Source organism: Psychromonas arctica (assembly GCF_038155225.1).
GTDB classification, from domain to species: Bacteria; Pseudomonadota; Gammaproteobacteria; order Enterobacterales; family Psychromonadaceae; genus Psychromonas; species Psychromonas arctica_B.
On record NZ_JBAKBA010000011.1, the window covers coordinates 57,672 to 105,140 of the forward strand.

37 protein-coding genes (1 of these 37 cut by a window edge) are annotated in these 47,469 nt (G+C 35.4%); 18 read left to right on the forward strand and 19 right to left on the reverse strand.

Annotated elements, in window-relative coordinates:
- Together V6255_RS06575 and V6255_RS06580 are read left to right on the forward strand one after the other, a co-directional pair.
- Positions 1-181 carry the 3' end of a hypothetical protein gene (locus V6255_RS06575; protein ID WP_341627434.1) on the forward strand. Its footprint begins 485 nt before the window's first position, so 181 of the gene's 666 nt are visible here — the last part of the coding sequence; its start codon lies off the left edge, out of view; it ends in the stop codon at positions 179-181.
- A gap of 239 nt (positions 182-420) precedes the next feature.
- The gene (locus V6255_RS06580; protein WP_341627435.1) at positions 421-1,863 is read left to right on the forward strand and encodes a hypothetical protein; all 1,443 of its coding nucleotides are present in this window, start codon (positions 421-423) and stop codon (positions 1,861-1,863) included.
- Positions 1,864-2,091: 228 nt separating this feature from the next.
- Here V6255_RS06580 and V6255_RS06585 read toward each other — a convergent pair whose 3' ends face one another.
- Positions 2,092-4,335, reverse strand: a complete 2,244-nt coding sequence (locus V6255_RS06585; RefSeq protein ID WP_341627436.1) for a peptidase U32 family protein — start codon at positions 4,333-4,335, stop codon at positions 2,092-2,094.
- A gap of 481 nt (positions 4,336-4,816) precedes the next feature.
- On the opposite strand from V6255_RS06585, the gene V6255_RS06590 reads away from it, so the two are divergent.
- Positions 4,817-5,290 (forward strand): peroxiredoxin, encoded by a 474-nt coding sequence (locus tag V6255_RS06590; protein ID WP_341627437.1) that lies wholly within the window; start codon positions 4,817-4,819, stop codon positions 5,288-5,290.
- A 294-nt stretch (positions 5,291-5,584) separates the two neighbouring features.
- Here the strand turns inward: V6255_RS06590 and sfsA are convergent, their stop codons facing one another.
- Positions 5,585-6,280 (reverse strand): DNA/RNA nuclease SfsA, encoded by a 696-nt coding sequence (sfsA, locus tag V6255_RS06595; protein WP_341627438.1) that lies wholly within the window; start codon positions 6,278-6,280, stop codon positions 5,585-5,587.
- Between the two features lie 231 nt (positions 6,281-6,511).
- Here sfsA and V6255_RS06600 point away from each other — a divergent pair, with 231 nt between their 5' ends.
- Both V6255_RS06600 and V6255_RS06605 read left to right on the forward strand, forming a co-directional pair.
- Positions 6,512-6,709: a hypothetical protein gene (locus tag V6255_RS06600; RefSeq protein ID WP_341627439.1), complete on the forward strand. Its 198-nt coding sequence runs from the start codon at positions 6,512-6,514 to the stop codon at positions 6,707-6,709.
- A gap of 282 nt (positions 6,710-6,991) precedes the next feature.
- Positions 6,992-8,620 carry an NAD(P)/FAD-dependent oxidoreductase gene (locus tag V6255_RS06605; protein WP_025564291.1) on the forward strand — a complete coding sequence of 543 codons (1,629 nt, stop codon included), beginning with the start codon at positions 6,992-6,994 and terminating at the stop codon, positions 8,618-8,620.
- A gap of 155 nt (positions 8,621-8,775) precedes the next feature.
- Here V6255_RS06605 and V6255_RS06610 read toward each other — a convergent pair whose 3' ends face one another.
- Positions 8,776-9,318 carry a hypothetical protein gene (locus tag V6255_RS06610; RefSeq protein ID WP_341627440.1) on the reverse strand — a complete coding sequence of 181 codons (543 nt, stop codon included), beginning with the start codon at positions 9,316-9,318 and terminating at the stop codon, positions 8,776-8,778.
- Positions 9,319-9,883: 565 nt separating this feature from the next.
- Between V6255_RS06610 and V6255_RS06615 the strand changes: the two genes are divergently transcribed.
- Positions 9,884-10,816: a D-2-hydroxyacid dehydrogenase gene (locus tag V6255_RS06615; protein WP_341627441.1), complete on the forward strand. Its 933-nt coding sequence runs from the start codon at positions 9,884-9,886 to the stop codon at positions 10,814-10,816.
- Positions 10,817-10,929: 113 nt separating this feature from the next.
- Here the strand turns inward: V6255_RS06615 and V6255_RS06620 are convergent, their stop codons facing one another.
- The 8 genes from V6255_RS06620 to queF all read right to left on the reverse strand — a co-directional run bounded on the left by V6255_RS06620 (position 10,930) and on the right by queF (position 23,711).
- Positions 10,930-12,225 (reverse strand): NCS2 family permease, encoded by a 1,296-nt coding sequence (locus tag V6255_RS06620; RefSeq protein ID WP_341627442.1) that lies wholly within the window; start codon positions 12,223-12,225, stop codon positions 10,930-10,932.
- Between the two features lie 235 nt (positions 12,226-12,460).
- Positions 12,461-14,209, reverse strand: coding sequence for a hypothetical protein (locus tag V6255_RS06625; RefSeq protein WP_341627443.1), 1,749 nt, complete (start codon positions 14,207-14,209; stop codon positions 12,461-12,463).
- Between the two features lie 438 nt (positions 14,210-14,647).
- Positions 14,648-16,369 carry a hypothetical protein gene (locus V6255_RS06630; protein ID WP_341627444.1) on the reverse strand — a complete coding sequence of 574 codons (1,722 nt, stop codon included), beginning with the start codon at positions 16,367-16,369 and terminating at the stop codon, positions 14,648-14,650.
- Positions 16,370-16,755: 386 nt separating this feature from the next.
- Positions 16,756-17,541, reverse strand: coding sequence for a flap endonuclease Xni (xni, locus tag V6255_RS06635; RefSeq protein ID WP_341627445.1), 786 nt, complete (start codon positions 17,539-17,541; stop codon positions 16,756-16,758).
- Between the two features lies 1 nt (position 17,542).
- Positions 17,543-18,895, reverse strand: a complete 1,353-nt coding sequence (ppnN, locus tag V6255_RS06640; RefSeq protein WP_341627446.1) for a nucleotide 5'-monophosphate nucleosidase PpnN — start codon at positions 18,893-18,895, stop codon at positions 17,543-17,545.
- 128 nt (positions 18,896-19,023) lie between these two features.
- Positions 19,024-20,487, reverse strand: a complete 1,464-nt coding sequence (locus V6255_RS06645) for a GGDEF domain-containing protein (protein WP_341627447.1) — start codon at positions 20,485-20,487, stop codon at positions 19,024-19,026.
- A 91-nt stretch (positions 20,488-20,578) separates the two neighbouring features.
- Entirely contained in the window at positions 20,579-22,780 is a 2,202-nt protein-coding gene (locus V6255_RS06650; RefSeq protein ID WP_341627448.1) for a GGDEF domain-containing protein, read from the reverse strand.
- A gap of 73 nt (positions 22,781-22,853) precedes the next feature.
- Entirely contained in the window at positions 22,854-23,711 is an 858-nt protein-coding gene (queF, locus tag V6255_RS06655) for an NADPH-dependent 7-cyano-7-deazaguanine reductase QueF (protein WP_341627449.1), read from the reverse strand.
- Positions 23,712-23,818: 107 nt separating this feature from the next.
- Here queF and syd point away from each other — a divergent pair, with 107 nt between their 5' ends.
- A complete protein-coding gene (gene syd / locus V6255_RS06660; protein WP_341627450.1) occupies positions 23,819-24,370 on the forward strand; it encodes a SecY-interacting protein in 552 nt (183 codons plus the stop codon).
- Between the two features lie 88 nt (positions 24,371-24,458).
- Here syd and V6255_RS06665 read toward each other — a convergent pair whose 3' ends face one another.
- Complete coding sequence (locus tag V6255_RS06665) at positions 24,459-25,304, reverse strand: delta-class carbonic anhydrase (RefSeq protein ID WP_341627451.1); 846 nt, start codon at positions 25,302-25,304, stop codon at positions 24,459-24,461.
- Between the two features lie 163 nt (positions 25,305-25,467).
- On the opposite strand from V6255_RS06665, the gene V6255_RS06670 reads away from it, so the two are divergent.
- From V6255_RS06670 to V6255_RS06695, 6 genes are all read left to right on the forward strand, one after another.
- Positions 25,468-26,346 carry a DMT family transporter gene (locus V6255_RS06670; protein ID WP_341627452.1) on the forward strand — a complete coding sequence of 293 codons (879 nt, stop codon included), beginning with the start codon at positions 25,468-25,470 and terminating at the stop codon, positions 26,344-26,346.
- Positions 26,347-26,629: 283 nt separating this feature from the next.
- Positions 26,630-27,478, forward strand: a complete 849-nt coding sequence (locus V6255_RS06675) for a PA4780 family RIO1-like protein kinase (RefSeq protein ID WP_341627453.1) — start codon at positions 26,630-26,632, stop codon at positions 27,476-27,478.
- A gap of 71 nt (positions 27,479-27,549) precedes the next feature.
- Positions 27,550-28,647, forward strand: coding sequence for a GGDEF domain-containing protein (locus tag V6255_RS06680; protein WP_341627454.1), 1,098 nt, complete (start codon positions 27,550-27,552; stop codon positions 28,645-28,647).
- Between the two features lie 123 nt (positions 28,648-28,770).
- Positions 28,771-29,205: a TerB family tellurite resistance protein gene (locus V6255_RS06685; protein ID WP_160060612.1), complete on the forward strand. Its 435-nt coding sequence runs from the start codon at positions 28,771-28,773 to the stop codon at positions 29,203-29,205.
- A gap of 199 nt (positions 29,206-29,404) precedes the next feature.
- Positions 29,405-31,138, forward strand: coding sequence for a SagB/ThcOx family dehydrogenase (locus V6255_RS06690; protein ID WP_341627455.1), 1,734 nt, complete (start codon positions 29,405-29,407; stop codon positions 31,136-31,138).
- Between the two features lie 71 nt (positions 31,139-31,209).
- Complete coding sequence (locus tag V6255_RS06695) at positions 31,210-31,572, forward strand: 4a-hydroxytetrahydrobiopterin dehydratase (RefSeq protein ID WP_341627456.1); 363 nt, start codon at positions 31,210-31,212, stop codon at positions 31,570-31,572.
- A gap of 117 nt (positions 31,573-31,689) precedes the next feature.
- Here the strand turns inward: V6255_RS06695 and V6255_RS06700 are convergent, their stop codons facing one another.
- The gene (locus tag V6255_RS06700; RefSeq protein ID WP_341627457.1) at positions 31,690-32,265 is read right to left on the reverse strand and encodes a GNAT family N-acetyltransferase; all 576 of its coding nucleotides are present in this window, start codon (positions 32,263-32,265) and stop codon (positions 31,690-31,692) included.
- Between the two features lie 134 nt (positions 32,266-32,399).
- On the opposite strand from V6255_RS06700, the gene V6255_RS06705 reads away from it, so the two are divergent.
- Together V6255_RS06705 and V6255_RS06710 are read left to right on the forward strand one after the other, a co-directional pair.
- Positions 32,400-33,032 carry an alpha/beta family hydrolase gene (locus V6255_RS06705; protein ID WP_341627458.1) on the forward strand — a complete coding sequence of 211 codons (633 nt, stop codon included), beginning with the start codon at positions 32,400-32,402 and terminating at the stop codon, positions 33,030-33,032.
- 242 nt (positions 33,033-33,274) lie between these two features.
- The gene (locus V6255_RS06710; protein WP_341627459.1) at positions 33,275-34,342 is read left to right on the forward strand and encodes a branched-chain amino acid aminotransferase; all 1,068 of its coding nucleotides are present in this window, start codon (positions 33,275-33,277) and stop codon (positions 34,340-34,342) included.
- A 71-nt stretch (positions 34,343-34,413) separates the two neighbouring features.
- On the opposite strand, the gene V6255_RS06715 is transcribed toward V6255_RS06710, so the two are convergent.
- Entirely contained in the window at positions 34,414-35,373 is a 960-nt protein-coding gene (locus V6255_RS06715; protein WP_341627460.1) for a LysR family transcriptional regulator, read from the reverse strand.
- Between the two features lie 203 nt (positions 35,374-35,576).
- Between V6255_RS06715 and V6255_RS06720 the strand changes: the two genes are divergently transcribed.
- Positions 35,577-36,782, forward strand: a complete 1,206-nt coding sequence (locus tag V6255_RS06720) for a multidrug effflux MFS transporter (RefSeq protein WP_341627461.1) — start codon at positions 35,577-35,579, stop codon at positions 36,780-36,782.
- A 90-nt stretch (positions 36,783-36,872) separates the two neighbouring features.
- Positions 36,873-37,661, forward strand: a complete 789-nt coding sequence (locus V6255_RS06725; protein ID WP_341627462.1) for a M48 family metallopeptidase — start codon at positions 36,873-36,875, stop codon at positions 37,659-37,661.
- A gap of 128 nt (positions 37,662-37,789) precedes the next feature.
- Here the strand turns inward: V6255_RS06725 and V6255_RS06730 are convergent, their stop codons facing one another.
- Positions 37,790-38,755 carry a hypothetical protein gene (locus V6255_RS06730; RefSeq protein WP_341627463.1) on the reverse strand — a complete coding sequence of 322 codons (966 nt, stop codon included), beginning with the start codon at positions 38,753-38,755 and terminating at the stop codon, positions 37,790-37,792.
- Positions 38,756-38,974: 219 nt separating this feature from the next.
- On the opposite strand from V6255_RS06730, the gene V6255_RS06735 reads away from it, so the two are divergent.
- Positions 38,975-39,433: an Lrp/AsnC family transcriptional regulator gene (locus V6255_RS06735; RefSeq protein ID WP_341627464.1), complete on the forward strand. Its 459-nt coding sequence runs from the start codon at positions 38,975-38,977 to the stop codon at positions 39,431-39,433.
- A 367-nt stretch (positions 39,434-39,800) separates the two neighbouring features.
- Here the strand turns inward: V6255_RS06735 and pntB are convergent, their stop codons facing one another.
- The 4 genes from pntB to rapA all read right to left on the reverse strand — a co-directional run bounded on the left by pntB (position 39,801) and on the right by rapA (position 46,777).
- On the reverse strand, positions 39,801-41,171 hold the full coding sequence (gene pntB / locus V6255_RS06740; RefSeq protein WP_341627465.1) for a Re/Si-specific NAD(P)(+) transhydrogenase subunit beta: 1,371 nt from the start codon (positions 41,169-41,171) through the stop codon (positions 39,801-39,803).
- A 2-nt stretch (positions 41,172-41,173) separates the two neighbouring features.
- Complete coding sequence (locus V6255_RS06745) at positions 41,174-42,715, reverse strand: Re/Si-specific NAD(P)(+) transhydrogenase subunit alpha (RefSeq protein ID WP_341627466.1); 1,542 nt, start codon at positions 42,713-42,715, stop codon at positions 41,174-41,176.
- 408 nt (positions 42,716-43,123) lie between these two features.
- Positions 43,124-43,786 (reverse strand): RluA family pseudouridine synthase, encoded by a 663-nt coding sequence (locus tag V6255_RS06750; protein WP_341627467.1) that lies wholly within the window; start codon positions 43,784-43,786, stop codon positions 43,124-43,126.
- 78 nt (positions 43,787-43,864) lie between these two features.
- On the reverse strand, positions 43,865-46,777 hold the full coding sequence (gene rapA / locus V6255_RS06755) for an RNA polymerase-associated protein RapA (RefSeq protein WP_341627468.1): 2,913 nt from the start codon (positions 46,775-46,777) through the stop codon (positions 43,865-43,867).
- Between the last annotated feature and the right edge of the window lie 692 nt (positions 46,778-47,469).

A 47,469-nucleotide genomic window follows, 5' to 3' on the forward strand; every position in this document is an offset into this window, starting at 1 on the left:
AGCTTTAGTTTCATTCGAGGAAAATAGAAGTGGAGTACAGTTTAAAGGCTTTAAATTTAAAGGCGAACCATATGAAAAATTATGGGCTGAAGATGTATTAAAAGTCACATTAACCGTTAAAAATACGGTTATAACAGCAGGTTGTTTATTGAACCAAGAGTACGGTGCAATCGATGTATAACAAGCGGTTAAAACAGGACAAAATACAGTTGGCTGTTTTCGTTCCTCAACATTTTAGCCAACTACATTTTGCCTCTTAACAGGGTGTAGAGGTTGTAGAATAACTCGTTTTTTGTAAATTTATAAGAAATTGTAATTTTTAACTTGTTGTTTTATTTGGTTAATACATTTCAATAATAGCTGTGTTTTCTCGAAAATAGAGTAATTCTACAGCCTCGTTAGGCAAAAAAGGGGAATGCATTGGTCACTAGAAATATTCATAAAGATATATCTGCAATATGGCATAAATTTAATGGACTGAATCAGTGGGCAAATATTTCTCTGGAAGATGTTGAGAGATTTGCAATTGAAAAAAAACTTGAAGTGATTTCCATTGCTGAAGTTGACTTCGGTTTTATGCATCAGATTAAAGGGGTTTTGCTAAAAACAAGTGTAGGCTCGGCTATTTTCCCTCGACAAAAATTAGAAGATATAGAGTTATATCAAAAAAATATATTTCCAACCAATAACCTTGAAAGTTTTTGGAATGCTGTTGATTGGTTTTCTCCTGCATTTATATCTCATGCTCATACCTATGAGGCAATTAAAAAAAGTGGCATTGAAATTATTAATCACGGTATTTATAGACCAGAGGTTATTCAAAAGCGGTTCGAAAGATCTTTGACTTCGATTTATAATTTAGGAAATATAATTTCAACAACGGAAATCACGTTTCTTAACTCTGTAGCAATATCTCGACATGTTCCTCTAATTAGGGAATCCATTCTTACATTTTATAGTGGTATGAAAATAGTTGCTATTTCTGCATTAATTCCAATTGTTGAGAATATAATTACAACAATTCTCGGATCTTCAAATAATGATTTAACAATTACAGATAAGGTTAATAAATGCATCGATAAAGCTAGTGAAGCTGTAATTGATATTCATTTGTTAAGTGCTGATTGGATTCCGGATGAATATTTAGATATTAATGTTCTTAAAGTTATAAATGAGAGGATCTTTATTCTTGAAACGATACGGAGTTGGTTGCTAAATAGCTTTTATAAGAAAACCGATACTTACCAAAGCCATTCTGGTTTTAATAGACATGTTTTTGCGCATGCTAAATCTGAAATATGGCATAACTCTAATAACTTTTTTCGAGCGTTAGGCGTTATTCAAGCAATGGCTTTTGTCGAGAGCTTTGCCGTTGATAACAGCAAAATTATTATATCTATACCTGGGCATGACGAAAACTCAGAGGCTTTGCGCCAAGAAGTTTTTGCATGCCTTAATTATCAGGCTATTAAGCAACAAGTTCTCTCTCAGCAAAAAAACTCTCAAAATCTGCCTTTTAACCCTACTAGCTCAGGAGATGGCTGGTTAACTAGAGCTACGATTCTCTCAGATAAAATGAATAACGAGGTTATCATCAGGCTAAGAGATAATAATTGGGACTGCTACGCTATATCTGCTCCAGTTCAAGATGGTGAGTTTATCTCCTTACAAGCTAAGAAAAACAATAATGTTATAAAAGTAGCTCTTTTATTTTCCTGTGCTTCAAGTAATGATTTATATAAGTCTTTAGCTGAAGAACACGATTATATTCTTTATCAAGGTGCATCCTATCACCAAGACGAATATGCTCGTGGTGTGGATGCTATAATTCGTCCATTGAATGCATGGATTGCTCCTGAATAAATTGAAAAAAAAGTTTTGGACAGCCAAAACTTTTGACAGATGTAACTTCTCAAACTATCTTTTATAGATGCTTATTTTGCATCTAGGAGGTAGTTTTTATGACTCAATCTCGTTGCTCTCAAGTTTCCCTTTCAGATAGCCCTCAACAGAAGCAAGTATGAAGTTAATCGACTTATTCTCGATTAACTTCATTAGATTGTTTAGCACGCTGATATTATTAAGCTTAGCTTACAAACCTTGCTGGTATTGCGCATTAGTCGAGACAGTTACCATGCCTGTCACTGTTGCTGCTGCTTGCTGATCTCCCGCTAAGAAATCCTCAAAGTGCTTAATTAATTGCACCTTATCTTGCTTCTCTTTTGAACCTGAACCGATGTCAGTTAGGTCGATAAAGAACTCGTCAAATAAATCAGAGAAGTCTCTTACCGCATCAAAGTTTAAGAACTGTTCATGATTGTAAATACTTGGGTAACCACCTAGCTGCTTATCAACGGCGAAAGAGATACCTTTAACATTGGTAATTGTTGTCGCTTTTTGGCACTTCAACATACAGCCATCTTCAATACTTGGTTTGTTACAGCCAACGGTTTGTTGGAAGAAACATTGGCGGCTAGTCATCATCAATATTGGGTGGTAAATACTGTATAGCATTTTAAAGTTAGCTGGGCGTTTGATATTTTTGATTTGGTTACGGTTTATCTCGTTAGAAATAAATGCACCAGCACAATTAAGCTCTTCTTGCATGGTTAATAGTGCGTAAGAGTTAGTGGTGTTTAAAAACGGACCTGCAATCCATTCGATACCCATTTCAAATGCTTTATAAGCGATACCCGTATTATTAGTCACTATACGTTCAGGCTTTAACTCTTCCAAAATACGCACGGCTTCAATGTAGTCTTTGCCAATTAATACCGCTGGGAACCATGGAATAAAGCGTGGATTACGGGCTAAAATGTCACGCTGTTTGTTACAACGCTTTTTAAAACTTTCAGGTAATTTAAAGTAGATATCTGCGTTCGTTACGTCACCTAAGTGTGCATCTTTTTCATCGCTAATTAATATTGATAACGTAGGCGTTTCATTTAACTTAGGGTGCGACGTTAACGCTGGAAGTGTTACCGCAGAAATCACGTCTTTCTCACCATTAAGGTAGTAAGCCACTTTGTTTTTAACGTCAGTTAACTCTTTAAATGGAATTGTTAAGCTATCAGCAAGTTGTGAAAAATCAAATTCAGCCACATTATAACGGCTGTTTTTAAAGCTTTTAAAACGCTTTGCAATCGCATCTGATGTCACGGCTGATTGCTCTGAAGCAATCATTTTTGAGTTAGATTCTACAATAAAGGTTTTTTCATCAATCACGATAGTCACGGTGAACGGAGTATCTAATTGCCCTGAAAAGCTTAATGCTAAATCACTTTTATCAATATTTAAGGTCGCTACTTTAGCCGCAACTTCATCAACGATTTTATTTTTATCGTCACGTAAGTCTTGTTGTACTTCTTGAATTTGTACGACTGAAATTGCATTATTTTTTTCATTGGCATGGGTAAAACTGTTATCGCGTGGATTGTCGATAAACATGTCTTTAGTTAAATTGCCTTTCAAAAATGAGTTTGTGAAATCACGGTTAAATACTTTATATAAAGCAGAGTCATCGGCTAAGAGTTTACCGGTATCAACAAACGTATTGATCTGTTGGCGCCAGCTGTCGACGACGGTATGCACGTATTGTGCGCCTTTAATACGACCTTCAATTTTTAATGAGTCAACACCTGCTTCTACTAAATCAGGTAAATCAAACCACGCAGAGTTATCTTTTAAATTAAGTGGGAATTTATTGCCAGCTGCAGTGACTTCATATTCATCACGACACGCTTGGCTACAACGACCACGGTTACCTGAGTTACCAACACTGACTGAACTTGAGTAACATTGGCCAGAAAACGCGATACATAATGCACCGTGTACAAACACTTCGGTTAATACTTCGTTATCGTGTGCTAATGCAGTGAGGATCTTAATTTCTGTCAGATTTAATTCACGTGATAAATTGGCGCGGGTTGCACCAATTTTAGCAAGGAATAAAATTTGCCCTTCATTGTGCGTTGTAAGTTGTGTTGATGCATGAATATGTAAACTTGGGAAAAACTTTTTAACTAAGTTAAAAATACCTAAGTCCTGCACGATGATGCCATCGATACCGGTATTAACGAGCTGGTTTAATAGTTTAGTGAGCGTTGGGATTTCATGCTCTAAAATTACGACGTTTAGTGTGAGAAAAACCTCACATTCATATTCGTGTGCGAGCTTAATGATACCGACTAGATCATCAAAGGAAAGGTTAGCAGCACGGTTACGAGCATTAAAAATATCTAAACCACAATAAATGGCATTAGCGCCAGCAATGATTGCCGCTTTGATTGCGTCAACATCGCCACCTGGGGCTAATAATTCGATTTTTCTACTCATAACTTTTCACCATCTATTTGATTCATTTTTATTTTGAGGCGCGAGTTTACCCTTATCCTTGGCGTTTTACTATGCTATCTCTACTGTAGAATTAATAAGCGTTTATTTTAGCGATGATTTTATTGATAACGGTATAATAGCCTTTATTTTATTCTGTGTTTATTACGTAACTTTAGGGATAAACTAGATCTCATAAAGTAATAATGCCAATCTAAGTCATTATCTAGTAGTCATTTATGCTTGTTAAAATGAATCCTAGCTTCGTTGTTGATTTTGTAATGAGAATACTAGTTACTGCAATCAACGCCTTGCTAGCATCCATTTTCCCTAACGCCTAAATAGATCATTTATTAATCCAGATTGGTATAACTTCATCGCCTATTAAATTTATGATGCGCATTTCAATTTGATGAACATTTAAATAGGTATTCTTTATTCACTTTTCTACTCTAATATTGTTAACACAATTAAAGGATAAAACATGATTGAATTAGGCCAAAAACTACCTGCTACAACATTAAGTCAACTCACTGCTGATGGTATGGTTAAGCATGATGTGACTGAACTTTTTGCTGGTAAAAAAATCGTCTTATTTGCTGTCCCTGGTGCATTTACTCCCACTTGTTCTGAAGCGCATTTGCCAGGTTATGTTGTCCTTGCTGATAAGTTACAAGCAAAGGGCGTTGATTTAATTGCTTGTGTTGCAGTTAATGATGCCTTTGTGATGAAAGCATGGGGCGAAGTGCATAACGCGTCTGAATTGTTAATGTTAGGCGACGGTGATGCAAGCTTCACTAAAGCATTAGGATTATCAATGGATACTGAAGGTTTCGGCGGTATTCGTTCACAACGTTACGCAATGGTAATTGAAGACGGTACAGTGACGTTATTAAATGTTGAAGCTGCTGGTGAGTTTGAAGCAAGTACTGCTGAAACGGTATTAGCTGCGCTTTAGTCGCTTAGTTAACGCTGCTATTCAAACTATAGTACTTTAAGTCCACTATCGGCTCTAAAAAAGTATCTAAAAACGGAAGCTGAGCTTCCGTTTTTTATTGTTTTTTAAATGGTCTAAAAAGTAGATGTAAAATAATCAGTTGTTAGGTGGGGCTATTCCAATAGGTTTCCCGTCGTTGTTCTTTTAATTTTTTCATGGCTGTTAGTCACGTTGATAATTCACCTTTAAGCGGTGAATGACATCATCCTTTATAACATCACCCTTTATAACATTGCTCTAAAACATTAATCTAAATTAGGCTAATGGATTAACAACATTGCTTAAATCTGGGAAATAACAAATCACTTCCACACCCGCTTCTTTAGCTTGCTCAAATAAAACTGCATATTTTTTATCAATAAAGTCCGCTGCTTGTACTCGTTTAATACCTGAATGTAATACTGCAAATAAAAGAATACTGCGATGACCCTGTTGTTTCATTTCAATTAATTCACGTAAATGCTTTTGCCCTCGTGTGGTTACTGCATCGGGGAAGTATCCATCACCGATTTGATTACGTTCATCTAATAAGGTGCAGCTTTTTACTTCTACATAACAGTTCGCTTTATGGTCATCAGTTAATAAAAAGTCGATACGACTATTTTCTTCACCGTATTTAACTTCAGCTTTACAGTGTTGGTAGTCGAGTAATTCTGGAATTTTTTGTTGTTCAATCGCTTCTGAAACTAATGCATTGGCTTTAGCGGTATTCACACATATCCAGTCGCCAGCTTGAGTGAATGTAAATTCCCATGTGTATTGGTATTTACGTTTTTTATTATTAGAGGTGCTGTAAAAAACACTGTCACCTGGTTCTGCACAGCCAGTCATTGCACCTGTATTTGCACAGTAAATGGTCGTTTCAGTCCCATCTTCAAGAATTACATCAGCTAAAAATCGCTTGTAGCGTTTTATTAATATTGCTTTTTTAAGAGGCGTTTCAAATAGCATTTTTACTTATACCTTTATGGTTTAACTCATTATTTTTAATCTATCAATTACTTGTTTTTAATAGTTTACCAACAATTTTATAACAATTTAGTCATATTTTAATTATTCACCTCTTTACTATTTAAATGATAATCATTACCATTACGTTGTTGATGATTGATTAATCCCAAACGATGATTAAAATTTTTTAAAAGGGAGTACTAAAAACACATGGAAATGGAGGAGTCTGATATGACCATTCAAATTGAAATAGACGAAGAAAAGTTAATGCACTTATTCGAGCAGGGCGTGTTATGTGCTTCTGATTTTCGTTGTTTAAATAGTGAGTCAAAGCAACAAGTCTCTAAGTTATGCCTTACTAGTTGCTCTAAACGTTTAAAAACAATTACCTGCAATATCCCTATTGCTATGTATAAACAAGCACACTAGCTTTTTCCATTTATCAATGATCTCAAGGGATCTTATTTAAATGTTAGATTGCTTGGCTTGTTTTAACTTACGCCCTATATAGAGGGCTTAATATAGATGTTGGCCTTTTTTATTACTGTTGTCAGATAAAAGCCGTTAAGCAAGTCGTTGTTTAAAGGTTTCCTTAAATTTCACTAAACGAATATGATTAAATCGCTATTTAATATGCTGGCTATTATTACATTTCCTAAACAGATCACGTAAACTACGCGCTTATTTTTTAAGCCACTTTTCAGGTGAATCATGATACGTCTCAACCAAGTTAAATTACCGCTCGACCACAATGAAGATGCGTTGCAGCAGTTTGTCTTAACAAAGCTAAATATTACAGCACAGCAATTGGTTAATATTCATGTATTTAAACGTGGTTATGATGCCCGTAAGAAGAATCAAATTACGCTTATTTATACGCTTGATATTACGTTAGTTGATGTTGACGAAGCACAATTGTTAAGTGATTTTGAAACAGATCAAAACGTACGTGTTTCTCCAGATACCGATTATAAATACGTTGCGACAGCGCCAGCCGATTTAACTGAGCGTCCTCTTGTTATTGGTATGGGACCTTGTGGTTTATTCGTTGCGTTAATGTTGGCACAAATGGGCTTTAAGCCGATCGTATTAGAACGTGGTAAATCTGTTCATGAACGTGCAAAAGATACGTTTCGTTTTTGGCGTACCAGTGAGTTAAATACTGAATCAAACGTGCAGTTTGGTGAAGGTGGGGCGGGTACTTTCTCTGACGGTAAATTATATAGCCAAGTTAAAGATCCTGGTTTCAAAGGCTTAAAGGTAAAACAAGAATTTGTTGCAGCGGGCGCACCTGCTGAAATTATCTATGTAAGTAAACCACATATTGGTACTTATAAGCTTGTGACTATGGTAGAAAAAATGCGTCGTCAAATCATCGAATTAGGCGGTGAGATCCGTTTCGAAACGCGCGTTGAAGAAATTAATATGGAAGAAGTTGATGGCCATAAACAAGTTACTGGTGTGACGTTAAATGGCGGTGAAGTGATTCATTCTCGTTACGTCACCGCTGCTATTGGTCATAGTGCCCGTGATACTTTCCAAATGCTGCATGACAAAGGCGTACACATGGACGCACAGTCATTCTCTATTGGTTTCCGTATCGAGCATAAACAAGAGATGATTGACCAAGCACGATTTGGTCTCAATGCAGGGCATCCCATTTTAGGCGCTGCCGATTACAAACTTGTACATCATTGTAAAAATGGCCGTAGTGTTTATAGTTTTTGTATGTGCCCAGGTGGCGTAGTGGTTGCTGCAACCTCTGAAGAACATGCAGTAGTAACCAATGGTATGAGTCAATATTCACGTAGTGAGCGTAATGCAAATAGTGCGATTGTAGTTGGTATCTCACCTGAAGACTTTAATAATGACCCGTTACAAGGGGTTGCGTTACAACGTAAATTAGAGCGTCATGCTTATATCATGGGTGGCAGTAATTACGATGCACCTGCTCAAATGGTGGGTGATTTTCTTGCTGCGGGTAGCGGTAAACCTTATGAGAATGTTGAACCATCTTATAAACCAAATGTAAAAATGACTGATTTAAGCGAAGCATTGCCACAATTTGCCATTGATGCAATTCGTGAAGCATTACCTGCTTTTGCTAAGAAAATACGTGGGTTTGATAGTAAAGATGCAATGCTAACAGGTGTTGAAACACGTACTTCATCGCCAATCCAAATTAAACGTGGTGATGATTTCCAAAGTATAAATACACAAGGTTTATATCCAGGTGGTGAAGGTGCTGGTTATGCTGGTGGTATTTTATCGGCAGGCATTGATGGAATTAAAATTGCTGAAGCAGTTGCGTTAAAAATGTTGGCTGATTTAGAAGCTTAATTTATTAAGCTATTCTTTTATTTTAAGTAAAGTAATAAAGTAATAAAGTAATAAAGTAAAACTGAGAAAGGTAATCTCGCATTAAGCGTGATTACCTTTTTTATTATTTAAGCGTAATTAAAGCCTCAGAGGAATTAAAATCTAAGCTTTCAGCTTTAGACTTCAAGAATAGGAATTGGGCTAGTATTTTGTGATGCGGCAAAGTCGATCAGTTCTAGTAGCTTGTCTTGGATGATCACTAAATTTCTAGACTGCACGGCTTCTTCTAACGGTTCATTTAAAGACAAACCATAACTACGATACCCGGCCTTTGTTGGGATAGACAATGACATCGGAATGCCTTGCGCAACACCTCCGCCAATCAGTTCTATAGCACGATCTCTCATTAAGACAACCTTAGGATCTTGTATTGGTTGAAAGATAATACCATTTTCGTCAGAACGTAACATGATACCTGAAAGATCTGGGCGCCAACTGTCATCCAATTGACCCATAAAGCGCCATGCACAATACCAGTCTTGGCAAACAGAAGGGCGTTGCTGATAAATTTTACAACCGCCAGCTTCCATTAAATTTTCACAGGCTTGGTTAGCTGGTTTTTTGAAGTTTTTGTCATCAATAAGGAGTTCTACACAACAGGCTGTACATTCTCCACATTCTCGATTTTTTACTAAATGTGATTCGTTATCTTCACTCATTGTTACTACTCATTTATTCCGTGTTATGACTCATCATGTGACTACTAGTTATATTGGTGATTGTATTCGCTATTAGCTAAGTTTTTTTCACTTATTTTAGGCCTTCATTAACTTGGCTTTAGAAAATATGCGCGAATAATACAGTAATCGATGCGTTTATTCAGCGTCTGTTTTATTTGTATCTATATAGCTATAGCCAATAAATAAAGCCACTCTTATAAACGTTACATAAATTTAAGTATTTAACCATGTGGTTATCTTTGGTTGATTTATTAATACTACGATTTAAGTTTGATAATTTAATACTCTTCTCTCTTCTTGATTTTTAATACTTATCCCAATCACAATAAATAGCTTATCTATTTTACTTGTTAAAACAGCTCACTTCCTCGTTGTAAATTTCGTAAAGGGAACAGCCATTTACGCCTTGAATTGAACTGTTTTTCCAGTGCAAAATTTAGATAACATATTTAATGTAATCGGTATTACAATTTGTACTTCTACTTAAAAATCCTGTATATCTAAGACTCTCAATTTATTGGCTTTTTCGGATTAAGGAATAGAAATGAATATTGTTTTATTAGATGCATTAACGTTAGGTGATAGTGATTTATCGGTTTTTGATGGGTTAGGAAAACTAACTGTTTATCAAACAACAAGCTCAGAAGAAACGTCAGAAAGGTTGGCTGGGCAACAAGTTCTTATTACCAATAAGGTGGTGATCACTGCTGAGCATATGGCGAATCATCCTGAGTTAAAGTTAATTTGTATTTCAGCGACAGGCACTAATAATGTTGATTTAGTAGCTGCTGAAAAGGCGGGAATTGAAGTTAAAAATGTATCGGGTTATTCAACTGAAAGCGTTAGCCAATCTACTTTTTCTTTATTGTTTCAGTTAATTCATCAAAGCCGTTATTACGACCAATATATTGCAGAGAAACAATGGTGTGATAGTCCAATATTTACGCACATAGAACGTCCTTTTTATGAGCTAAAAGGGAAGCGTTGGGGCATTATTGCGATGGGCACTATCGGGCAACGTGTTGCTGAACTTGCCGGTGCTTTTGGTTGTGATGTTTGTTATTACTCGACGTCAGGTAAAAATACACAACAAAGCATTCCACAAGTTAGCTTAGAAGTATTATTAAGTGAATGTGATGTTATTTCTATTCATGCCCCATTTAATGCACAAACTGAAAACCTGATTGGTGCTGAACAGCTAAAACAGTTAAAAGCGGGGGCTGTGATTATGAATTTAGGACGTGGCGGTATTATCGACGAAGCCGCGATGGCAGAGGCGTTAGAAACACAAGATATTTATCATGCAACTGACGTATTAGCGGTCGAGCCTATGTTAGCAAATCATCCTTATTTATCATTAAAAGCATCACATCGTTTAGTGGTAACACCTCATACTGCTTGGGCAAGTGTAGAAGCTCGTGAATGCTTAATAGGTAAAATTGTAGATAACATTAATAGTTTTGTAGATAGCCAGTAAAACTATTAACAACACGTAAAGAAAAGCCCCGCTTTATTGGTATAAAGCGGGGCTTTTTAATGTTAATTGTTAATTATAGATTATGAATTACCATCAATAATCTTAGTGTTAGCTTAACCAGGAAAGAAAATAAGTTTAGCTAGGAATAAAATAGCTAAGAACCAAACACTGAGACTTAAGTCTTTTGACTTGCCGCTTGCAATCTTAATCGCTGCGTAAGCGATAAAACCAATCGCGATACCATTAGCGATTGAGAATGTTAATGGCATCATCAACGCAACAATCACTACTGGTGCAGATTCAGTAATATCATCCCAATCGATACTTTTTAGCCCGCCGACCATTAATACAGCAACATATAACAGAGCACCTGCTGTAGCATAAGCTGGCACCATACCTGCTAATGGCGCAAAGAATAACGCTAATAGAAATAACACACCGACAACAACAGCAGTTAAACCCGTTCGACCACCCTCAGCAACACCAGATACGCTTTCGATGTAACTTGTTGTAGTAGAAGTACCTAACATTGAGCCTGCAATTGAGGCACCACTATCAGCTAATAGGGCACGGCTTAAGCGTGGTAAATTACCGTCTTTATCCAATAGTTTTGCTTTGTCTGCAACGGCAATTAATGTGCCTGACGTATCAAATAAATCAACGAACAAGAAGGCAAAAACAATACTAATCATGCCAACATTAAATGCACCAGCGATATCCATTTGCATGAAAGTAGGGGCAATACTTGGCGGCATAGAGATAATACCAGTGTATTGAACGTCTCCCATTAACAAGCCAATAATCGTCACACCTAAAATAGCGATCATTACACCGCCTTTAACACGGTAATGTGCTAATGCGATCGTCGCGATAAACGCTAAACAAGCTAATGCTGCTGGTAATGCCGTTAAATCGCCTAAGCTCACTAATGTGGCTGGATTAGCAACAACAATTCCTGCATTTTTAAGTGCGATAAGAGCAAGGAATAAACCGATACCTGCTGCAATACCTTTGCGCATTGGTAATGGAATTGAGTTGATTATCCATTCACGAATTTTAAATAAACTTAATAAAGTAAAGCAAACACCTGACAGGAATACCGCGCCTAATGCCACTTCCCAAGTGTATCCCATGTGTAAAACAACTGTGTATGAGAAGAAAGCATTAAGCCCCATACCTGGAGCTAACGCTACAGGGTAATTAGCGTAAAAACCCATGATAAAACAACCTAATGCGGCTGCTAAACATGTTGCTACAAATACTGCACCTGAATCCATACCTGTTGCTGATAACATTGAAGGATTAACAAAAATGATATAGGCCATGGTTAAGAAAGTCGTAAAACCAGCAACAATTTCTGTTTTTACATTGCTGTTGTTCGCGCTTAGTTTAAATAATTTTTCTAACATAATTTTTCCATTACTAACGGATGTGGAGGCCTATTCCCTCTAGCCTGTGGGGTTAAATTCTTTGTGTGAATTTTGCGCAATTATAGAATAACTGGTTTTATTAGCTAGTGTAAAAACTAAATTAGAATAGATTGAGGTGTCGTTAGAGGAAAAAGCAAGCAGAATGGCTAATAAAAAAACTGGCCGAAGCCAGTTTCTTAAATTCAAATAATAAGATAAAAATTATTTATTTATATCATTTAGCAGGTTTGGTGTTGAAAGTAACATCGAAGCGTATACCTTCAGAATTAATATCAGCATTTGTGTCAACACGTATTTCATAGTTTAGTAAATTTTTAACTTCTGGTGGTAAATCATCTTCTTCTGCTTTTTCTATTTCATTTATTATTGGGCTCATCATTTTTGATAAATCAAATGCCATACGATATAAGCCATTAGCAGATAGTTTTTCATTTGATAAATTTTCTGCTTCTTTCTTTGCTATTTCTCCATTATAAATAACAAAATGGTTACCCCTTATAGCAACCTGTGGATCTTCTTTAAATTCCGGAGGAAATGGAATCATAGACTTTAATGAAACTGATGGTCCATCAACTGTTAAACTTAGTTGCGATAAACCAGGCACCATCATTTTTAAAGTGTCAAAAGTTGTTTTTGGTGATTCTGCATGAACAGCAATTAATGCATCAATATTTAAATGCTCTACTTTTTTTGTATCTGTATCAGAACGTTTTATTTTATAGTCAAATATTGTTGCACTTAGACCCTGAATACCTGTTGCCATATTTGCAAACATGCCTACTATACCTAACGGTTTACTACCTTTGGCTATTTCTTGTTGTACTATGTGTAATGGAAGACATTGATAACTTGGTGTTACTAAGTCTGTAAAAATATTAGCTAATGAACCTGATAAATTACTTACATTAAATGCAATACCTATCGATGCGATCTTATTTTCATAACCTTGAACATATGCTGGTATATAACCGCGTAACGCTTGAAGAGAGTCTAAGATAACTTTGTTTTTACTTTCAATAATCGTAGACATTCCCATAGTCGTTTCTTCTTTTGTGATATCCATTTTTGTGTAACCAAATACGGTACGTGGCCAGTTTTGTGCAATAGAGTTAAACTCTCGATGACAAACTTCATTTTGAATCATTGTAAGCGATTCATTGCTCTCTTCTTTCATTAATTCAGTTATTTGCTTAGCGATTAAATTACCGTCGGTTGTTGTTAATCCTTTAATTATTTCAACGTGATTAATAAATCCAATATTTGATTTAGATAAATTATGTTGTTTAGCCGTATCCGAAATAATGCTTGTATCTGATATAGGATTAACTGGTTTGGTTAAACCTAAAGCTGTTGATAATAGTTGTTCGGAAACACCTTTCGTTGTTATTGTTAAGGTTAAAATACCGTTATTTTCTGCAATAATTAAATTAATTGTTTTATCTGCATCTACGCTATCGTCGGTTAAACGATAAAGGCGGTAAGTTTGTTCATTTAGTTTGCCTTGTATATGATTGAATCCCGTTTCTTTTTCATTCTTATCTAAAAAGTCCCAAAGCACTTGTGGGTTTGCTATTTCAGCTTTAAAAACAGGTAATAAACCTATTGTGTAGAAATAAGCTCGTATTTCATCTGCTAAACCGAAGTTAGTTGATAAAATTTCTGGGTTTTTTAATGCGTCTTGATAAGTGCTCAATATATTTTGTGCAAAGTTAATTGCAGGACTTTCTTCCTCTAAAATTTCAGATAATAAAATTTCTTTTTGAGAGTCAAAAGAGGGAATCGAAGTAAGGTAATCTTTTATCGGAAAAGGGGTTAATTGACCTGTAAATATTGCAGTATCTGCTGGTACATAATTTAGTACGTTATAAGCAGGTTGTTCTGTTTGTTGCGGTTGCTGTTGCTGATAAAGGTAAGCTGCACCAGCTAGGGCAACAAGGGCAACAGGTATTAATAATTTTTTCACGATTAAAGCTCCATAATATATTGATTTTTATTACTATTATTTTTTATTAAACGTTTGTTAGAGAATAGAACCATATAAATATTAATAAGCTTATTTATGTTATTTATTGATACTTTAAATAATTGGCTTATTAATAATGGTTAAACAGGTTAATTTAATAAATAGATGTTACTAAAAAATTGACGATAAAGCTTTTTTTATTATTTTATTTTGATTTTTAGGGGGTGGAAGTGGTTTTAATATGTTTAGTTTTGAAGTGTTATTATCTTTTTTATTATTTTGAATACAATCTTATGTTTTTTATTAAATATTTATAGAATTAGCGTTAATCTCATATGGTAAACGAGAGGTGTTTTTTAATTTTAAAGTTATTTAGAGGGTATAAACTGGCCGAAGCCAGTTTTGAGTTATATAAAGGATATTACTGGAAAAATATGCTTATTTTTTAGGAGATTTATTATTAACGATTGAATCGAAGCGGATGCCTTGGTCGTTAATATCTAAAGTGATATTCATACGCGCATCGTAATCCATTAAGAACATTGCTTCTTCTGGAATAATTTCACCCGCTAGTTTTGCAGCGTCTGAAATTGGCGTTAATATTTTCTTCGCATCAAAAGATAATTGATAAATACCATTGGCTGATAACTTTTCAAGTGCTAATTTTTCAGCTTCCTGCAAACCTTTGTTTCCATTATAAATAACTAAATGATTACCTTTGATCGCTAATTTTGCATCTAGGTTTAACTCTGGCGGTGTAGGAAATAACTTGTTTAAGGAAACAGCTGGGCCATTATCGCTTAATTCAACTTGTTGTAATTGAGGAACAAACATTTTTAGTGAGTTAAAAATAGCGATTGGATTATCAAGATGGATTGCTAGTAATGAATCAAAACTATCGAGTTGTGCTTGGTCATTATTTTCAGAAATACTGTAATCAAAGATTGCCGCGCTAATCCCTTTAACGCCAGCTGCCATATTTGCGCCCATACCTAACATTGCCAAAGACTGTCCACTGGCTTTAATTTGATATTGAATATCTGCAAGCGGAGCGCATTGATAGCTTGGTGTTGTTAGATCGGCTAAAATAGTCGTTAGAGAATTAGATAGTTGACTAACATCTAACCCAATTGACGTTGCGATGACGTTATTTTCAAAGTTTTGAGTATAGTTTGGAATAAAACCGCGTAATGCTTTAAGGGCACCTAATATTGCTTGGTTTTTGCTTTCGATTATAGCTGAAAAGCCTAATGTTGATTCATCTTTACTGATATCTACTTGAGTATAACCGAAGGCAGTACGAGGCCAGTTTTGTGCAATGCTATTTAACTCATTTTTACATACGTCAGTTTGTAACATTTCAAATGGATGTTGGCCTTCTTCTTCGCTAAGTTCAGTTAATTGTTGAGCAAGTTGGTTACCATTTTTACTGGTTAAGCCCTTAATGATTTCAATATTATTAATGAAACCAACACTCGTATCTGAGAATTGGTGTTGTTCAATGATATCTGAAATAGTGGTTGTATCAGCTAAGGATTTACTTGGCTTTTCTAAACCGAGTGCCATTGCTAAAAGATCTTCAGATACAAAATCACCTTCGATAGTGATGGTTAATATGCCATTTGATTGTGCAACCAGTAGGTTGATTGATTTGCCATTATTGTTTTCTGTCAGAGGGTAAATACGGTAAGTTACATCCTTAAGCTTGCCTTCTTTATGTATGAAACCTGTTTCTTGTTCATTTTGGTCTAGTAGATCCCAGATTGCTTGCGGATTAGCAACTTCAAGTTTTAAAACAGGTAATAAACCTAAAGTATAAAAGTAACCTCGTACTTGATCTGCTAAACCAAAAGTTTTAACTAATAAGTCAGCATCTTTTAAACCATCTTGATAAGCTTTCATTAAATTAGCTAAGAAGTGCAATGACGGTGTTTCTTGATCATGTAAAGCTTCGATTTGAGCTTGATCTGACGGATCAATTAAATGTGGAGAAGACGCAATGTAGTCTTTAATAGGAAATGGCGTTAACTGCCCCGTAAATAATGGAGTATCAGAAGGAACGTAGCTTAATACATTATTATCATCTGAGCTTTGTTGTTGATACATATAAGCAGAAGCGCCAACGGCAACTACAGCGATAGGGATTAATAATTTTTTCACGGTTAAAACTCCATAATTCATTTATGAGTACTGTGACTAATTATTAGCCACTTTCACTTTATAAAAAATACTCTATCAATCCGAATAAATAGCTGATCTATTTTACTGGTTAAAATAACTTACTTCGGCGATATAAGTTGAGTAAAACGAGCAACTATTTACGGCAACCTATATCTTTAATTAAGCCATTTTCCCTACGTGAAATTAAGATCTTATATAATCCAACTGATATTAAATAACGCTATCGAGGAGCATATTAGTGAATATAGTACTAACTCAAATCGCGTATTTCAGGGGGGTAAGTCTATTGGTCATCTAATTTGATATAATGTTCATTAAAATTACTCGATATTTGCACTTTTAGCCACCGTTTAAAGTTTAAAGCATTATTTCTTTTGGTAACGTAAGTCTTTCAAATTAAAACCAAGTTTAATTTGTGTTTTTAATGACGCTAATTGTTTTGATAATAAAGCATCATCATGATGTTGTTGTACTTTTAACAAGCGCTTATCAACGGGTTCTGTTTGTGTATGAGCTAACATGCTATCTAAACTTTGATATTGTTGTAACAATGCTAATGCGCCTTTATTGCCAACACCTTCTACTCCTTTGATATGACTACTACTAATACCAGCGATTGCCCAATAATCAGTTAACTGATTAATTTTAAGCCCTAGCTTATGCTCTACATAATAGCTGTCCATATGTAACGACTGAAAATAATCATAAATACTGGTGTAAGCATTTAGTAGTTGATAGAAGCCTTTATCCGTCGAGACAATAATACAACGTTGTTGTCTATCTGTTATTTTACAAGCAAGGGTTGCAATTAAGTCATCCGCTTCATCTTGCTCTGTGATTAAAGATTCGATACCCATTTCATAAAAGGCATCTTGGATGGTCGGTAAATACGCTTTTAATGCTGGAGGTATTGGTTTTCGACCTTGTTTATATTCAGGTAAGAGTTGATGACGCCAGCTTTCTTGATGGCTATCAAAAACACAAATAACATGAGTCGGTTGGTGTGCTCGCAACATTTTTTGTAGCGCATTACAGGCTGTGTTGTTGGTGGCACTTAAGGCAAACTCTTGTTTAGCATTCTGTTTTTCTTGGACTGCATAGATGCGACGAATTAAATTCATCGCATCTATAATTAATAAGGAAGCACTCATATTATGTTTTTATCTTATAACAAGGAGTGTAAACAGAACCTGGTAGTTTCATGCGACCTTGTCCAATAAAGCTTTTTAATAGTTTATCGACGCGTAACATTAAATCTTTTTCGCCTGTGAGTAAAAATGGGCCATTTTCTTCAATTGATTTGATACCATCATCCTTAACGTTACCACCTACAATACCAGAAAATACACGTCGTAAGTTTGATGCTAATTGCTCTTTTGGTTGGTCGCGATGTAAAACTAAGTCAGCCATGTTTTCATGGTTAGGAATAAAAGGAACTTGGAAGTCTTCAGCAATCTTTAGTGTCCAATTAAATGAGTAAGCATCTCCAATTGCTTTTCGATATTCTTTCACGCGATGCATTGATTTTTTAATCAGTTTAGCCACTAATGGAGCATCATCGATAATGATTTGATAGTGTTCTTGTGCTTCAGTACCTAATGTATTAACAATGAACTCATCAATTGCTTTAAAATAATCTGCGCTACTTGCTGGGCCTGTTAATACAATCGGTAAAGGTTGACGTTTATTTTCAGGATGCATCATGATCCCTAAAATATATAGCAGCTCTTCTGCTGTACCTGGACCACCAGGGAAGATAACAATACTATGGGTGAAACGAACAAAAGCTTCTAAGCGTTTTTCGATATCAGGTAAAATAACCAGTTCATTAACTATCGGGTTAGGTGGCTCAGCTGCAATAATTCCTGGCTCTGTTAAACCAATATAACGTCCGTTGCTGACGCGTTGTTTTGCATGACCAACTGCGGCACCTTTCATCGGACCTTCCATTGCGCCAGGCCCACAACCAGTACAAATATTAAGTTCTCTTAGGCCTAATTGATTGCCTACTTCTCGTGTGTAAGCAAATTCAATATCATTGATCGAATGTCCTCCCCAGCAAACAACAACACTAGGCCCAACACCCGCTTTTAATACATTGGCATTACGTAGAATTGAAAACACTAAACTGGTAGCTTGCTCGCTGTTAAATACTGATGAAGCAGCGGGTTGTAATTGTGTATTTACATACAATAGATCACGTAATACAGAAAATAAATGATCTTGCATACCCCTAATGAGAGAACCATCTATATAAGCATCTTCAGGTGGGTTTAGCAGCTCTAAAATAACGCCACGTTCTTGATGAAGTACATTAATTTCAAAATCTTTATGTTTTTCTAGTATCTCTTTACTGCTATCGGTATGACTACCTGATTTTAATACGGCTAAAGAGCACTGTCTGAATAATTGATAAGTTTCGCAAGAGGCACTGTATTTAAGTTGATTTACTTCTAATTGAGAAAGTAGTGCCATACTACCAACGGGACTAATATGTGAAATCATAGCTTCTCCTTTTAACTGTCTGTTAAGACTAACTTAGTTGGGTTGATAAGCTATCTAAAAGCGTTAATTTATTATAAATAATTGAAATAAAAATAAACTAAAGTGTTTTAATTATTCCTAATTAAAGCTTATTCATTATCTTTTGGTAAAAAGATAACTTTATCGCGACCTATATTTTTAGCTTGATATAACGCTGTATCAGCACGTTCGAAAGCATCATCTGCGTCATCTGAAAGTAGAAAAGTAGTAAAACCAATAGAAATGGTGATCGATAAATTTTCTTTTTTGAATTGAAAAGGGATTTTTTTAATACGATCACGTAACTTATTTAATGCCAATTCTGTTTGTGCTGGAGATATCTCTGGTAATAATAGAGCAAACTCTTCACCACCATAACGGGCAATATAATCAGCATTACGAATAGATTTTTGCAATGTTTGTGCAATCACATTAAGTACTTTATCACCGGCTAGATGGCCAAAACTGTCGTTAATAGATTTAAAATTATCAATATCAATAACGGCAATATTAAGCGTGTTTTTATAACGTTTAAAACGTGTCACTTCAATCTTTAAACGTTCGCTCCATGCTGCACGGTTTGGGATTTTAGTTAAAAAATCAATATGTAATTGTTTGTTTTGTTGTTTAAGTGTTTTTTGATAACTTTGAGTTTCATTTTGTAATTCTTTAATTTGCCTAACCATTCCTTGAAATTTACAGCGGAACTTTTCTTCTTGTTGTTTTTCTTGTTCAGCCATGGCTTCCTGTACATCAGTAACATATTCTGAAATACGCTCACGTAAGGTTTCGATACTTTGTTCTTTTTCACTCGTTTCTTTTAACAATTCAGCATTATTTTTTATCGTAACAAAAGTTTCTTTTTGCTTTTCAAAATCAGTTTCAGTTATCTTTAAGGTTTGTGCAAAGTTTAAATAAAATTGCGTTAGGCTGTCATTTAATGTGTATAAAAAATGGCGTGAAGATCGTCGCTCTTCACGCGTACTATCAATAATGATAGTAATAACTTCTAAGCAGTGATGAGGTAAACTAAAAGGGTCATTTTCATTACGTATTTTAAGGCGAATATGGTCAAGCTTTTTAACAAAAGCTTGACCTACATCTAACTCAAGAATGAGTAATTGCAATTCATCATTAATAAATTCAACGTCAGCTTTATTGTCAATCTCTGGTTTTATTGCATTTTTACTTAGCTCAATAACAGCTCGTTGATAAATTTTAATGAGCTCTTTTAATTCAGAATGGTATTCAATAACAGTGTAGGGCTCAGGGCAGCTTTTCATCTTTTCAATTCTACTTTTAATAGATCCTGAAAGTGACTGTATCTGTTGCAGCTGAGCTTGAGATTGGCGAGAAACTAAATGACCTTCTAAAAGCTTATCATCTAAATTATTTGGAATACTTTCAAGTTGTTGGGTATATTCATCAAAAAGTTCTATTTCAGCTTCAACAGTTGAAGTAGATTGCAATTTTTTTAAAAACTTAACTTGATACTTATCAATCGTTTTGTTTTGACGATGACTTAGTTTCAATAATTGCTGCAATAATCGAACTATTGCGATAGATGATGCCATTAGTTGATTCCTTTTAATAATGTCTTATTAATTATCAATCAGTTAAGGGACAAGTACAAGCGTGATAAGTCAAATTTAAATACGCAAATTATTAACGATTTAGCTCTGGCCAACAGATTGTAGTACCTGGGTGACTACATTTTAACTTTACAATTCCTTTATCTATACCTGCTTGACCCAGTATCCATAGGTCACCGTCAAAAAATGCGGGTTGTATTTTCTCAATCGCATATAGCTCTAGCCAGCTACTTTCACCTACTGTTTCTCGTATTTTACAAGCACCAAATAATGCTAAGCTTGTTAAGTTAAGCATTCTTTCTGGTGCAATTGCTCGTGAAACATTATGTAAAAAAGGAAAAGCAACAACACCACTCGCAACTTGCCCATCAAGTGAGTAAGTATCTGCAAAAGACTTAAAGAACACTTCTATTTCCTGTGCAAACTTCTTAGCTTCGCCATGATGAGCTTGTTCGGAAATAAATAATAATTGGTTATCGCGAACTTGAGTAATCATTGTATGTTCTTGAAAATTATTTTTTAACTCTTCGCCTAAAGCCGTTTCAATTTTCTCTGAACTAAATAACCCCTTTGAACCATTTAAATTACTTAAGAAGGGGACATAAACTAATGCATAAAAAAGTGGTTTACCTTGATATTGAAGATCGTTGTTTTGAACTTGTACTTGATGCGATGGTAATTTGGTTCTTGGATGTAATTGTAGTTTCTTACGTGTGATTTGCTCAGAAATAACCAATTTTTTAGTGCGACGTAGAACAGCAAAAATAATTAAAAAGGAAATTAATAGCAAAAGAGTTGCTACATAAGCTACATTTTTAAAGCGATTATTCTTTAATAGCAATTCATTGTTTTTTGTTTCTAATTGTATCTGTTGTTGAGTTTGTTCGATCAATTGAAATTGTTCGTTAATTTTTAATTGTTGTAAGGCAAACTGTTTTTCTTTGATTGCATTTTGTAAAGAGTGGAAATTTTTAAAATGGAAATTCGCTTGTTGATGATCGCCTGAAAGCTCATAACTTAATGCTAACATTTCAAAGGCTTTTACGCGTAACTCTGGAAATTTATCTTTTGCAAGAGTCAGTACATTCTCTAATTGTAAGATAGCGAGGCCAGTGTCTTGACTGCGTATATTGAGCTGCGCTAATAATAAGATGCTTGCAGTTTGCTGTTCTAGCTTATTTAGCTTTTGAAAATGATGGCGCGCATTTTGTAAATATTTCTGAGCAAGATCGGTATTCTTTTGCAGATCATAGGGAATAGAGGCATAAGTACGTCCCAGCTCTAAATAAATATAGGCTAGTAAGGTTTTGTTGTTTTTCTCTACTAATTCCATTGCATTAAATAAATAAATTAATGATTGGTTAAATTCTTTATTTTGACGCTTCAAAATGGCAAATTTTAATAGGCTGTCAGCCTGTTCTACGTAGTTTTCTGTTGGTAATAATAATTCTACACGTTGACTCGCGAAATCGATGGCACGTTTATAGCGATGTTTTTGTTGGTATAGGGTAGATAAGCTTTCTTTTACTAAACTGCTTAATTTAATCAGTTCTAGTTTGTCTGCCATTGAGTTAGCATTTTGAAAGTTTGTTATTGCTAATTGTTGTTGGTTTATTTGATCGTAATAGTGTCCATAAAAATAAGCTAACCAAGCTAATAATTCTGTTTCTTTAGAATTTTTCAGGTTTTGTTTAACTTTACTTAGCGATTCATTTGCAAGTTGATATTGATGTGTCTCGAGCGCTAGTTTTGTGATCGATAAATTTAATATCTCATCTAAATTATTTTTGTTCTTACGTTTTTCTTCTTTCATTAATTTAAGTGAATTTTGCATCATATTAATGAGTGTTTCATTGCTTAATTGTGGGCGCTCCGATTCTGGGATTTCACTCGAAATTAAGTTTAAAGTTCTAATTTCATCAGGTGTAACACTAGGGTTTTTTAATAGCGGCATTAATAACGTTAAACTTTTCTCATAATCTTCTAATTCAATATAGCAAGAGGCTAGTAAATGCGTAGGAGCATTATTTACTACTCTTTTATTATTGGTTAGTAGGTTTTCACTGCTTCTAGTATTTACCGGTGGCGGTAATGCCGCTACTTTTTCTATAAATTGAGTGACTGATTTTATACAGGTTAACGGCTCAAGTTGACGTGTTTTATAACTTTTCTTTATTGATGCAGGGATCAGCGCATCTGTTAGGCCAATAGCCGATGCAGAATGACTAATAGAGAGTAATAAGCAACTTAAAAGTGCACGTGAAAAAAAATTCATTAATACTTTAAACCCTATTAAGATATTAAATCTTATTGCTATTTAAATGTTCGTTATTGTAACAAATATAACATTACTGTCTTATTAAACGCACATTTTGAATAGTTGACGATGTAGAAGTACTTCGTAGGGGGTTAATATCTAATCCTCCTCGACGAGTATATCTTGCGTAGACCGTTAACGATGTTAATGAACCATAGGCCATTAAATCACAAAAAATGCGTTCTACACATTGTTCATGAAATTCATTATGTTGACGGAAAGAAATTAAATACCGTAGTAAATTTTCGCGATCCAACTGTTTACCAGTATAACTAATTTCAACACTTGCCCAATCTGGTTGGCTGGTGATCAAGCAATTTGATTTTAACAGATGCGAGTATAAAGTCTCTGTTACCGTTTCTTCTAAACTAATATTTTTTAAAAGCACTGGTGAAAGTTGATACTCGAAGATTTCAATATCTAACTCGTCTAAGTTAATGCCTGTAAATGTGCCTAGCGTGTCAGTTATTTTATCCAATGTTGCATTGAGCGTTACTTCAACTGGTTTGGTTGCACAAGCGCTAAGATCTTTAGTTAATATTTCCTGTACAGCTTCAACTGAATCAAAATGACTTTGATTAAAGCTATTTAAATATAATTTGAAAGATTTTGATTCAATTAAGAATTCACTATCGAATGGGACTTTTATCACGCCAGTTGCAACAACAGGCTTCCCTTTTTTATTTAACCAAGAAAGCTCATAAATATTCCATAAATCGACACCATAGAAAGGCAACGAAGTTGCCTCTAATCCTAGTTCGTTACGGTTTAAACTACGAGGTACAGCCTGTAATAACGAATTATCATAATGGCATTTATATTCTGTGACTTTACCCAATGATAGATCTTTTAAAGCATCGTTTTGGCTATATAAACTTGAATCTGACATGGTATTTCTCATTTTTAAAAGGCAAGGTTTGTTATAAATACAAGACAACAGAGCCTGAATCGTTACAATATGGAGTATTGTAACTAAATAGAAGAATTATTCGAGCTATGAATACAGATATCCAAATTGAGCTATTTGCTTTGTATCAACGTCATCAACAACTGTGGCAATCAACACATCAGACTTTACCTACTCAAGAATTTGATGCAGAGTGGATTTCTCCATGCCAAGTCGGCGATGTTGTCGATCAAAAGATTACCTGGAAAGCCCTCGTACGAGATAAAAAAGTAACCTTGAGTAATATTGAGGAAGCACTTGAAGTTACATTACATCCTTCTATTGAAGATCTATTTTGTAGTGCTTACAGTGAGCATATTACTTGTGAATTTGAAGGCCATCCTATTGAACTTATTCAAGTATGGAATGATCAGGATTTTTTAATTTTACAAGAAAATATGATTGCGCATTTTATGATGCAAAAACGCCTTAAAAAACCTGCATCGATGTTTATAGCTACTTGTAGCGATGAAATGCAAGTTATTTCAATTTTGAATGAAACTGGGCAAATACAACTAGAAACCTTGGGTAAGAAACAAGAGTCAGTACTCGCTGAGTCATTAGCTGAGTTTTTAGGTTTATTAACACCTAGATTGAGCTAAAATAAGTTAAGTAGGTTGAGGTGAAAGCCAGTATTAGCATTTTTATACTGGCTTTAGTTTTTATTAGAATGATAAATTTTGATAAAATTTATTTTGCAGAAAGTAACGCAGGATTAATAACTAAGTTTCTAACGCCGTGAGCATGGTCTTCTTTATATTGGTTACCTTTTAACCAAGTGTCTACTGTCTTAATATCAACCTTTAACACTTTGGGTCTTACGTTCCAAGTTACTTGAAATGGTGATCCTGCTTCATTGTAACTAGGTCCTGTTGTTGATCCTTTATACTGTACGGGATTTCCTGAGTTAGAAGGGATGTTGATCGCTTGTTGATAACCCCCTTTATTCGCATTTTTAGTTAACTCAATAAAATTAAGTGCAGATTTATCATTTACTAAAACAAGAACTTGTGACTCTACACGTAACTCAGGATTTTTAATCGAATCACTCAAACAAGCGCCCAGTGTAGGGCCAGGTGTTACTTGTGCAGAAGAGTATACGTAATGTACTTCAATTGTGTCGCCAGGAAATAATTCACTATGTGAATTTTTGCCTACAGCGTTATTCGTTGGAGCAAGCTCATTTTTTGTTAGTAAACCAGTATATTGGTAACCACTGTTATAACCATCACCATTGCCATTACCTGCATATTGTGTAAATTCTCCTCCTTTATGTTCGGCATTTTTATGGAAATGAATATTACATAGGTTCATTTTAGAAGCGCTTGGTGCTGCCGAGAATAATTGTTGATTAGTGCCACTTAAATCATCTATATCACGAGGAGATTGAGGGCCGAATCCTTTGCCTATTGTGTTTTTTTGTAACTCAGCTCTTTGTGCTTCAATAACCTGATCTGATACAGACTCATGATGTAATGCGAATGCTGAAAAAGGAAGGATTGAAGTAGTGCATAATAGCAGTAGATATTTTTTCATTTGTATTTCCATTGTTATGAATAAATTTAACGTTTTAGTTAAATAGAGTTGTAATGCTTTAAATAACATAACAAAAATAACTTATTAAATAAGTGAGTAAGGTGATAATAATACGATAAAATACATTTTCTTTATTTTAGATTATATTAGGATTGTTATTTTGATGTCTTTTTTCCTGTCGATACCTATTAGTTTACGATTTATGCTGTTATCTGCATTTTCTTTTGCATTAATGACCGCTTGTGTGAAATTAGTCAGTACTCACCATATTCCTGTTTTTGAAATTGTTGCTGCACGTGGTTTAGTATCATTAATCATTAGTTATGTTGATATTAAAAGAAAAAAAATACCGATATGGGGAAACAATAAAGTTCTATTAATAGCTCGTGGAGTTGTTGGAACACTTGCTTTGCTGTGTGTGTATTACGCGGTGACAACATTACCTTTAGTAGAAGCAACGTTATTACAGTATCTCTATCCTGTATTTACTGCTATTTTGGCGTTTTTATTTTTAAAAGAAAGAATTCAACGTTCAACCTTGATTTGTATTTTATTGTGTCTGTTAGGCTTGTTTGCGATGGTTAAACCGAATCTATCGCTTAATAGTGAAGTTGTACTACCTTGGTTTAGTGTTTTTATTGCTTTATTGGGGGCATTAGGCAGTGGTACCGCATATGTGATCGTAAAACGATTAAGTAAATGCGAAGATAGTTCGGTGATTATCTTTTATTTTCCTCTGATTGCATTACCGTTATCCATTATTTTGTTAGGCGATAATTTTGTGATGCCTGATACAGAAGCGTTAATTTTATTGTTATTTGTGGGGATATTTACCCAGATGGGACAGGTCGGTTTAACCAAAGCGATGCAAAGTGAAGTTGCCGCTAAAGTCAGTGCTTTTTCTTATGTTCAAATTATATTCTCAACTATATTAGGTGTGATTATCTTTAATGAAGTTCCTTCTTTTTGGACATTAATAGGTGGCATATTGATCATTTTAGGGGCGTTAGTTAACGTTTTTGGCAGTAAAAAAAAGCAGTAAGATTTTGATCTTTTACTAGATGATTATTTAAATACATAAAATACCGTTCAACATCATAAAATGAACTAATACGGCATAAATGAATGATTTAAAAATATATTTGGTCTATTTCAAATGAACTTAAATTTATTTTTAATGACTATAGTTGAATAAAAAAGAAACAATGCTTATCTATTTACCTAACTATAGTATTATGGCCTATCATTGTTTCTGTTAAATCAGCTTACAAATTTACTTAGCATTCAGCTATTTCAACCAAATATTAGAAAACTTAATTATATAAATGAAAATACCTAAAAGAATCCAGCCATTAGTTGACGATGGCATTGTAGATAGTGTTTTACGACAACTAATGAGCGGCAAGGAAGCAACAGTTTATGTTGTTCAATGTGGCGATGAAGTACGTTGTGCAAAGGTTTATAAAGAAGCTAGCAAGCGTAGTTTTAAAAATGCTGTTTTGTACAATGAAGGACGAAAAGTTCGTAATGGCCGAAACGCGAGAGCAATGCAGAAAGGCTCTAAATTTGGTCGTGAACAACAAGAAGAAATTTGGCAAAATACCGAAGTAGATGCGCTTTATAAATTTGCAGATGCAGGCATAAGAGTACCAACACCTTTTGGATGTTTTGGTGGTGTGTTGATTATGGAACTCATTACTGATGCTGATGGCTTTGCTGCGCCACGTTTAAATGATGTCACTATGCCAGAAGAAAAAGCGCTAATTGATCACGCGAAAGTAATGGATTATGTCGTGCGCATGTTAAGTGTTGGTGTTATTCATGGGGATTTATCAGAATTTAACGTATTAGTTGATGATGAAGGACCTGTGATCATTGATTTACCACAAGCAGTTGATGCTGCAGGTAATAACAATGCAAAGAAAATGTTATTGCGCGATGTGAATAATATGACTCAATACTATTCACAGTTTGCTCCTAGCCTTGCTTCTACTCGTTATGGTGATGAAATTTGGGCTATATTTGAAACGGGTGAATTAACCCCTAAAACAGTATTAACAGGAAAATTTATCGATTCAGAAATCAGTGCTGACGTTGATACTGTTTTACATGAAATAAATGCAGCGCGTGAAGAGGAATTAGATCGCCTAGAGCGTATGTCGGACGGTGAATAAAAAGCGTTAAGTTATTACGGTTTTATTATTAAATATTTACCTGATTTTTATGCCTAAGAGTGCTTAATATTATGTTTGATCTTTTTTCATCTATTGTGGCGCTTGGCACTAAAAATGAACATTCAAGTGCTGTACAAAAGACTCGAATGCTAAATATGCTCGTTCTTTTGACTATATTGATTGCGATAGTTTATTCCATTAGTTACATGTATGTATTAAATGCACCTTTGGTTGCTTTGTATAACCTTGTTTTGACCAGTGGTTACTTCCTCTCACTTTTTTTTAGTCATCAACATCATCATAAAGCAGCTAAAACCTGGTATTTCTCCTTGATTATGCTGCACTTATTTATTTGTGGTAATCTCTTTTTTACTCAAGAAAGTGGCTTTCATTTTTATTATTTCTTAGTGCCTATCGGCGCGTTATTATTATTTGAATTAAAAGAAAAAAAGCTTAAAACTACTTTAAGTTTGGTAGCCGCATCATTATTTTTATATTGTGAAAATACCCTTAATGAAAATCCGTTACATGTATTTAGTGAAGCTGCGAATCATTTATTGTCCCAATCGGCTTTTTTAGTTGATATGTTCGCTATTATATTGGCGCTGACTTTATTTAGTAAACAAATTGAGAGGCATGAATTGGGGCTTATTAAGCAAGCCTCTACGGATATGTTAACGGGATTAAATAACCGTCGGTTCTTTTTTCAAGAAGGTGAAAAGTTATTAACAAAAAAGAATAAAGAAAATAAATCCTATAGTTTGCTGCTCATCGATTTAGATTATTTTAAAGATATTAATGATAAATATGGGCATGCTGTAGGTGATGAATGCTTGATCATTGTTAGCGATGCTTTACAAAATGTGGGACCTGAAAATAAACTTTGTGCTCGTATTGGTGGAGAAGAGTTCGCTATTATATTACCTCGTTGTGGCCCTAAATCTGCAGAAGTTATCGCTGAGCATGTTAGAAGTGCTATTGAAAAGATTACTTTGACCACTTCACAAGGAGATTCTGTTGAGTGCTCAGGAAGTATTGGTATCAGTCATAATGAGGTTAAAAATGAAACCCTAAAAGAATTACTTGAGCAGGCAGATATCGCGTTATATAAAGCTAAAGATAATGGCCGAAATCAAGTCGTTTCATACCATCAACTTACTCATTCTTAATGCATATTAATATCATTTTTTTAACAAATATATTCCTTCCCTTTTAGTTACAACTAAACTTTATGATAGTGTTATTTTCACTACATTTATTTTTAAACATTTTTTATTTAGGTAGGTCACGACATGATTACAAAAATTAAGCGATTATTGAATACGTTAATTCCCGAAGAAAGTCCTAAGTTTGATAGTACATTAGCGATTGTTTGTTTACTTTGCGAAGTCTGTGTTGCAGATGAAAACGCTTCTAAAGAAGAAGAAATTGCAATTATTAATACGTTAGAAAAGTTGGTTGATATTGATAAAGAAAAAGCAGCTGAGTTGTTGAAAGTAGGGATGCAAGAAATAACTATCAGTAATTCAGTCTTTGATTTTACTTCTCAATTAGGTGATTTAGACAGTGAAGCTCGTATTGACCTAATTAAAGCAATGTGGGAAATCGCTTATGCGGATGGCCACTTAGATAAAATGGAAGAAGCATTAATACGTAAAGTTGCAGCATTAATTTATGTTAATCATAGTGATTTTATTAGAACCAAACTTTCTGTTAATCCAGAATAGTCATTAATCAACATGTTATGAGCTTTAAGGTTTGTTAATGTTTCATTTAATAAACCTTAGCAGCGTACAATAAAACCAATTATTGATTTGCTGTTAATGACAGTTAGTTAATGACAGTTAGTTAATGACAGTTAGTTAATGACATCCTTACCATCAACTAACTATTCCGTTATTAACTCATCATAAAAGTGATATTGTTATGTCAGCTTCTGCATTAAACACCATTAAAAACTATCATCAACAAACTAAACATAGACCCAGAGCATACGCTCGTTCATCTGGTTTTATGGATTGGGTAAATCAACCACTACCTTATCGTTTATATCAAGGTGCTGAAAAAATACGTTTACCATTACCGTCACTATTAAAGAATGAGTTAGATAATGTCCCTGCTAGTTATCTATATGAACGCTCTACTAAACCTGCAAAAGTGATTTGTCTTGAGAGTATTGCTGCACTATTACAGAACAGCTTAGGATTATCTGCATGGAAGTCTTATAACGGAACAGAATGGGCATTACGTGTTAATCCATCAAGTGGCAATTTACATCCGACAGAGTGCTATTTACTGTTGCCTGATCTTGAGATTGAAACCGAAGGTAACTTAAATTCAGAACATAAAAATGCTTACAGTGCCCATTATAATCCATATATTAATTCCTTAGAAAAGCGCGCAGTATTATCTGAATCATCTAGTGAGCTGCTTAATAAAAAGCAAGGCTTTGCAGTCGTATTAACAAGTATTGCATGGCGTGAAGCTTGGAAATATGGTGAGAGAGCTTACCGTTATTGTCAACATGACTTAGGCCATGCGCTTGCAGCTTTAAATATTGCGGCCAATTTAAATGGCTGGCAAGTTGAAGTACTTGAGAATGTTTCAAATAAAAAAGTGCAGTCAATACTAGGGCTTAATCAATCAAATACAGTAGCAGAAGAAGTTGAATATGTTGATTGTATTTGTTGGGTGAGTTGTAGTAACGATCATATCGAAGAGGTTAAAAACCCAGAAAAAGTCAAAAGCCTGGAAGAAGTTAAAGACTGGTTAAACGACTTGCCGGAGATAACGTATGTTGATCCTGCTAATCAATTAAGCCAGTCACATCAAGATTGGCCGATTATTGATGATGTTTTTAATGCGACTCATCAACAAGCTCTTACTTTTTTAACCGCTGAGACAACACCTTCTTCATCTGCTCTTTCTGAAAAATTTCTTTCTGTAAAAAATCATGGAGAGCAAACTGATTCCTTTTTAATTGAAGAAAGCGCACAAGCACTTATTCATCAACGTCGAAGTGCGCAGAGTTTTGATGCGATCGCGAGTACGATGTCTATTGATACTTTTGTCTCTCAATTACAAAAAACATTACCAGAGAAAAATATGCTATTTTCTCTCCTGCCACAACCAGCCCAAACTCATTTAATGCTATTTGTTCATCATGTTGAAGAGATAAACTCGGGGTTATACCTTTGGTTGCGTAATCCATCTCATTTAAATGCATTAAAGTCAGCAATGCATAGTGATTTTGAATGGTCACAAACAATAGAAAATCAGCCTTTATATTTATTAAAAAAAGGTGACTATAGAAAAATAGCTAAGGCAGTAAGTTGTGAGCAAGATATAGCTGCAGACAGCACCTATAGCTTAGGGATGTTAACTAAATTTGAAGATAACCTAATTCGTTCGGCAAACCAATATCCTTTGTTATTTTGGGAAACAGGTATGATTGGACAAGCATTATATTTAGCCGCTGAAAGTGATGGATATCGAGGTACTGGGATTGGGTGTTTCTTTGACGATCTCGTTCATGATCTATTAGGACTAAAAGATCAGCAGTGGCAGAGTTTATATCATTTTACTGTGGGTAAACATATTGAGGATAGGCGTATTTCAACCAAACCTGCATACTTTCATCTACAAGCATCGGCAGAATAATTGGTTAGTTGAAAGTAGAATAGTTAGTTGAAAAATAGAAGTCTGATTACAAATTAAAATAGGAAAATATCATGACATTGTTAACCGAACAAACATGTAGTGCATGCAATGCTAATTCAACAGAGCAACCATTAACCGTAAGTGACATGTCTGAGTTACTGGTGCAGCTAAAAACACAATTTAATGATTGGTCTTTGATAGAAGATAAAGGGGTAGGGAAACTATCTTGTGAATTTGTTACTAAGCGTTATAGCAATTCAATTCGTTTTACTAATCAAGTGGCTGCGTTAGCAGAATCAGTCAATCACCATCCGTTGATCATTGTTGAATATGGGATGGTGACGGTGCAATGGTGGAGCCATAATATTAAAGGCTTACATCAAAATGATTTTATTATGGCCGCTAAAACCAGTGCTTTATTTTTAGAGTGCTAACAGGTGCTAAAACGAGTGCTTTATTCTTAGATTGTTAACTGTTAACTGTTAACTGTTAACTGTTAACTGATTACTGACATTAGTGATTTAATTTCTACTGATATCGTTATAGATTTTTTACAGAACCCTTTTCAATAATAAATCTTTTTGGATATCTCCACCCATATTGAAATCATGTTCACCAAATTGTTCAAATCCCATTTTTTGGTAAAACGTTAATGCAGGGAAGTTATGTTCCCAAACACCTAACCATAAGTATTTTTTATTCTGTTCAATGGCTCGCTCAATAGCAAATGAGATTAATTTTTTACCTAAACCTTGTGATAAAAAGTCTTTAAGTATATAAATTTTTTCGACCTCCAATGCCTTTGCATCAAATATATCTGTTTGTGCATCATCGACATTTAATTTCAAAAAACCAGCTAGCTTAGCGTCTGTATTTTTAGCTTCACTTTCAGATATGCTTTCTGATGTATTAGAAGTGGCATAAAGAAAATAAAATTCACTGTTTGTATTTTGAAGCTGTGCAGATAATTTCTCTATATTGAGCGACTCTTTATAATACTGTTGCAGTAAAGCTTCACTATTAGTATCAGAAAAAGTTTCTTGGTAGGTTCTTATCGCTACATCTTGTAATAATGCAACCTGAGATAAATGACATGGCTCTATTGTTGAAGTTGATTTTTTAAACATTGTTCCTCAATCCCTATCTTCATTTACTTAATTTTATTGTAACTAATAAGTTATCTTAATTCATCGGCTTCTTCACTTGACGATTTAGCGACATAATCGCATTATGACCCTTTATATATTAGCTTGAGAGTAATATGAAGCTTATTTTTAATGGACCTGAAAATGGTCCTTTATTTGTTTTTTCCCATGGCGCAGGCGCACCACTAACGTCAGACTTTATGGAAAAGGTAAGTGTTGGCTTGGCTGAACAAGGTATTCGAGTTGCCCGCTTTAATTTTAATTACATGCAGCAGCGTGTAGAAACCGGAAGTCGTCGACCTCCTGAGCGAGCTCCTCATTTATTGAAACAGTTTTTAGAAGTGGTGCAAGGGCTGGATCAACCAATGGTGATTGGCGGAAAGTCTATGGGAGGGCGAATGGCTACTTTGTTAGCAGCCGAGTCTACTGCTGAGCAATTAAAACAGGTTAAAGGAATTGCTTGTTTAGGCTATCCTTTTCACCCTCAGGGGAAGCCTGAAAAGCTGCGCACAGAACATTTAGCGACTATTAAGCAACCTATTGCTATTATTCAAGGCTCACGTGATAAACTTGGCGACCAACATGAAGTCATCGGTTATTCTTTACCAGAAACCTTTCAATGGTATTGGTTAGAAGATGGTGATCATGATTTTAAGCCTCGAGTGAAAAGCGGCTTTACGCATCAACAACATATTGAATCGAGCATTACGTATTTAGCTGCTTATATTAAACGTTGTCTTGTTGAGTAATAAAAAGCCTGAAAGTGAAATAGATAAAAATAGAATAAAATAAAGTTGAAAGGTAACAACCCTTATTTTTCATCAATCAAAATCGAAAATGATCACTGTTTATTCAATAATCTGATTAATTGTGGTTTATTTGTAAAAGAATTGTGGATGTATTGTAGATTATTTTTTAAAATCTATTGCTCGTCCATCCACACGTAGAATATTTGTGCTTGTTAAAGCATTTAGATACATAAGGGATTTACATGTCAATTGAGATCAAACCGCTAGCAGTTGCTGACCGCAATGCTTGCCCTGCAGAATTTAGTTTTGGTGAAGTATTTGCCGACCATATGTTTACACAAACATACGAGCCGACTCAAAAGTGGACAAATGCTGAAGTTAAACCTTATCAAATGCTGCAATTAGACCCATCTGCTTCAGTTTTACATTATGGGCAAGAAATTTTTGAAGGTTTAAAAGCGTACCGTACAGAAAGTGGCGAAATTAACTTATTCCGTCCTCGTGAAAACTTTAAACGTTTTAACCGTTCTGCTGCGCGTATGGTAATGCCTGAAGTTGATGTTGAGTTTCACCTTAAAGCATTAATGGAATTACTAAAAATAGATAACCAATGGGTACCTGAAAAAAATGGTACCGCGTTATATATTCGCCCGACTATGATAGCAACAGGTGCTAAATTAGGCTTAGGCGCAAGTGATAAGTATTTACACTTTATCATTACTGGCCCTGCTGGTGCTTACTTTAAAGATGGGTTTGCACCTGTCTCTGTTTATGTTGCTGATAAGTACCGTCGTGCTGTAGTGGGTGGTGTTGGCGAAGCTAAAACTGGCGGCAACTATGCGGCTAGCTTATATATGTCTGAAGATGTTGCTGCAAGAGGGTACTCTCAAGTACTTTGGTTAGATGCGATACACGGTAAATATATTGAAGAAGTTGGCGCGATGAATATCTGTTTTGTTTATGGTGACCATATTGTGACACCTAAATTAAGCGGTAGTATTTTACCTGGTATTACTCGTGATTCAATTTTACAACTTGCTCCAACATTAGGTTACACAGTATCTGAAGAACAAGTAGCCATTGAAGACATCTTAGCTGATATTAAAAGCGGAAAAATTACTGAAGCATTTGGTTGTGGGACTGCTGCTGTTATTTCTCCTGTTGGTCAACTATGTTGGAAAGACGAAGATTACTTTATTAATGACAATAAAGCAGGGACTGTTTCTCGTAACTTATACGATGAATTAACGGGTATTCAGTACGGTTTACGTGAAGATAAATTTGGCTGGATTGAAAAAGTAGACTTCTAACGTTTAGTTTTATCTTGATGTGATAGAAGGCGCTTTTGGCGCCTTTTTTATTTTTATTTTTTACTTCCCTTTTAACTTCCAAATGTATTTTCAACATTATTGCAGATCATTTCTCTGATCCATTTGTGCCCTGGCTCATCATTATTTCGTTGGTGCCATATCAATACATAAGCCATCTCAGAAAAAGCAAAAGGCAATGGGATTTGTTTAAGTGGATATAATTTTTGTGCATGAGTAATAAAGCTTGAAGGCAGGGTGAAAATTAAATCACTATGTGCACAAAGACTCGCACCTCCATAAAAGTCTGGTAAGGTGCTTATAATGTTACGCTGCTTTCCTTGTTTTTCTAAAAAATAATCTAATGCCCACCATTTATTACCCTCACATACGATTTGTATATGATTTTGTTGTAGATAAGCGTCCTGATTCCATGAACCATTTTCTACGGCTGTTAAAATAGGATGATGTTGATGGACTAAACAGGTTTGATGGTCATTAAATAAAATGACATGTTCAATACCATCTGGTAATTTTTGTATCTCTAGACGGTGATCTTCAGAGAAGTCTAATGCGGTAATACCAAAATCCATTTTTCCTTGTTGTAGTGCTTGCATAGACTCTTTTTTCCAACTTAAGACATCAAGGTGAATACTTTTTGCTTGTTGTAATAATGGTCCGATAAAGCAAGGTAATAATGTTGCATAGGCACTTTCTAACATACTGATGGAAAAGTGTCTGTCACTGCTAGCTGGGTCAAAACTTGGTGCTTGAGTTAACTGATATAAACCCTGTAATAGATTCGGTAGTGTTTGTTGCAGCTGTAAAGCATGTGTAGTTGGTTTTAAACCATGTGCGGTACGTGTAAATAAGGGATCTTGTAAGCTTGTTCTTAAGCGAGTGAGGCTTTTACTTAATGCTGATTGACTTAAGTTTAGACGAACTGCTGCACGTGTAACACTTTCCTCTTCTAATAAGACTTGCAAAACGACTAATAAATTTAAGTCGATGCGCATTAGTTTATCGATATTCATAGGTATTCCTAGCTACTCCTAGATATTCCCATGAGGAAACTAAGATCTGAATTAATGTCACTTCTATTCATATCATAGCTGATTTAAACTCGCTTTGTTATTCACTGACTGTCATTGAGTCTTATTTCATAAAGCGTGACTCAATGAACGTCGCTTTATTATCGTAATTCAGCCAAACCTGTTTTTTCAAAAAAGAGATTGTTATGACCCGTAAGTTATTGCCTATTTTAATGATGATGGTGGTATTAAGCCCATTAGCTATCGATATCTATTTACCGTCAATGCCTGAAATGGCGTTAGAGTTTTCTGTTTCTGACACACAAGTTCAATCTACGTTAGTACTCTTTATTTTAGCGATGGGTATTGGTCAGATTCTTATTGGTCCATTAGCTGATCGCTTTGGTCGTCGACCGATCGCATTACTGGGTATTTGTTTATATATTGCGAGTAGTTTATTTGCGGCATCGGTGGTGGAGTTTGAATATCTACAATTAGCGCGTGTACTACAGGGAATTGCTGCGTGTGCAACGTCAATTGTTGTTTTTAGTGCAGTACGAGATCGTTTTAATGCACAGCAAAGCGCACACTATTACAGTTATTTGAACGGCGTTATTTGTGTTATTCCTGCGTTAGCACCGACACTAGGTGGTTTTCTTGCTTTGCATTTTGGCTGGCGCTCTACGTTCATTTTCATGACCTTATTTGCTATTTTAGTTTTGTTTATTGTTGCTTTTAGGTTGCCTGAAACTCGTCCAGATCATAAAAATAATCATACCGCGTTATATCGTTGGGCACGTTATCAACCTATTTTAGCGAATAGCCAATTTGTATTTTATGCATTGACTTGCATGATGGGTATGGCAAGTATTTTAACCTATGTTTCTTATGCACCAAGTTGGATAATTAAACATTTACAGCTTAGTGAATTAACCTTTAGTTATTTGTTTGGTTTTAATGCTCTGATTAATATCGCAGCTTGTTTTATTGCACCTAAAGTAATTAAACAATTAGGTAATCATCAAACAGTGGTGGTTGCATTATGGCTGTTTATATTGTCAGCGGTGACGCAAGTGGTTATGCAACAAATACCCGTTGAAAGTGCATTATTAGCTGGGATATATTTTATGTTACCTATGCTGTTACTGTGCGTTGGTTTTGCTTTGTTATTGGGCCCAGCGACATCGATGGCATTAAGTGCTTTTGGTGAAAGGGCTGGAACGGCTAGTGCGTTATTAGGTTGTATTCAAATGAGTGGTGCTGCGTTATTAACTGGTTTGTTACAACAAACTCAATTTTCTGCTCCTTATGCGAGTGTGGTTATGATAGGTACAGGAGGTGTTATTTTGTTATTAACTATGTCATTACCCGCTTACAAACACTGGCATCAAGAGCAAGTAAGTTGTCATTAAAGCGCATTTATAGTGATTTAAAATACATTCGCATTATTACTTTTAGCCTGAGATAATAGTTTTATTATTCTTTTATAAATTGGACTCATGATGAAAAATTCAATCTTAAAGTTATCATTATTAAGCAGCTCTATTTTGTTGACCGCCTGTGTAACATCGTCGCCAACCGGACGTAATCAAGTTTTATTATTTGATGGGGCTGAAATGGCTACATTAGGCGTTAATTCATTTGAGGAATTAAAAAAACAAGAAACTATTAATCAAGATCCAAAAGTAAATACTTATGTGCAATGCGTTAGTAAACAGATAACGGATACGTTAGGTAAGCAGCCTGATTTTGATGAATGGGAAGTGGTTGTTTTTGAAAGCGATCAAGTCAATGCCTTTGCATTACCTGGTGGTAAAATTGGTGTTTATACAGGTTTATTAGAAGTCGCTAAAAACCAAGATCAACTTGCAACGGTTATTGGACATGAAATTGCTCACGTACAAGCGAATCATTCTAATGAGCGTTTATCTTCTAGTGAAATCACAGGCTACGGTACCTCAGCTGTACAAACGGTTATCGGTACTACTCAATACTCTGAAGTGGGAATGGCGGCATTAGGTTTAGGCGTACAATATGGTATTACGATGCCTTATGGGCGAGCTCAAGAGTCTGAAGCAGATATCGTTGGTTTACAGTTAATGAATGATGCAGGATTTGATCCACAACAGAGCGTTGAACTATGGAAAAACATGGCAGTCGCTTCTGGCGGTAGTGAGCCAATGGAGTTTTTGTCTACTCATCCATCAAATACAACGCGTATTAGTAACCTACAAGACGAGTTAAAGAACTTAACAAAAAGTACTAGAACTGCACCTAGTTGCACATTGTAATTATCTATTTAGAAATGACACTTTGTTAGTACTTCTTTAAAAATCCCCCTTAGATTAAGGTTAATCTAAGGGGGATTTTTCCTTAGCTGCTTCCTTCCTGCTTTATTTAATTCCACATCTGTCGCTGTTTAGTTGCGTGCAACACTTCGATATAAATAACGCTCACAAAATACTGGCGATAGCTTTCTAATCGTCGCTGCTAATGCTGCAATAATAATGACTGAAAATAATAACCTTCCCCAGAAAATCGTATTAAAATCTGCACCAATTAATAAAATCAATAATGTATCTTCAATCAAACTGTGTAATAAATTTAATAACATAATGGAAGTGAAAACATCTCGTGCTGCGACATGTCCTTTTTGTGCCTCATGTATCAATAACCCACCACCAAATGAAAGTCCTAATGTGGCACCAATAATAGTAATGTTCGTTGCTTCTTGGCTAATGCCTAATAACCTTAAAAAAGGCTTTAAGATGATCGCCATTAACTTTTCAATACCGAGTATTTTTAAAACCTTTAAAGTAAATAGCAACGTCGAAATAACAAGGAAGACCATCGCTAAATTTTGTAGCTGGCTAGTTACCCAATCAAGATAACCATTCTCGACACTGACCTCTGGAGACCAAAGCATTTTTGCTGGTTGATTAAGACTACCTGTTAACTGATAGGTCTGATGTAATATCCACGCGAGCAATAAGCTACCACCAATACGAAAGACTAAGGTTACCCATAAGTTAACACCTGCCTTTTTCGCGATAGTCGCTTCAATTGGTAAAGAGTGCGCAAGTAACATCATGCTGCCAAGAATAGATGCTTGGGCAACGGTCAGAGTATTGTCGATGCTTATTAGTACAATTAAACCGCCATAGATATTAGTGAGTAGCGTGGTTGCCCATACTAAGCTCATACTGTCTGGTAAGCCGACCGTTTGCATTAAAGGGCCAAGTAATTGGCTTAATAAAACAATACCACCTAATTCTTCAATAATTTTTATGGTAATTAAGATTGGGATCATGACTTTAAACAGAGTAAATGTGACATTAAAAATGTCTCTGCCTAATTCAATGAAAAAATGTTTAATAGATTGCATAAGACTAACCTTTATTTTTTTAAAATTTTAATAGGTTATATGATACATAATAAGACTGAATGAAAATTTCAAATATGACTGATTCTATTTTTAATATTTCTTTTTGGCTTGGGTAAAGGAAATATGGTTTTAAATAATGTGGTTTTAAAGAAATAATTTGTTTTGGAAAGTAATGAGAGTGAGTTAGCTTTAAAGTAAATCATGGCGTGAGGCAATCTAATGGATGTAGATAGAATTGATCGTGCGATATTAATGTCGCTGCAAAAAAATAACCGGTTACCTAATATTGAGCTTGCTGCAAAAGTGGGGTTATCCGCACCTGCTTGTTTAAAGCGAGTTAAACGTTTGCGAGAAGGTGGAGTCATTATCAGTGATGTTTCAATCATTGATGCACAGTTTGCGGGTAATAAAATGACCTTGATTGTCTCTATTGAGATGGAACGAGATAGAGCAGATATTTATCAGAAATTTAAACACTCAATTATTCAAGCTAACGAAGTGATGCAATGTTATCAAATATCAGGCGCATACGATTTTGTGCTGATTGTTTGTGTTCAAGATATTCAGGCCTATGAAGCCTTTGTAGATCGCGTATTACACACAGATTTGAATATTAGAAAGTTTCATACATCAGTGTCATTACGCACAGTAAAACACAGTACAGCCATTGAACTGTAATAATACCAATCACACTAATTAAGTTATCTATTTTACTTGTTAAAATAACTTATTTCTTCGTTGTAAATTTCGTAAAGGGAACAACCATTTAGCTCAATTTTCGCCTTGAACTAAGTTGTTTTTCCTGCGCAAAATTTAGATCACTTATTTAATGTAATCGGTATAAGTTAAGAATTAGTCTTGGTAAGTTAATGTTAATAATTGATAGGTCAGCGCTAATAAATAAAAACGAGAGTATATAAGGAAGTGAGAGAGTGTATAAGAAAGTGAGAATGTACCAATAAAAAAGCCGAATCAATTGATTCGGCTTTTTGAGTGAATGTTATTACTTATTTATAAGCTTATTAATTGTTTATAAATTTATAAATTATAGGTTAGCTAAAATTGCATCGACAGATGCTTTTGCATCACCTAATAACATTTCAGAGTTCTCTTTAAAGAACAGTGGGTTTTGTACACCAGCATAGCCAGCGCCCATTGAACGTTTAAACACAACTACTTTCTCTGCTTCCCAAACACTTAGTACTGGCATACCTGAAATCGGTGTACCTGGTTCGTTTGCAGCTGGGTTAACTGTATCATTTGCACCAATAACCAATACCACATCAGTGCTAGGGAAATCTTCGTTGATTTCATCCATTTCTAATACGATATCGTAAGGTACTTTAGACTCAGCTAATAATACATTCATGTGACCAGGTAGACGTCCTGCAACAGGGTGAATACCGAAGCGTACATTTTTACCTTTAGCACGTAGGCGCTTAGTAATTTCAGCAACAGGGTATTGTGCTTGAGCAACAGCCATACCGTATCCAGGTACAATAATGATGTTTTTCGCTGCATTTAGCGATGCTGCTACTTCTTGTGCTGTTGTTTCATTATGCTCGCCGTACTCTTGGTCGCCTTGGGCAAATGTTTCTGTACCGAAACCACCTAAGATTACGCTTACGAATGAACGATTCATTGCTTTACACATAATGTAAGACAGAATTGCACCACTTGAACCTACTAATGCACCAGTGATGATTAATAAGTCATTTGCTAGCATGAAACCAGTTGCTGCCGCAGCCCAACCTGAGTAAGAGTTAAGCATTGAAACAACTACTGGCATATCTGCACCACCAATAGAAGCTACTAAATGCCAACCGAATGCTAATGCAATCACTGTCATAATGATTAATGCAGTAAGACCTAAGTCACCACTTACAAAGGCAACCAGTAATAATGCTGCTGAAGTAACCGCTGCAATATTGATCCAGTTCTTACCTGGTAGTGATAACGCAGCACTGTTTATTTTTCCACTCAGTTTACAATAAGCAACGATTGAACCAGTGAATGTCACTGCACCAATGAATATGCCTAAAAATACTTCAACGTCATGAATTGTTTGAGCCGCTGGTGCTAAAACAGCATGGTCTAAGTATGAGTTGAAACCGATAAAGGTTGCCGCTAAGCCTACAAAGCTATGCAAGATTGCGATAAGTTCAGGCATTGAAGTCATTTCAACTTTTAATGCTAAACGAACACCAATACCAGCACCGACTGCCATTGCAATCGTAATGTAACCTAAACCCGATACTTGCGAGCTTGCAATCGTTGCAATGACTGCGATTATCATACCTATAATACCGAAGTAGTTACCGCGCTTTGCACTTTCTTGACTGCTTAAACCATTAAGGCTGGCAATAAATAGGATGGCTGCAATGATATAAGCAGCTGTAATTAATCCTTGAGACATATTTATTTATCCTTTTGGAACATTTTCAACATACGGTGTGTCACGGTAAAACCGCCCACGATGTTGATGGTTGCAATTAGTATCGCAATCGTAGATAGAGCAGTAACAGCGTTATTGTCACTACCGACTTGTAGCAATGCACCAATTACGATGATGCCACTGATTGCATTTGTCACACTCATTAATGGAGTATGTAGAGAATGTGCAACATTCCAAACTACGCCATAACCAACAATACATGCCAGCATAAATACAGTGAAATGTGCTAAGAAGTCTGAAGGCGCTACGCTTGCTAACCAACCGAATAAACCAGCAGCAACAATCGCTACAGCAGGTTTGATCCATTTGTTTGGTTCTTTTTCTTCAACGACCACTTCAACTTTTTCTTCAACTTTTGCTTGAGGTGCAGCACTGACGTTGATAGCTGGTGGTGGCCAAGAAATTTCACCTTCTTTAACAACCGTTGCACCACGAATAACTTCATCTTCAAAGTCGATATTAATTTGACCATCTTTGTTTTTACAAAGTAGTTTCATTAAGTTAACTAAGTTAGTTGAGTAAAGTTGGCTTGATTGTGTTGGTAAACGACTTGGTAAGTCGGTGTAACCAATTATTTTTACGCCATTTTCAGTAGTAAAGACTTCATCTTTTACTGTTAATGCTGCATTACCGCCAGCGGCTGCTGCTAAATCGACAATGACACTGCCAGATTTCATTGACTTGATCATCGCTTCAGTGATGATCTTAGGTGCAGGTTTACCTGGGATAAGCGCAGTAGTAATGATGATATCAACATCTTTAGCTTGTTCAGCCATCATTTCTGCTTGTGCTTGTTGGTAACCTTCACTCATGGTTTTTGCGTAACCAGTAGTGCTTACTTCGGTTTCTTCAACGTAGTTCACTTCAAGGAACTCAGCACCCATACTTTCGATTTGTTCTTTTACTTCAGGGCGAGTATCAAATGCACGAACGATTGCGCCTAAGCTACCAGCGGCACCTAAAGCAGCAAGTCCAGCAACACCAGCACCAACAATCAGTACTTTTGCAGGTGGTACTTTACCAGCAGCCGTAATTTGACCTGTAAAGAAACGACCAAATTGGTTTGCTGCTTCAATAACAGCACGGTAACCGGCAATATTTGCCATTGAACTCAGTGCGTCTAAAGCTTGTGCACGAGAAGTACGAGGAACACTGTCCATCGCAATCACGCTGATATTCTTAGCTTCTAGCTGTTTTAATAATTCAGGGTTTTGAGCTGGCCAAATAAAGCTAACAAGTGTTGCGCCTTCTTTGATTAGTTCAATTTCAGCTTGGGTAGGAGCGTTTACTTTAAAAATAATATCTGATTGTAAAACCGTTGCCGCATCAGCGCTAATTTCAGCACCTGCTTCTTGGTAAGTTAAATCAGAAAAGCTAGCCGCTGTTCCCGCATTTTGTTCTACAAGAAAAGTGAAACCTTGTTTAATCAATAGGGCAACAGTATTTGGTGTTGCGGCTACGCGGTTTTCATTTTCTTGGATCTCTTTAGGTATACCTATCTGCATAGTAATTCCATGATCGCTTATTGTAATAAATGGTTATAAAAAGTGTATCTTACGTGTCATTAAAAAAGGTCAATTAGATTGAGAACATCTTTTGCCTTATTGATATTTAACACTTACATACAAAGGACAATTTATATGATTGTTTTTGTAAAGTTTTCTGGGTTGTTATTTATGACAAAAAATTTCACCATGCTAAAGCTTAGTGAAAAAACAACGCTTACGCCACCATTTTAAGGTGCTTTAAAGGCTTTTTATGCAACATTAAGGTTACTTAATATAACCATTAATAATAAGAAGCTTCACTTGTTAACGTGATGTTAATGGAAAGGGCTTATCTGCTTAATTTGCTACGATTATGTTAAATTTTTACTAGGTTAGTTATACAAAGTTTTTTATATAAAACGTTTTTTATATAAAAGGAGGAGGGCATTCAAAGCTAACACGTAATTCAGTTGTGGGATGAGTTAATGTAATACTGGCCGCATGTAAAGCTAAGCGTTGAGGTGATATCTGTTTACCAAATTCGGTTGCGTAAAACTCATCACCTACAATGGGATGACCTAATTGTTGCATGTGTACTCGTAATTGGTGTGTTCGACCGGTAAGGGGAGTGAGTTTGACTAACGTTGTATTACTTTCTCTTTTGACTACCTGCCATTCTGTTTGTGAGCTTTTACCTTGCTCAAAATCTACCATTTGTCTGGGTCTATTTTCCCAATCACAGCGTAACGGTAAATCAATTAATCCTGCGTCTTGCTCTATGATCCCTTCTACACGTGCAAAATAGGTTTTATCAATAATTTTTTGTTGGAATTGACGACCCATATGGCTTTGCGCAGACTTTCGTAACGCTAAAACGATAATGCCAGATGTGGCCATGTCTAATCGATGTACTACACATGCATTGGGCCAAACACGAAGAATACGTAAAGCTAAACTGTCTTTATGCCAAGTATCGCGGCCAGGTACACTTAATAAGCCTGATGGTTTATTCAATACAACGATATCTTCATCTTGATGGATAATATCTAAGTACGGATGCATTGGTGGGTTATAAACAAAGTTTGGCATAATTAATTATCTGTATTGAAGCTTAAAGAGATAAGGCGATAAAGGAATTATTTATCGCCTATGCTTTATGGTGATGTATTACGAGTGAGTTGAAACAATAAAGCGAATAGCATCTAATTTTAGCTGCGTATTATCGAGTATTTGTTCAAAGTTCGCTTGTTGATCACTTAAATATTGAATCTCATCTTCACGAATATTTGGATTCACTGCTTTTAAAGCTAATAAACGAGCACTTTCTTGCTGCAAAGTATGCTGCATATTTTGTTTCGCTTCATCAATGATATCTGCCATTAAGCTTTGTGCGGTAGGCAATGATTGTTTAATCAGCTGATCAATCAATGATTGTGAAGCTGCGGCTACTTTACGACTAATATGACGATTAATGGGGGTTAATTGGCGATTAAAGCTATCAAAAGTAACATTTTCACCTAAGTTCTTGGCATTTTTATCCAATAACAAACGAATCGGTGTCGTTGGTAAGAAACGGCTTAATTGTGCATTATCAGTATTGATCGCTTCAACAACATAAATTAACTCTAAAAAAGTTGATGCTGCTGGTAATGAATTGTTCTTTAAGATCGCAACCGACGTAGTGCCTATCTCTGAACTTAATACAATATCTAATCCATTAGTAATGATTGGATGTTCCCATGTTAAATAAGATACATCATCACGGCTTAATGCGGTTTGGCGATTAAAAGTAACTGTTACACCATCTTCTGGTAAGCCGGCATAATCAGAAGCTAGCATGTGCTCAGTTGGTTTTAAAATTAAGCAATGTTCACTGCTATCTTCTTGTTGTACACCTAGAACATCGAACATCTGTAATGCAAAACCAGTAAAATGGGGAAGTTGATCCATCTCTGTAATGTCATCTAGCAAGTTACTGTTTTGTAATACACCACTTGAATTGATTTCTAATAACTTATCGCGACCTTGCTCTAAATTAGTTTTTAATTCGTTATTCAATGTTGATGTATGTTGGATCAGTTTGTCGAGTTGATTATCACTGTTATCACCCGTTGCTAATAAACTAATTAATTGGTCTTTAACTGCTTCGTAAACCGTATGGCCAGTAGGAGTTGTTTGCGTAAAGGCAGACAAACCTTGCTCATACCATTGTTGCAGAAATTCCTGCGATGTATCTTTTAAGTAAGGAGTATAGATTTGTATATCACAACGTTGTCCAATACGATCTAAACGGCCAATGCGTTGTTCTAATAAATCAGGGTTAATCGGTAGATCAAATAAAACCAGGTGATGAGCAAATTGGAAGTTACGTCCTTCAGACCCAATTTCAGAACACACCATGACTTGAGCACCGTCTTCAACTTGTGCAAAGTAGGCTGCTGACTTATCACGTTCAATTAATGATAAACCTTCATGGAATACAGCTGCTTTAATGGCTTCTCTAGTACGTAATGCTTCTTCAATGGCTAAAGCGGTTTGTGCTTGTGCAGCGATGATTAAGATCTTCTCATTTTTATTCTGTTGGATCAGATCGATCAACCAGTTAATACGAGGATCAAATGCACACCATGAGTTATCGGTTGAAGCTTCAAATGCTTGATAAATTTGCTCTGGATATAATGCCGTGAAAGCTTGTTGTGCAATATCACCAACAGGCATCATTTTAGAGACTTTCATTGCTGTTTTATATTGGTCAGGTAACGGTAAAGCAACTGATTTTAATAAGCGTTTTGGAAAACCTTTAATAGCAGAACGCGTATTTCTAAATAATAGACGACCAGTACCATGTCTATCTAATAAACCGCGGATTAACTCTTGTTGTGCAGATTGTTGCTCAGCTTCATCAATAGTAATATCAGTGATTACATTTAATAAAGGTTCAACATCTTGTTCAGATAACAATTCAGTAATACTATTTTTTGCATCGTCACTTAAAAACTTTCCATCTAACAGTTGGTTTACTGCATCTACAACTGGTTTATACCCTGCTTCTTCATTAACAAATGCTTGGTAATCATAGAAACGATTAGGATCAAGTAAACGTAATCGAGCAAAGTGACTTTCATGACCAAGTTGATCAGGCGTTGCCGTTAATAACAATACACCTGGAATAGCGTTAGCCAGTTTTTCTATTGCGTTATATTGAGCACTTGGTTTTTCTTTATCCCAAATAAGGTGATGAGCTTCATCTACAATTAATAAGTCCCAAGTCGCCAGTAATGCATTCTTTAAATGTTTTTGTTTACGAATTAAATCAATACTACACAACACTAATTGTTCAGTATCAAATGGATTAACTGCATCCAAATAAGCTTCTTCACAGCGTGATTCATCAAAAATACTAAAATGTAAATTAAAACGGCGCAGCATTTCTACTAACCACTGATGCTGTAGATTTTCAGGTAAAACAATCAATACACGTTTCGCGCGACCAGTAATTAATTGCTGGTGGATGATTAAACCTGCTTCGATTGTTTTACCTAAACCAACTTCATCTGCTAATAAAATACGCGGTGCATGACGTTGCCCAACTTCTTCAGCAATATAAAATTGGTGTGGAATAAGATCGACTCTTGCACCTAATAAACCACGTAAGTGAGAGCGTTGTTGTTCATGTTGATTAAGTAATGATTTATAACGTAAAACAAAACGATCGAATTTATCTATTTGTCCAGCAAACAATTTATCTTGAGGTTTATTGAATTTTATAAAGTTATTAAGGAAGGTTTCTTTTAATCTAGCTTCTTCACCAGTATCGATACGTGTACCAATGTAAGTGATAATCTCGTTACTTTCTTCTATATCCGTCACTAACAAAGTCCAATCGTCGTGACTTAATATTTCATCACCTATATTAAAGCGAACACGTGTTACGGGAGCTTCTTGAATAGAATAAAGGCGTTGTTCACCTGAAGCTGGAAATAACAGCGTCAACATACGTCCTTCAATTGCAACAATAGTACCTAAACCTAACTCTGATTCCGCGTCACTAATCCAACGCTGGCCTAACGAAAATGTCATAAAAACTCACTCATCATTTGTAACTAAAAAACTTAATAGCAGAAAAGCCGCGTATGTTACCTAAATCCTAATCAAACATACTAGCGTTAAATAGAATAAATGCGGGGAAAATAAAAATAGCATATAAATGAAAGAAAATGAGGGGTTGTTTGTTATTTAAGCAAACGATAATTAATCGTAATAAAACGCTTGCGAATAGTTTCGCGATCCCTATAATACGCCGCACAGACAAGGACGGAGGCGCAAGCCACTAGCCAAGACTGAGAATAAAAGAAACGCGTTAACGATTCAAACTTCGGTTTGAAATTAAGTTAAAATAAGACGTTGACATTGTTCGAAAGGCGCGTAATATACGCCGCCTAGCCGAAAGGCACGCTCTTTAACAATTTAATCAAACAATCTGTGTGAGCACTTGTTGTTGATGTGATTTCAAAAAAATCAAAGTCCTTTCTTGTAAAGGCAGTAACTTTTCACTTCGTGAAATAGATTACTCTATCAATAATAGTGACACACGAAATAATTCATTATTTCAGAATAATAAATTGTTAATTGCTTATATTTATATGAGTCATTAGCAGTAAGTTTTAGTCAGTAGTATTGAGTCGCACTTTACTTTTGAAATATAAAGTAAGTGCACATTAAACTTTAAATTGAAGAGTTTGATCATGGCTCAGATTGAACGCTGGCGGCAG

Coding starts and splice junctions, on each gene's coding strand:
- V6255_RS06615 (WP_341627441.1), top strand. CDS start 9,884: ATGAATATTGTTTTATTAGATGCATTAACGTTAGGTGATAGTGATTTA.
- rapA (WP_341627468.1), bottom strand. CDS start 46,777: ATGACATTTTCGTTAGGCCAGCGTTGGATTAGTGACGCGGAATCAGAG.
- V6255_RS06650 (WP_341627448.1), bottom strand. CDS start 22,780: ATGAATTTTTTTTCACGTGCACTTTTAAGTTGCTTATTACTCTCTATT.
- V6255_RS06645 (WP_341627447.1), bottom strand. CDS start 20,487: ATGGCATCATCTATCGCAATAGTTCGATTATTGCAGCAATTATTGAAA.
- V6255_RS06690 (WP_341627455.1), top strand. CDS start 29,405: ATGTCAGCTTCTGCATTAAACACCATTAAAAACTATCATCAACAAACT.
- queF (WP_341627449.1), bottom strand. CDS start 23,711: ATGTCAGATTCAAGTTTATATAGCCAAAACGATGCTTTAAAAGATCTA.
- V6255_RS06585 (WP_341627436.1), bottom strand. CDS start 4,335: ATGAGTAGAAAAATCGAATTATTAGCCCCAGGTGGCGATGTTGACGCA.
- V6255_RS06600 (WP_341627439.1), top strand. CDS start 6,512: ATGACCATTCAAATTGAAATAGACGAAGAAAAGTTAATGCACTTATTC.
- V6255_RS06590 (WP_341627437.1), top strand. CDS start 4,817: ATGATTGAATTAGGCCAAAAACTACCTGCTACAACATTAAGTCAACTC.
- V6255_RS06675 (WP_341627453.1), top strand. CDS start 26,630: ATGAAAATACCTAAAAGAATCCAGCCATTAGTTGACGATGGCATTGTA.
- V6255_RS06665 (WP_341627451.1), bottom strand. CDS start 25,304: ATGAAAAAATATCTACTGCTATTATGCACTACTTCAATCCTTCCTTTT.
- V6255_RS06705 (WP_341627458.1), top strand. CDS start 32,400: ATGAAGCTTATTTTTAATGGACCTGAAAATGGTCCTTTATTTGTTTTT.
- V6255_RS06745 (WP_341627466.1), bottom strand. CDS start 42,715: ATGCAGATAGGTATACCTAAAGAGATCCAAGAAAATGAAAACCGCGTA.
- V6255_RS06700 (WP_341627457.1), bottom strand. CDS start 32,265: ATGTTTAAAAAATCAACTTCAACAATAGAGCCATGTCATTTATCTCAG.
- pntB (WP_341627465.1), bottom strand. CDS start 41,171: ATGTCTCAAGGATTAATTACAGCTGCTTATATCATTGCAGCCATCCTA.
- V6255_RS06605 (WP_025564291.1), top strand. CDS start 6,992: ATGATACGTCTCAACCAAGTTAAATTACCGCTCGACCACAATGAAGAT.
- V6255_RS06685 (WP_160060612.1), top strand. CDS start 28,771: ATGATTACAAAAATTAAGCGATTATTGAATACGTTAATTCCCGAAGAA.
- V6255_RS06620 (WP_341627442.1), bottom strand. CDS start 12,225: ATGTTAGAAAAATTATTTAAACTAAGCGCGAACAACAGCAATGTAAAA.
- V6255_RS06720 (WP_341627461.1), top strand. CDS start 35,577: ATGACCCGTAAGTTATTGCCTATTTTAATGATGATGGTGGTATTAAGC.
- V6255_RS06670 (WP_341627452.1), top strand. CDS start 25,468: ATGTCTTTTTTCCTGTCGATACCTATTAGTTTACGATTTATGCTGTTA.
- ppnN (WP_341627446.1), bottom strand. CDS start 18,895: ATGATTTCACATATTAGTCCCGTTGGTAGTATGGCACTACTTTCTCAA.
- V6255_RS06715 (WP_341627460.1), bottom strand. CDS start 35,373: ATGAATATCGATAAACTAATGCGCATCGACTTAAATTTATTAGTCGTT.
- sfsA (WP_341627438.1), bottom strand. CDS start 6,280: ATGCTATTTGAAACGCCTCTTAAAAAAGCAATATTAATAAAACGCTAC.
- V6255_RS06735 (WP_341627464.1), top strand. CDS start 38,975: ATGGATGTAGATAGAATTGATCGTGCGATATTAATGTCGCTGCAAAAA.
- xni (WP_341627445.1), bottom strand. CDS start 17,541: ATGAGTGCTTCCTTATTAATTATAGATGCGATGAATTTAATTCGTCGC.
- V6255_RS06710 (WP_341627459.1), top strand. CDS start 33,275: ATGTCAATTGAGATCAAACCGCTAGCAGTTGCTGACCGCAATGCTTGC.
- V6255_RS06730 (WP_341627463.1), bottom strand. CDS start 38,755: ATGCAATCTATTAAACATTTTTTCATTGAATTAGGCAGAGACATTTTT.
- V6255_RS06750 (WP_341627467.1), bottom strand. CDS start 43,786: ATGCCAAACTTTGTTTATAACCCACCAATGCATCCGTACTTAGATATT.
- V6255_RS06725 (WP_341627462.1), top strand. CDS start 36,873: ATGAAAAATTCAATCTTAAAGTTATCATTATTAAGCAGCTCTATTTTG.
- V6255_RS06680 (WP_341627454.1), top strand. CDS start 27,550: ATGTTTGATCTTTTTTCATCTATTGTGGCGCTTGGCACTAAAAATGAA.
- V6255_RS06610 (WP_341627440.1), bottom strand. CDS start 9,318: ATGAGTGAAGATAACGAATCACATTTAGTAAAAAATCGAGAATGTGGA.
- V6255_RS06695 (WP_341627456.1), top strand. CDS start 31,210: ATGACATTGTTAACCGAACAAACATGTAGTGCATGCAATGCTAATTCA.
- syd (WP_341627450.1), top strand. CDS start 23,819: ATGAATACAGATATCCAAATTGAGCTATTTGCTTTGTATCAACGTCAT.